Annotated in this window: 54 protein-coding genes (1 of these 54 running past the window's edge); 23 read left to right on the top strand and 31 right to left on the bottom strand. The window is 45.7% G+C overall.

Translation table 11 applies throughout. From position 1 onward, the window contains the following. Positions 1-53 precede the first annotated feature (53 nt). From QLG00_RS14870 to QLG00_RS14885, 4 genes are all read left to right on the top strand, one after another. Positions 54-815 (top strand): globin domain-containing protein, encoded by a 762-nt coding sequence (locus QLG00_RS14870; protein WP_151964962.1) that lies wholly within the window; start codon positions 54-56, stop codon positions 813-815. Between the two features lie 105 nt (positions 816-920). Beyond that, positions 921-1,349: an Rrf2 family transcriptional regulator gene (locus QLG00_RS14875; RefSeq protein ID WP_025095666.1), complete on the top strand. Its 429-nt coding sequence runs from the start codon at positions 921-923 to the stop codon at positions 1,347-1,349. An 86-nt stretch (positions 1,350-1,435) separates the two neighbouring features. Continuing rightward, entirely contained in the window at positions 1,436-2,257 is an 822-nt protein-coding gene (gene yihA, locus QLG00_RS14880) for a ribosome biogenesis GTP-binding protein YihA/YsxC (protein WP_004934518.1), read from the top strand. Positions 2,258-2,366: 109 nt separating this feature from the next. Further along, complete coding sequence (locus QLG00_RS14885; protein ID WP_171063725.1) at positions 2,367-3,314, top strand: metal-dependent hydrolase; 948 nt, start codon at positions 2,367-2,369, stop codon at positions 3,312-3,314. Positions 3,315-3,360: 46 nt separating this feature from the next. Here the strand turns inward: QLG00_RS14885 and QLG00_RS14890 are convergent, their stop codons facing one another. Both QLG00_RS14890 and QLG00_RS14895 read right to left on the bottom strand, forming a co-directional pair. Further along, on the bottom strand, positions 3,361-4,611 hold the full coding sequence (locus QLG00_RS14890) for a dicarboxylate/amino acid:cation symporter (RefSeq protein ID WP_004934512.1): 1,251 nt from the start codon (positions 4,609-4,611) through the stop codon (positions 3,361-3,363). Between the two features lie 79 nt (positions 4,612-4,690). Then, complete coding sequence (locus tag QLG00_RS14895; protein WP_004934510.1) at positions 4,691-5,563, bottom strand: acyl-CoA thioesterase II; 873 nt, start codon at positions 5,561-5,563, stop codon at positions 4,691-4,693. Positions 5,564-5,844: 281 nt separating this feature from the next. On the opposite strand from QLG00_RS14895, the gene plsB reads away from it, so the two are divergent. Beyond that, a complete protein-coding gene (gene plsB, locus QLG00_RS14900) occupies positions 5,845-8,412 on the top strand; it encodes a glycerol-3-phosphate 1-O-acyltransferase PlsB (RefSeq protein ID WP_119025318.1) in 2,568 nt (855 codons plus the stop codon). 39 nt (positions 8,413-8,451) lie between these two features. On the opposite strand, the gene QLG00_RS14905 is transcribed toward plsB, so the two are convergent. Together QLG00_RS14905 and QLG00_RS14910 are read right to left on the bottom strand one after the other, a co-directional pair. Continuing rightward, positions 8,452-9,438: a putative solute-binding protein gene (locus QLG00_RS14905; RefSeq protein ID WP_282471333.1), complete on the bottom strand. Its 987-nt coding sequence runs from the start codon at positions 9,436-9,438 to the stop codon at positions 8,452-8,454. A 120-nt stretch (positions 9,439-9,558) separates the two neighbouring features. Then, a complete protein-coding gene (locus QLG00_RS14910; RefSeq protein ID WP_282471304.1) occupies positions 9,559-10,386 on the bottom strand; it encodes an NAD(P)H-binding protein in 828 nt (275 codons plus the stop codon). A gap of 23 nt (positions 10,387-10,409) precedes the next feature. On the opposite strand from QLG00_RS14910, the gene recG reads away from it, so the two are divergent. After that, positions 10,410-12,455, top strand: a complete 2,046-nt coding sequence (gene recG, locus QLG00_RS14915) for an ATP-dependent DNA helicase RecG (RefSeq protein WP_282471305.1) — start codon at positions 10,410-10,412, stop codon at positions 12,453-12,455. Beyond that, entirely contained in the window at positions 12,442-13,098 is a 657-nt protein-coding gene (locus tag QLG00_RS14920; RefSeq protein ID WP_282471306.1) for a ComF family protein, read from the top strand. Before recG ends, QLG00_RS14920 begins: the two co-directional genes overlap by 14 nt. On the opposite strand, the gene QLG00_RS14925 is transcribed toward QLG00_RS14920, so the two are convergent. Both QLG00_RS14925 and QLG00_RS14930 read right to left on the bottom strand, forming a co-directional pair. Further along, complete coding sequence (locus tag QLG00_RS14925) at positions 13,050-13,496, bottom strand: NUDIX domain-containing protein (protein ID WP_282471307.1); 447 nt, start codon at positions 13,494-13,496, stop codon at positions 13,050-13,052. The two genes, QLG00_RS14920 and QLG00_RS14925, sit on opposite strands and share 49 nt — an antisense overlap. Beyond that, the gene (locus tag QLG00_RS14930; protein ID WP_282471308.1) at positions 13,493-14,077 is read right to left on the bottom strand and encodes a TIGR00730 family Rossman fold protein; all 585 of its coding nucleotides are present in this window, start codon (positions 14,075-14,077) and stop codon (positions 13,493-13,495) included. The genes QLG00_RS14925 and QLG00_RS14930 overlap by 4 nt, the downstream gene beginning before the upstream one ends. Positions 14,078-14,234: 157 nt before the next feature. On the opposite strand from QLG00_RS14930, the gene QLG00_RS14935 reads away from it, so the two are divergent. After that, positions 14,235-15,248, top strand: coding sequence for a CorA family divalent cation transporter (locus tag QLG00_RS14935; RefSeq protein ID WP_004934494.1), 1,014 nt, complete (start codon positions 14,235-14,237; stop codon positions 15,246-15,248). Positions 15,249-15,293: 45 nt separating this feature from the next. Here QLG00_RS14935 and QLG00_RS14940 read toward each other — a convergent pair whose 3' ends face one another. The 8 genes from QLG00_RS14940 to dxs all read right to left on the bottom strand — a co-directional run bounded on the left by QLG00_RS14940 (position 15,294) and on the right by dxs (position 24,073). Beyond that, positions 15,294-15,581, bottom strand: a complete 288-nt coding sequence (locus QLG00_RS14940) for an STAS domain-containing protein (protein ID WP_025095677.1) — start codon at positions 15,579-15,581, stop codon at positions 15,294-15,296. 12 nt (positions 15,582-15,593) lie between these two features. Further along, positions 15,594-16,226: an ABC transporter substrate-binding protein gene (locus tag QLG00_RS14945; RefSeq protein ID WP_004934488.1), complete on the bottom strand. Its 633-nt coding sequence runs from the start codon at positions 16,224-16,226 to the stop codon at positions 15,594-15,596. A gap of 18 nt (positions 16,227-16,244) precedes the next feature. Then, a complete protein-coding gene (locus QLG00_RS14950; RefSeq protein WP_004934486.1) occupies positions 16,245-16,913 on the bottom strand; it encodes an outer membrane lipid asymmetry maintenance protein MlaD in 669 nt (222 codons plus the stop codon). After that, a complete protein-coding gene (gene mlaE / locus QLG00_RS14955; protein ID WP_004934483.1) occupies positions 16,913-17,689 on the bottom strand; it encodes a lipid asymmetry maintenance ABC transporter permease subunit MlaE in 777 nt (258 codons plus the stop codon). The genes QLG00_RS14950 and mlaE overlap by 1 nt, the downstream gene beginning before the upstream one ends. Next, a complete protein-coding gene (locus tag QLG00_RS14960) occupies positions 17,686-18,504 on the bottom strand; it encodes an ATP-binding cassette domain-containing protein (protein ID WP_104123878.1) in 819 nt (272 codons plus the stop codon). Before QLG00_RS14960 ends, mlaE begins: the two co-directional genes overlap by 4 nt. A gap of 376 nt (positions 18,505-18,880) precedes the next feature. Beyond that, positions 18,881-20,791 (bottom strand): DEAD/DEAH box helicase, encoded by a 1,911-nt coding sequence (locus tag QLG00_RS14965; RefSeq protein WP_053469630.1) that lies wholly within the window; start codon positions 20,789-20,791, stop codon positions 18,881-18,883. A gap of 419 nt (positions 20,792-21,210) precedes the next feature. Next, positions 21,211-22,041: an inositol monophosphatase family protein gene (locus QLG00_RS14970; protein WP_004934467.1), complete on the bottom strand. Its 831-nt coding sequence runs from the start codon at positions 22,039-22,041 to the stop codon at positions 21,211-21,213. Between the two features lie 118 nt (positions 22,042-22,159). Next, positions 22,160-24,073, bottom strand: coding sequence for a 1-deoxy-D-xylulose-5-phosphate synthase (gene dxs / locus QLG00_RS14975; protein ID WP_282471309.1), 1,914 nt, complete (start codon positions 24,071-24,073; stop codon positions 22,160-22,162). Between the two features lie 300 nt (positions 24,074-24,373). On the opposite strand from dxs, the gene ribA reads away from it, so the two are divergent. The 3 genes from ribA (at position 24,374) to QLG00_RS14990 (ending at position 26,447) form a co-directional block, all read left to right on the top strand. Then, complete coding sequence (gene ribA / locus QLG00_RS14980) at positions 24,374-24,976, top strand: GTP cyclohydrolase II (RefSeq protein WP_282471310.1); 603 nt, start codon at positions 24,374-24,376, stop codon at positions 24,974-24,976. A gap of 115 nt (positions 24,977-25,091) precedes the next feature. Then, entirely contained in the window at positions 25,092-26,030 is a 939-nt protein-coding gene (gene hemF / locus QLG00_RS14985) for an oxygen-dependent coproporphyrinogen oxidase (protein WP_004934458.1), read from the top strand. Positions 26,031-26,240: 210 nt separating this feature from the next. Continuing rightward, positions 26,241-26,447 (top strand): hypothetical protein, encoded by a 207-nt coding sequence (locus QLG00_RS14990; protein WP_004934454.1) that lies wholly within the window; start codon positions 26,241-26,243, stop codon positions 26,445-26,447. A gap of 24 nt (positions 26,448-26,471) precedes the next feature. On the opposite strand, the gene QLG00_RS14995 is transcribed toward QLG00_RS14990, so the two are convergent. The 5 genes from QLG00_RS14995 to QLG00_RS15015 form a co-directional block, all read right to left on the bottom strand. Beyond that, positions 26,472-27,116, bottom strand: coding sequence for an MBL fold metallo-hydrolase (locus QLG00_RS14995; protein ID WP_004934450.1), 645 nt, complete (start codon positions 27,114-27,116; stop codon positions 26,472-26,474). A gap of 14 nt (positions 27,117-27,130) precedes the next feature. Further along, the gene (gene hemH / locus QLG00_RS15000) at positions 27,131-28,153 is read right to left on the bottom strand and encodes a ferrochelatase (protein WP_212515283.1); all 1,023 of its coding nucleotides are present in this window, start codon (positions 28,151-28,153) and stop codon (positions 27,131-27,133) included. A 58-nt stretch (positions 28,154-28,211) separates the two neighbouring features. Then, positions 28,212-29,249 carry a DUF4062 domain-containing protein gene (locus QLG00_RS15005; protein WP_004945132.1) on the bottom strand — a complete coding sequence of 346 codons (1,038 nt, stop codon included), beginning with the start codon at positions 29,247-29,249 and terminating at the stop codon, positions 28,212-28,214. Positions 29,250-29,327: 78 nt separating this feature from the next. Further along, positions 29,328-30,218, bottom strand: a complete 891-nt coding sequence (murI, locus tag QLG00_RS15010) for a glutamate racemase (RefSeq protein WP_282471311.1) — start codon at positions 30,216-30,218, stop codon at positions 29,328-29,330. 46 nt (positions 30,219-30,264) lie between these two features. After that, positions 30,265-30,876 (bottom strand): DUF1285 domain-containing protein, encoded by a 612-nt coding sequence (locus QLG00_RS15015; RefSeq protein WP_282471312.1) that lies wholly within the window; start codon positions 30,874-30,876, stop codon positions 30,265-30,267. A gap of 185 nt (positions 30,877-31,061) precedes the next feature. Between QLG00_RS15015 and QLG00_RS15020 the strand changes: the two genes are divergently transcribed. Next, complete coding sequence (locus tag QLG00_RS15020) at positions 31,062-32,774, top strand: electron transfer flavoprotein-ubiquinone oxidoreductase (protein WP_004934437.1); 1,713 nt, start codon at positions 31,062-31,064, stop codon at positions 32,772-32,774. A gap of 147 nt (positions 32,775-32,921) precedes the next feature. Here the strand turns inward: QLG00_RS15020 and QLG00_RS15025 are convergent, their stop codons facing one another. Continuing rightward, the gene (locus tag QLG00_RS15025) at positions 32,922-35,195 is read right to left on the bottom strand and encodes a hypothetical protein (RefSeq protein ID WP_282471313.1); all 2,274 of its coding nucleotides are present in this window, start codon (positions 35,193-35,195) and stop codon (positions 32,922-32,924) included. A 235-nt stretch (positions 35,196-35,430) separates the two neighbouring features. Between QLG00_RS15025 and QLG00_RS15030 the strand changes: the two genes are divergently transcribed. Beyond that, the gene (locus tag QLG00_RS15030; RefSeq protein ID WP_004934431.1) at positions 35,431-37,254 is read left to right on the top strand and encodes an acyl-CoA dehydrogenase C-terminal domain-containing protein; all 1,824 of its coding nucleotides are present in this window, start codon (positions 35,431-35,433) and stop codon (positions 37,252-37,254) included. 38 nt (positions 37,255-37,292) lie between these two features. Here QLG00_RS15030 and QLG00_RS15035 read toward each other — a convergent pair whose 3' ends face one another. Beyond that, entirely contained in the window at positions 37,293-37,934 is a 642-nt protein-coding gene (locus QLG00_RS15035; protein ID WP_252511630.1) for a hypothetical protein, read from the bottom strand. Between the two features lie 318 nt (positions 37,935-38,252). On the opposite strand from QLG00_RS15035, the gene QLG00_RS15040 reads away from it, so the two are divergent. Next, positions 38,253-38,525, top strand: coding sequence for a PspC domain-containing protein (locus tag QLG00_RS15040; protein WP_004934426.1), 273 nt, complete (start codon positions 38,253-38,255; stop codon positions 38,523-38,525). A gap of 66 nt (positions 38,526-38,591) precedes the next feature. Here QLG00_RS15040 and QLG00_RS15045 read toward each other — a convergent pair whose 3' ends face one another. Together QLG00_RS15045 and QLG00_RS15050 are read right to left on the bottom strand one after the other, a co-directional pair. Then, positions 38,592-39,698, bottom strand: coding sequence for an HPP family protein (locus tag QLG00_RS15045; RefSeq protein ID WP_282471314.1), 1,107 nt, complete (start codon positions 39,696-39,698; stop codon positions 38,592-38,594). 103 nt (positions 39,699-39,801) lie between these two features. Beyond that, complete coding sequence (locus QLG00_RS15050; RefSeq protein ID WP_004945115.1) at positions 39,802-40,755, bottom strand: dienelactone hydrolase family protein; 954 nt, start codon at positions 40,753-40,755, stop codon at positions 39,802-39,804. A gap of 169 nt (positions 40,756-40,924) precedes the next feature. Here QLG00_RS15050 and glyQ point away from each other — a divergent pair, with 169 nt between their 5' ends. Both glyQ and glyS read left to right on the top strand, forming a co-directional pair. Further along, on the top strand, positions 40,925-41,902 hold the full coding sequence (gene glyQ / locus QLG00_RS15055) for a glycine--tRNA ligase subunit alpha (RefSeq protein ID WP_119025309.1): 978 nt from the start codon (positions 40,925-40,927) through the stop codon (positions 41,900-41,902). After that, entirely contained in the window at positions 41,902-43,971 is a 2,070-nt protein-coding gene (gene glyS, locus QLG00_RS15060; protein WP_282471315.1) for a glycine--tRNA ligase subunit beta, read from the top strand. The genes glyQ and glyS overlap by 1 nt, the downstream gene beginning before the upstream one ends. A gap of 53 nt (positions 43,972-44,024) precedes the next feature. Here the strand turns inward: glyS and QLG00_RS15065 are convergent, their stop codons facing one another. From QLG00_RS15065 to QLG00_RS15075, 3 genes are all read right to left on the bottom strand, one after another. Further along, on the bottom strand, positions 44,025-45,833 hold the full coding sequence (locus QLG00_RS15065) for an aminopeptidase P family protein (RefSeq protein ID WP_282471316.1): 1,809 nt from the start codon (positions 45,831-45,833) through the stop codon (positions 44,025-44,027). 4 nt (positions 45,834-45,837) lie between these two features. Next, positions 45,838-47,370: a peptide MFS transporter gene (locus tag QLG00_RS15070; protein WP_151814906.1), complete on the bottom strand. Its 1,533-nt coding sequence runs from the start codon at positions 47,368-47,370 to the stop codon at positions 45,838-45,840. 141 nt (positions 47,371-47,511) lie between these two features. Further along, positions 47,512-48,408 carry a DMT family transporter gene (locus QLG00_RS15075; RefSeq protein WP_282471317.1) on the bottom strand — a complete coding sequence of 299 codons (897 nt, stop codon included), beginning with the start codon at positions 48,406-48,408 and terminating at the stop codon, positions 47,512-47,514. Positions 48,409-48,519: 111 nt separating this feature from the next. Between QLG00_RS15075 and QLG00_RS15080 the strand changes: the two genes are divergently transcribed. The 3 genes from QLG00_RS15080 (at position 48,520) to QLG00_RS15090 (ending at position 50,523) form a co-directional block, all read left to right on the top strand. Further along, entirely contained in the window at positions 48,520-49,395 is an 876-nt protein-coding gene (locus QLG00_RS15080; RefSeq protein WP_004945098.1) for a LysR family transcriptional regulator, read from the top strand. Between the two features lie 78 nt (positions 49,396-49,473). Continuing rightward, positions 49,474-49,863, top strand: a complete 390-nt coding sequence (locus tag QLG00_RS15085; RefSeq protein WP_004934404.1) for a hypothetical protein — start codon at positions 49,474-49,476, stop codon at positions 49,861-49,863. Positions 49,864-50,037: 174 nt separating this feature from the next. Further along, the gene (locus QLG00_RS15090) at positions 50,038-50,523 is read left to right on the top strand and encodes a hypothetical protein (RefSeq protein WP_004934400.1); all 486 of its coding nucleotides are present in this window, start codon (positions 50,038-50,040) and stop codon (positions 50,521-50,523) included. On the opposite strand, the gene QLG00_RS15095 is transcribed toward QLG00_RS15090, so the two are convergent. Continuing rightward, positions 50,524-51,486 carry a 2-hydroxyacid dehydrogenase gene (locus QLG00_RS15095; protein WP_149930023.1) on the bottom strand — a complete coding sequence of 321 codons (963 nt, stop codon included), beginning with the start codon at positions 51,484-51,486 and terminating at the stop codon, positions 50,524-50,526. Positions 51,487-51,801: 315 nt separating this feature from the next. Between QLG00_RS15095 and QLG00_RS15100 the strand changes: the two genes are divergently transcribed. Next, the gene (locus tag QLG00_RS15100) at positions 51,802-52,362 is read left to right on the top strand and encodes a hypothetical protein (RefSeq protein ID WP_055414890.1); all 561 of its coding nucleotides are present in this window, start codon (positions 51,802-51,804) and stop codon (positions 52,360-52,362) included. Positions 52,363-52,431: 69 nt separating this feature from the next. Here the strand turns inward: QLG00_RS15100 and QLG00_RS15105 are convergent, their stop codons facing one another. Beyond that, positions 52,432-53,697 (bottom strand): hypothetical protein, encoded by a 1,266-nt coding sequence (locus tag QLG00_RS15105; RefSeq protein WP_282471318.1) that lies wholly within the window; start codon positions 53,695-53,697, stop codon positions 52,432-52,434. Positions 53,698-53,899: 202 nt separating this feature from the next. After that, the gene (locus QLG00_RS15110; RefSeq protein WP_282471319.1) at positions 53,900-54,742 is read right to left on the bottom strand and encodes an aldo/keto reductase; all 843 of its coding nucleotides are present in this window, start codon (positions 54,740-54,742) and stop codon (positions 53,900-53,902) included. Positions 54,743-54,948: 206 nt separating this feature from the next. Between QLG00_RS15110 and QLG00_RS15115 the strand changes: the two genes are divergently transcribed. Together QLG00_RS15115 and QLG00_RS15120 are read left to right on the top strand one after the other, a co-directional pair. Next, a complete protein-coding gene (locus tag QLG00_RS15115; protein ID WP_282471320.1) occupies positions 54,949-55,719 on the top strand; it encodes a class I SAM-dependent methyltransferase in 771 nt (256 codons plus the stop codon). Between the two features lie 16 nt (positions 55,720-55,735). Next, positions 55,736-56,290, top strand: coding sequence for a hypothetical protein (locus tag QLG00_RS15120; protein ID WP_228127966.1), 555 nt, complete (start codon positions 55,736-55,738; stop codon positions 56,288-56,290). A gap of 85 nt (positions 56,291-56,375) precedes the next feature. On the opposite strand, the gene QLG00_RS15125 is transcribed toward QLG00_RS15120, so the two are convergent. Both QLG00_RS15125 and QLG00_RS15130 read right to left on the bottom strand, forming a co-directional pair. Beyond that, positions 56,376-56,936 (bottom strand): hypothetical protein, encoded by a 561-nt coding sequence (locus QLG00_RS15125; RefSeq protein WP_004934380.1) that lies wholly within the window; start codon positions 56,934-56,936, stop codon positions 56,376-56,378. 117 nt (positions 56,937-57,053) lie between these two features. Next, the gene (locus tag QLG00_RS15130) at positions 57,054-57,524 is read right to left on the bottom strand and encodes a Holliday junction resolvase-like protein (RefSeq protein WP_004934378.1); all 471 of its coding nucleotides are present in this window, start codon (positions 57,522-57,524) and stop codon (positions 57,054-57,056) included. A gap of 122 nt (positions 57,525-57,646) precedes the next feature. Here QLG00_RS15130 and QLG00_RS15135 point away from each other — a divergent pair, with 122 nt between their 5' ends. Then, positions 57,647-57,671, top strand: the beginning of a protein-coding gene (locus QLG00_RS15135) for a ParA family protein (protein ID WP_004934375.1). The gene runs 620 nt beyond the window's last position; only the first 25 of its 645 coding nucleotides appear in the window; its start codon is at positions 57,647-57,649; its stop codon lies off the right edge, out of view.

Consider the following 57,671-nt stretch of genomic DNA (forward strand, 5'->3'; position numbering starts at 1 on the left):
CACCTTATAAGATGTATTTTAAATACATCTTATAAACTACAAGTGGTCGTATCATGACGCCTGAGCACATTCAACTCATTCAATCCACAGTCCCGGTCTTACGTGAGCACGGTGTTGCATTAACCCGTTATTTCTACGCACGCATGTTAAAACAACATCCGGAACTTAAGCATATTTTTAATCAAGATCATCAGCAAACTGGACGTCAGCCCCGTGCTTTGGCCGCTGCGGTACTGGCCTATGCCGAACACATTGAGCATCCGGAAAAATTAGCCAAAGCTGTCGAGCGCATTACCAGCACCCATGTTCGTCTAGACATTCAACCTGAGCATTATGCAATTGTAGGTGAGCATCTTTTACATTCGATTTCTGAGGTATTGAACGTTCCCTTTGAATCTGAACTGATCTTGGCGTGGCAACAGGCTTATCAACAATTAGCAGATCTTTTGATTTGTGTTGAGCAAGAAAAATATCATCAGCTAGCCGCACAACCGGGTGGCTGGGCCGGATGGCGTGAGTTCAAAATCGTGGATATTCACACCGACGATGAAGGCAAGATTTTTAGTGTCGCGGCAGTCGACACCCATCCACTTCCTGACATTCAGATCCCTTCATCGGTTACTGTTCGGGTAAATGTTCCAGAGTTAGGTTTAAAACAACCCGAACAACTTCCATTGCATCGCATTCAAGCAGCAAGCCATGTATGGGCATTTAAAGTCAAAACACCAGAAGACGCTGCAAATCATCACGTCGCAGATCGTCTTTTAAATGCCTATCAGGTTGGAGATGAACTGCATCTGAGTGCTCCTATTTAAGGGTCTAAAATTCACAGATGAAATCCATACTGTCTTCGTCTCCACGTTTCTTTCTGAGGACTTTCAGGCTAAGATGGGCTTTTTCATCTGTTGTCTTTGCGGATCATGCAACTCAATAAATTTACCGATTATGCACTGAGGATTCTGATGTATGTCTCACGCCCCAGTGAATTCCCGTACACCATTGCCGATATTGCAAAGGATTTGCATGTCTCACAAAATCATCTGGTTAAAGTGGTTCACTTTATGGGAAAACAAGAGTGGATCATTACAACACGGGGCAAAGGTGGAGGATTACGTTTAAATCCCAAAGCGCTAGAGATTCGACTAGGGCATATTGTGCGGATTCTTCAAGGTGATCACCAGATTGTGGAATGCCATGAACCACCTTGCGTCATGCGTGCGCATTGCGGTCTAAAAGGTATTCTAGATCAAGCGCTTGAGCAGTTTTACGTGTCACTCGATCAGCACACGCTGCGTGACGTTTTAAACGCACCACCAACCTACTCGCCAATCGCCTTTGTGGCACTATAGCGTAAAACACGGCGTATTCGATTCGCTAGATGTCGAGACTTCCTTTATAATGGCTCGTGTATTTATCATTGAAAAAGTTAAGCTCTATGCATCGCTATGCGAAATCCAAAGATACCAAGGCCAAACTCGCACCTAAAGAAAAAATTAGTTATGAGCGTAAAGCCGATCCTGCGATTACAGAGTATTCAGTTAAATCCCTGAATTGGTTGCGTAAAGCTGAATTTCTGATGAGTGCACCGAAACTTTCGCTGTGTGTAGAAGATACTGGTTACGAAATTGCATTTGCAGGCCGATCAAATGCAGGTAAATCGAGCGCAATTAACACACTCACCAATCAAAAACAGCTCGCACGTGCCTCTAAAAGACCTGGACGCACGCAGATGATCAACTTTTTCAGCTTGGGTAATCCAGATCAACGTCTCGTCGACTTACCTGGTTACGGCTACGCAGCAGTTCCAGAAGACATGAAACGTGTCTGGCAAAAAGAGCTGGAAAACTATTTGATCCATCGTAAAAGTTTACAAGGCTTGGTGTTGTTGATGGATATTCGCCATCCCCTGCAACACTTTGACACCATGATGCTGGAATGGGCGCATGCACGTAAATTATTTGTACATATTTTACTGACCAAAGCCGATAAATTAAATCGTGGCCCTGCCAATACCGCGCTCTTGGACGTAAAGCAATCTTTGAAAAAAATGAAGCTTAACTTCTCGATTCAGCTGTTTTCATCACTGAACAAGCAAGGACTTGAAGAGCTCGCCAGCGTCATGGCTGGTCGTTTAAACTTCACCTTAAGCGAAGAACAACATTTTGATTTAAGCGCAATTCCTGAAGTCTCCGATGCAGATTTGGATATCGAGACAGATTCGGAAGATGATGCTGAACAATCGCAAAAAAATGATTAACATCATCACCAAATGACAATGGAATGTCCCGTATTGCAAAGCAATCTATCGGGGCATTTTTTTATACTCAAATGCATGCATTGTTCTGTTTAGAACAGATTAGGACATGATTATGAGTATGTTGTCATTTTTAAAAAAGAAACTTCCCGGATCGTCTATTGATTATCGTATTCAACCGCGGAAAGTAAAATTTGTTTGGCAAAACACACCCGTTGACTGGATTCCAAACCAGCCGTTTGCAAGCTACTTCATTAATGAAATCAATAATATTTTGCCCGCTGGTGAATTCTGGTTTTGTCGTCTTTATAACAAAGTTTTACCGCAAATTACCGACGAAAAGCTCAAACTCGACGTACAGGCGTTTATACGCCAAGAAGCCATGCATGCCAATGCACACCAGTCGGCCAATAAAGAATATCTCTCCGCACGCCACATTGATATTCAGCGCAATCTGGATATCATGAATGTTGTATTCACCAAAGCACTGGCAGACAAGCCTTTTGACTTGACCGTTCCGGCTGCACTTGAAAAGCACTGGGACTTGTTTCGCTTAGGTGTAATCGCAACCGTCGAGCACATGACCTGCGTATTGGGCAAATATGCGCTTTATAATCAGAAATGGCAGCAGTTGGGCGCCGATCCTGAAATGCTCGATTTAGTGAAATGGCATGGTGCAGAAGAAATCGAGCACCGTACCGTGGCTTTTGATTTGTATCGACACTTAGGCGGTGGCTATATTGCACGCTATTATTTAAGTGTTGCCGTGATTATTGGTGTGCTTGGACTTTGGGTAGATGGTGCCGCGCACATTATGAAGCAAGACCCACGCTTTGCCGAGTATAAGCCGAGCCTGTTCCGTCCATGGATCTGGTTAGAATGGTATAAACAAGCGCGTCATGACCATCAGTTATTGCCTAGTCCAATTTGGTTGATTGCACAGCAGATCGACTACTTAATGCCATGGTATGACCCTGTGAAGGAAGGCAGTACAGACGATGCGGTCGCGTATTTGAACCGCTCTCCGGCTGCCAAACGCGCCTTACAAGCTGCCGCATAAAAAACCAGATGCTTAAAAAAGCAGATCTTAAGATCTGCTTTTTTCATTAGGAAAGTTCAGTGGATTGGGGTTCGGCTTGTTTGGCATAGCGATCGACCACAACACTGATCATCATATCGCCTTGTACATTCACTACTGTCCGCACGGTATCCAGAATCCGATCAATCGGTAGCAGTATCGCAATCGCTTCAGCAGGTAATCCGACCGATTGCAATACCATGATCATGGTGACCATTCCTGCACTTGGAATGCCTGGGGCACCCAACGAGGCAATCATGGCCGTTAAACACACAATCAATTGCTGGGTCAGGCTCAAATCCATCCCGATTAGATTGGCAATAAATAAGGCCGCCGCCGCTTCATAAAGTGCTGTGCCATCCATATTTAACTGGGTTCCCAGTGGAATCACAAATCCGGCTGTTTGTGGTCGAACTTTCAGATTTTCCTGCGCACATTTCATACTTAAAGGCATGGTAGCCGAGCTCGAACTGGTTGCAAATGCAGTAATCAGAGCCAGTCGCGTGCCTTTGAAAAAGGTGATTGGATTCATTTTGCCAAAGATCCACAATAACAGTGGCAAGACCACTGCACCATGAAAAATCGTGGTTCCTGTCACCACTAAAGCAAATTCAGCCAGACTCCCCAGCACTTTTAAATCTTCAGTGGCGATGAGTTTGGCCAGCAATGCCAAGATTCCAAGGGGTGCCAGTTTCATCACCCAACCGACCAGCATCATCATGATATCGAAGAGTTGTACACTGAGCACACGGACCGACTGAAAGCGATCACCACCTTTGATCAGTGCGGCACCCAATAGTAAAGCAAAGACCACCACTGCCAGCACATTCCCTTCGGCAAAGGCTTTAAAAGGATTGATCAGAGTATTTTGAATAAAGTTGGTGAGAAAACTCGAAGGCGTCAGGGTATCTGGCGTTTGATGATTTTGCATGGCGTCTGCAAATATACCAATATCCATGCCCTGCCCAACAGAGAACAAATGTGCACAGCCAATTCCCAAAATCAGCGCAAAAGTGGTGGTGGTAAAACAGCATAACGCGGTAATTTTCCACACTCGATTGAACTGCCCACTGGCTTGCAGGTTAGACACCCCCACCACAATTGAGGTAAAAATCAGCGGTATCAGCAGCATTTTAAGTAGGCCAATAAAGATACTACTGATCAGACTTAAAATATATAAACTACTGGAAAAGAATGCGGTTTCAGGATTTAGGCTCAGTACGAGTCCGAATACAACCCCAATCACCGCAGCAATAAAAATCTGCGTGTTTAAGCTCATAATGCATCATTTTTTTAATTCGTTAGCCGCAATATGACACGCTCTACTCGAAGAATCGAGTGCTTTTTAACATCTGAAATTATTGGGTTTCAATTTCACGCAAGCGGATTAAACCTTCTTGAACCGTACTACACACCAACATGCCGTTTTGCCACATGCGTCCAAAGTTCAACCCTCTTGAGCTGCTGCTGACAGTGGCATCCATGTCGTACAGCATCCATTCGTCTGCACGGACTGGACGATGGAAATAAATCGTATGATCGATACTGGCACACTGTAGGCTTGGCGAAATATAGCTAAGTCCATGCGGCTTGAGTGCAGTGGTCATGAGGGTGAAATCTGAATAAAATGCCACGATTGCCTGATGTAGGGCCACTTGATCCATCTCACCACGAATTTGATCATGCGTGCGAATGTAATGTGCATTAGTGGGCGCTTGGGGCTGTGGCTGAAATGGATTTACGGGATCAATTGGACGAATCTCGACATGACGCTCGCGCATGAAGCTGGCACGAACATTTTCGGGAATAAAATCAATCATGCCTTGTTTGAGTTCGGCTTCCGATTTTACGTCTTCAGGCGCAGGATAAACTGGCGCATCATTTTGATAGTTGAGGCCTTCTTCGGGTGCAACAAAAGACACCATGGCAGAAAAAATGGTACGACCATGCTGAATGGCACGCACTTCACGGCTAACAAAACTTTTACCATCGCGTAGCGGATTCACTTCGTATACGATCGGCGCGTGGATATCGCCACCATATAAGAAATAGGCATGCAAGGAATGAGCCGGACGATCCGTGGTATACGATGCAGCACGAAGTGCCTGGCCGAGTACCTGACCGCCAAACACGCGTTTGCCAACCAAGTTGCGACTCATGCCGCGATACAGATTTTCTTCGAGCTTTTCCAGTGATAAAAGTTCAACCAGTTCTTGGGTCAATGTATTCATGGAATGCCTTTTCTATGTCAAAATTAAAAATAGCGCGAGAGTGAATGCGTAATGATCTTTGAACTATTTTGCCATAAATCCAGCGTTTCAGCTTTGGCATTAAATGCGTCACAGGTCACACTTCACATTACCAATTGTCAGTATAAATACGATTTTTAACGATAAACGCTAGCACTCTGCATACAAATTAGCAGAAAATAGCGCATTGTTTTTGCAAATCAATTCATCACATTGTACCCGGTCTGCGTGGCTGGGGTTTGGTTGTTTGAGTAGGAGATTTTATGTCCAAGCATGGCTTCGGTCAGATGTATCGACGGCTTTCCAGTAAGTTGCTAGACCTTGTGGTCACTCCACATGTTCTTGGGGAGGTCCCTGCTGAACCAACTCCATCCGCAGCATCAGAAGTATCTCATTCGCCTAAGATTGTGTGCTATGTACTGCAAAACTACTCACGTAGTAATGCCTTGGTGGTCGACAGTGAAACGCGACGCCTGCACTTAAAACCTGCGCTCGATCCTTTACATGTGGCCGAGCATCAGGAAAAGGCTTCGGTACTGTTTTTACAGCATCATGATGAGCGTAATCTGCTAAATCCACCGCCACATGCATTTCCGCCACGATTATTGCGTTTGATTGAGATATTGGAAAAATATCCAGATGCCGATATCGAACTGGTGCCTGTTACAGTCTTGTGGGGACGTGCACCGGATAAAGAAGATTCATGGGTGAAGCTGTTGTTTACCGACACGTGGGCAACCCCAAGCAAAATCAAGCAACTGGTGAATATTGGTTTACACGGACGCCAGTCTTATCTTGAGTTTCATGAATCTCAATCGCTTCGTCAGTTGGTAGAATATGCCAAGACACATTATCCGAATCTGTCTCCGGCCACCTATATCATCAGCACCTTAAATGATTTTCTAGATCGTCAGCGTGAAGTGGTGCTTGGCCCGGATTTATCTGATCGACGCAATGTGATGGAATCGCTGATTAAGGCACGCGATGTGCAAGATGCAATTCGCCGTGAAAGTATTCGCTCTAAAATCAGCATGCTAGAAGCCGAGAGTCGTGCCATTGGTTATCTCAATGAAATCGTATCGGATTATTCGCATTCTGCCGTGCGTTTTGCCGATATGGCTCTGACACGTCTTTGGACACAGCTTTACGATGGCGTTGAGGTGCATAACTTCAGCACCGTGCGCGAACTTGCCAAAGACTACGAGATTATTTATACCCCTTGTCATCGTAGTCATATCGACTATCTGCTGCTGTCGTATGTGATTTATAAACGTGGTCTGATGGTGCCGTACATTGCCGCAGGCGATAACCTGAACTTACCTTTTGTCGGGCAGTTACTGCGTGGTGGCGGTGCATTCTTTATTCGTCGCTCTTTCCGTGGCAATGGCCTGTATACATCGGTATTTAAAGAATATCTGTACAGCATTTTGTCTCGCAACACGCCACTGGAATACTTCATTGAAGGGGGCCGTTCACGTACAGGGCGTTTATTGCCTCCTAAAACCGGCATGCTGGCCATGACCATTCACGGCCATTTACGTGGCCGTGCCAAGCCGATTGTGTTTTTACCGACTTACATTGGTTATGAGCGCCTGATGGAAGGCTCAACCTATGTAGGCGAAATGCAAGGAAATCCAAAAGAAGCGGAATCGGTACTGGGCATTTTAAAAACCCTGCGTAAAATCGAGCGAATTTTTGGTAAGGTTCATGTCAACTTTGGTGAGCCAGTTTTTCTCGATGATATGCTCAAAGCGCACAATGCCGATCAGATCAAAATTGAGAAAAATGATGATCCGCTGCCAAATGAAGTTTCGCAGGCCATTAACAGTTCAGCGCATGCCATTTTAGAAAATATTAACCGTGCAGTTGTGATTAATCCGGTGTCGCTGTTGTCACTGATTTTACTGGCTACACCAAAGCACACGCTCGATGAAGAATTGTGTATTAAGCAGCTCGATGCCTATCGCAACTTGATGGCTCAGCAGCCTTACGATGAACGTAGTCAAGTAACTTCGTTGTCGGGCAAAGAAATCATTGCCTACGGTTTGAAGTTAAAGTTGATCAAGCGTGTTCAGCATGCTTTGGGCGATATTATTGCGATTGAAGACAATCAGGCGGTATTACTGACCTACTTCCGTAATAATATTCTGCATGCGTTTGTGTTGCCGTCACTGGTGGCTTCACTGGTTGAACACAATGGTAAAGTCAGCCGTAAAGATTTGCACAATGTCATTCGTACCTTGTATCCGTTCTTACAAGCCGAGCTATTTTTGAAATGGTCCCGCGACGCGTTGATCACAGAAATTGATCGCTATGTCGATGCGCTTACTGCATCGGGTGTGATTGAAATCGATCAAGACGGTGATCTGGTCAGCTTGGCACCAAACTCGGAAGAACATAATCAGCTGGTGATTCTGGCTGCACCCGTGAAGCAAAGTCTAGAGCGCTATTACATGACTTTGGCTTTAATTGCTCAGCGTGGCTCGGGCAATATTTCGGCCAAGCAAGTGGAAGACTTAAGTCATTTGCTCGGACAGCGTTTATCGGTGCTGTATGAGTTCAACTCGCCAGAATTTTTTGATAAGGCACTGTTTCAAAGCTTCCTGAAAGTACTGACCCAGCAAGGTTATATCAAAACCAATTCTGAAGGTGCGATTGAGTTTGACCGCAACTTTAGCAATATGGCTGAAGGCGCCAAACTGGTCCTCGATGAAGCCACCTTGCAGATGTTGCAGCACATTACGACGTTTAGCGATGAAGAGCTAAAGAGTGCGCTCGAAGCGATGGCATCTCAACAAGCCAAGCGTCGTTTAAAACGTAAAAAGAAATAATCGTTTTGATGGTACAGTCTAGTTCGCTAGGCTGTACCTTTAACGAAATTGACATTCGAAATAACGTGGATCATCCATACAGCGCAAGCGTAAAATTAAAGCCACAAAGGCCGGATCGTAATATTTCGAGCGAATAAACTGTTGACGCACTCTGGCTAGAATCAATTCATACGCCTGCTTCTCTCTATAAGATACATCCATCCAATAATACGACGATATACCATTTTCCCAGCGAATCGTCTGTGCAATCAAACTGGCGCTATGCAAGGCAAACCAACTTCGCACACTTTGACCAAAGCCTTTTGGATACTGTGCGTGCCGGATCACCACATTTATCGCCACATAAGACAACGGAAAGTTCACCACACGAATGGACGGACCAAATTCTCGTTCAAGATTGTAAGGTCGTAGCGCAAAAATAGGCGCTGGCAAGATATCAACCTGATTGTGTTTAAAAGCATCCACAGCAGATTCAAGCTGCACGGGTACTGGCTGGGCACGAACTGACTGTACCAGCGCAATTTGTGGTAAATCTGCTGCTAACACTGCAATTTTCTTATTTTTTAAATCACTGACACTGTTAATGTCGGTACGCTTAAGCACCATGTAGGCCATACCAATCGGAATCATACCCAGCGCTTCAAACTCTCCTTGCACCATGTGCGGCTTAAGGCTCGGATTGCTCAGCATCTGCATAAAACTTTTGGCAACCTGATGACTGGAAACAAAGCCAACACCTGCCGTACCGCCCATAAACTGGTTGTACTGACGGGTATGAAAATTCGTTGCCATCACGCCTGAGCAATAGCCCTGATCAAATTGCTTTAGTGCATCTTGCTCATTTTTATAACTTTTCAGCGTAATTTTCACTTGCTGAGACTGCGCGTATTGCGCAATATCTTGAGCACGGCGGGTAATCTCGCCTTGCGGACCGACCGGATCATAGACACACCATGCAGTCTCAAGCGCCCAGCTTTGCACAGCAAGTAAGTAAAGCCCAATTCCCAATAAAATTTTTAATTGCATCATGTCATCGTCTTTTTTTATTTTAATCATTGATATGTTTCAGCATTCACCTTACGGTGTTTGCGCACTGAACACCATGCCCCAAGTGACATGATGAAAAGTCAGCACAGTCAAGCCAGATTAATCTTGAGCAGTCGGTGCTGTAGAATCGAGCTGAGCACGATACACGCTAAAGCAGTCGGGTGACTGCAACTCATAGCCCGATGCAATAAAATCACGTGCCATAATTCGTTTTCCAGTCAGGCACGTACGCTCAAGCCGGAGCTGTGGTAAGTGAAGTTGTAACTGAAACCACTGAATAATTTCATGCAATGGATAAGGCCGCCCATCACTGACCAGATACACGGGTTTAAACGAATCCAGTGTTGTCAGATAAGCCAAAAAGCCAGCCAGATCATCAATATGAATCCGGTTGCTATAATGAACCGCGGGATAAGTCTGGGTACTTTGTGCCAGCTTGCACATCCGTGCAACTGAATTGCCGTAAATTCCACTTGGTCGAACTACAATACTACGCTGCGGATAGGCTTGATGCCACGCCTGCTCCATGGCAAGTAAATACTTGGCCTGTTCATCGGCAGGCTCGGGAATGGTGTGATCGTCGACCCATTCGCCCGATTGCTGGGCACCATAAACCCGCGTTGAGGAAACCACGACCACACGCTGAACTGGATGATGTTTGAGTGCATCTGCAATTGGCTGGACACTCTCCAGATAAGTATGACGGTAATTTGCTGGGTCGCTACTTTCAGGAGAAAGCAAAACATACACCCAATCTATAGGGCGACAGCCAGATAAATCGAGTGTATGAATATCTTGGGTCATATGATCTGCACAATCCGCTGGTTTGGGGTGGCGACTCACGGCGCTAATTTGATGACCGCGCATAAATAATTGTTTAGCAACGCGCTGAGATGTTTTACCATAGCCAATAAATAAAATATGCATCGGACATCCTGAGTTGGAGGGACATGACTTCAGTCCATCATTTGCAAGGCGTTGGAGCGGCAGCCGCCAGTTTACTTGAGAAACTTCATCTGTTTAATACAGACGATTTGTTGTTTCATTTGCCTCGTGATTACGAAGATCGTAGCACGGTTATTGCGATGAACCAACTCGTGGTCGGTCGTACCTACCTGCTAGAGGGATGGGTAAAATCAGTTGACTTTCCACCAGGAAAACGAAAATCCGTGGCTGCACTGGTCCAAGATGATTTTGGTAAAGTGACTTTACGATTTTATTATCTATATGAAGGTTTGACCGATAAACTCACCCCGGGAAATCGCTTACGAATATTTGGTGAAGTACGCGTTGGTGCACGTGGGTTAGAACTGTATCATCCTGAAATACAAGTTATTCGAGAGCATACCCCGCTCCCGAAAACTCAACTGACTGCCATTTATCCGAGCACCGAAGGGCTAACTCAGACCAAGTTAAGAGACTATATTAAACAGGCCTTGGCGCAGTTTAGCGACCAACTGCCTGAGCTTTTGCCAGAGAAGTTTACCAATGGCTATGCTTTAAAAGAAGCATTGCACTACATTCATGAACCACCACTCAATGCCAATATGCAACAGCTGGCGCAAGGATCTCATCCTGCACAGCAGCGTTTGATCTTTGAAGAGCTGGTAGCACATCAAATCAGTTTGCTGACCCGCCGTGCCTATATTCGCCAGATTGCCGCCCCACCCTTTGCCTACAGTCAGGTTTTGGCTAAAGCTTTACTGGCACAGCTACCGTTTCATATGACGCAAGCCCAAAAGCGGGTATCTCATGAAATTGCCAAAGATTTGCAGCGCCCCGAGCCGATGCTGCGGCTGGTACAAGGTGATGTCGGTGCAGGTAAAACCTTGGTGGCTGCTGTGGCTGCTTGCCATGCGCTGGAAGCAGAGTGGCAAGTTGCGCTGATGGCACCCACTGAAATTCTGGCCGAACAGCATTATCTGAATTTTAAACGCTGGTTTGAACCCTTAAATATTCAAGTGGCATGGTTATCTGGCAAACAAAAGGGCAAAGCCCGCGCACAGGCCGAACAATTGATTCAAACTGGTCAAGCGCAGTTGGTGGTCGGAACACATGCTCTATTTCAAGACAATGTCGAATTTGCCAAACTTGGCTTGGTGATTATCGATGAACAACATCGCTTTGGAGTCGATCAGCGTTTGGCGCTGCGCAATAAAGGTGTCGATCATCTGACCCCGCATCAGTTAGTGATGACCGCCACACCAATTCCACGTACTCTCGCCATGAGCGCTTATGGAGATCTGGATACCTCGGTGATTGATGAACTTCCCCCGGGACGAACACCGATTCAGACCGTAACCATTCCACTCGATCGACGCGAAGAAGTACTCAATCGAATTGCCAATAACTGTAAAGACGGCAAACAGGCCTATTGGGTGTGCACACTGGTAGAGCAATCTGAAACACTAGATGCGCAGGCAGCGCAAGCCACCTATGAGGAAATTTTGTCGCGCTTTCCCGAGCTTAAGGTGGGATTGGTACATGGCAAAATGAAAGCAGACGAAAAGCAGACAGTCATGGCTGCATTTAAAGCCAACGAATTGCAATTACTGATCGCCACCACTGTAATTGAAGTGGGCGTCGATGTGCCGAATGCCTCGATTATGGTGATTGAAAATGCAGAGCGGCTAGGCTTATCGCAGCTGCATCAGTTACGTGGCCGAGTAGGACGTGGCGCTCAAGCGAGTTTTTGTGTGTTGCTTTACAAGCATCCACTGTCTCAAAATGGTCAAGAACGTTTGTCTATCTTACGTGAAAGCAATGATGGCTTTGTGATTGCCGAAAAAGACCTTGAGCTGCGTGGTCCGGGAGAACTTCTCGGCACCAAACAAACCGGTGACATGAATTTTCGTGTGGCCAAACTGGAGCGAGATGATCATCTTCTTACGCAGGCGCATTATGTCGCGGGGCAAATGCTCAGTGATTATCCGGAACAGGCCGATGCGCTACTAAGACGCTGGTTGCCAGAAGCGCCGCGATATGCCTATGTTTAAGGCAGTGTATCATTCATTACACACGCTCTGGCAGCACACGCGACATTGTCCGCTGTGCGGTCATTCTGCCGCACACAGTCCATACGTCATTTGCACAGATTGCTGGCAAGATCTGCCGTGGCTCAATGATTCGGTGCTGCGCCATGAATTGAACATTCAGGCAGCATGTGAATATGCCGACCCGATCAATCAGATTGTGCAGCAATTTAAATACCATGAAAAACTGCATCATCAGCGCTTACTCACGCAACTGATTTTGCAACTTCCCTTACCGCGGGTTCAGGCCATTGTGCCAATGCCGATTTCGACAGCGCGGCTTTGTGAACGCGGTTATAATCAAGCGATGCTGATTGCTGAGGGTGTCGCCAAACAGCTTAACCTTCCAATATGGCAACCCGTGCTGCGTCGGGCTGAACACACACAAAAAGGCTTAAGCCGATTAGAGCGCATCGCGAGTATTGAGCAGCAATTCGTACCCGATTTGCGTGTGCGCACTCGCTTTCGGCGGGTCATGATTATCGATGATGTAGTCACGACAGGCAGCTCAATTTACGCCTTGTCTCAAGCACTCACCACATTAGGATGCCAACGCATTTATCCGGTCTGTGTCGCTGCGGCCTCTGTTTCACGTGAAGCCAGATAATTCACACACCACGGTAAAACTATTTCACGGGTTAGCGGTGCAAGAGGCGTGTGCTGGTCATCTACACTTATCCACTTCATCTGAGCAATTTCGGCTTGAATCTGTGGCTGTCCTTCTAGCTGCAATAAGTATACATCTGCAATCAAGCTGTGATCTGGCTCATTGGCTGCCTGAGTTTCAAAACGACCCAAGCTCTGCACAATGTGGCTATGACATCCGGTTTCTTCAAAGGTTTCACGTATAATCGCCGCTTCACTGGATTCGTTGGCTTCAAGCTTGCCACCCACTTGCATAAAAAACGTGGTATTGCGTTTTCGTACCAGTAAAAGCTGCTGATCATCATTGAAAATAATCGCAGCAGCCACCCGAATGGTTTTCGTAGTCAGATTATCGCTCACGGATGAACCTTGGCATGTTCGCCCCATTTTGGCATGGCGGGTTGATAGTGTTCAAACTGCTCTAAAATACTCTGAATATCATCTGATGCAATCAGCTTCTCGACAAAACGTGACTGAGTGAATCCGTTATCGACGGTGCCCTGAATCATGTTTAAAAGTGCATCGTAAAAACCCTGCACATTTAAAAAGGCACATGGTTTTTGATGAATACCCAGCTGTGCCCATGTCCATTGCTCAAAAATCTCTTCAAGTGTACCTGCGCCACCCGGTAAAGCGATAAAACCATCCGAAAGCTCGGCCATTTTGGTTTTACGCTCATGCATATTTTTTACCACATGTAGTTCGGTTAAATGCGGATGTGCCAACTCACGATCGACCAATGCAGTTGGAATCACGCCAATTACGCGCCCGCCAGCCTGCAACGCCGAGTCTGCAACAACACCCATAAGTCCCGAACGACCACCACCATACACCAGCGTTTTGCCTTGCTGGGCAATCAGTTGCCCAGTCGCTTGCGCCGCTTGAATAAACACAGGATCAGTACCAACAGCAGAACCACAAAAAATACAAACTGAATTCATAGATTTTTTACCATGTTGTGAAGTTGTCATGCTTACAAAGTAAGCTTTAGAAAGATTTTTTTCAAAATTAACGCAACAACGAGTGTTTTTGACCTAATCCTTGTCTAAAATACACGCATTCATTTACCCCCGTACTGCGCAAGGGAGAAAAGACATTATGCTTGAAGCCTTTTATGCCACAGAGCGCGGTAGTCTGGAAGATGCCACCATCAATGGTGGATTCGATCTGCATCCAGAATTGGTCTGGATTGACCTCATTGCACCCTCTCAAGAAGAACAACAATGGGTACTCGATGCATATGATCGTAATTTACCTACACTGAAATCTCTCGAAGACATTTCTTCATCTGCTCGATTCTACCGCGATGACGATGGAATTTTGCATATCAGTACTTATTTTTTAACGAAAAATAAAAACTATCAAGTTGACGGTGATACCGAAGACAGCAGCAATATTTTGGCGATGGTACAAACTGTCGCATTTATTTTGCATAAAGACCGCCTGTTTACTTTGCGTGGTGAAAAACTGGTGGCGTTTCGGGCCTTTCGTGCCCGTGCGCGGCGTAATGACTATGATATGGATTATAAAGATCCGACATGGATATTACTGGGTTTACTCGAAGCCAAACTAGACGAACTTGCGGATATCTTGGAAGATATCCACAAGGACCTTGAAAAATACTCCACAGAAGTCCTGAATAATCATCATCGCGAACAGATGCTGGATCTCGACGACATGATTACCCGTCTGGCTCAACAAGAAGACGTGTTGGGAAAAGCCCAGCTGTGTCTGATTGATTTACGCCGTGTATTAACCTTTTTAGCACGTCCGCGCGCGCTGGGCAGTCATATTTATGATGCCGATATTCGCGAGCTCAGCGAAGATGTTCGCTCGCTGGTCGAACACGATGCCTTCTTGTTTCAAAAGGTGCGTTTCTTACTCGACACCACGTCTGGTTTCATTAACACCGAACAGAACGATACGATTCGTCGCTTCTCGATCTTGCCAAGTATGCTAGCGCCACCGATGCTGGTGGCGAGTATCTACGGCATGAATACACAAGAATTGCCCTTTGCACATGGCGCCATGAGCTTTTTAGTGGTTGCCATGATCATTATGGTGTCATTTGTTGGGCCAATGATTTATTTCCGCTGGAAAAAATGGATTTAAAAAAAGCACTGCCATGGCAGTGCTTTTTCTGTTTTTGAAACTGGCTCAAATCAGTACCAAATCATCTTGCAGATGCGAGGCTTGAATGATCTTGAGCATTTTTGCAGGTACATCTTGAAAATGCAGCCCCTGTGCCTGAGGTGTCGAGCGAAGCCACTGAATTAGCACCGCCAAGGCCAAGGTATTGCCATTTTTCAACTGACTCAGATTCACCACCAAAGGAAAAGTCGAGTGCTGGGCAATCAGTTGATGCCCTTGCTCACACATGGCCTGTGCATTGTCAAAGTCGATTTGCCCAGAAACGACCAACTGCTGATCTAGAAACTGAATCACGTTAAACCTGCATTATTTCTTTTTGACTGCGGCATCCGCATCTGGCTGGAAGTTCGCAATGGCTTTATCAAGATCACCACCGTTACGCTTCACGGTTGCCGCAAACTGGTTACGGAACTGCAAGCCTAGATCGATACCAGAAACATTGATGTTACGAATTTTCCATTGTGACCCTTTGTCTGCCAACTGGAACGACACTGGAATTTTTTCACCGTTGTTATTGAAGTCTAGCGTTACAACAGGATTTTTACTTCCGGTTTCTTTGTATGGACGCATGGTATAAGACTGGTTGCTGTACTTCGCAAAAGCCGTACCGTAATTTTCAATCAGTGTTTCACGGAAGTTATTTTCAAACTGCGCACGCTGAGCCGCATTACTGTATTGATTGGTTGCATAAGTGCCCATAACAATACGAGTAAAGGCTTGTGAGTCAATATACGGATCAAGGTTTTGACGAACGATCGCTTTGACCGCCGCTGGATTGTTTTGCAATTTGGCATGATCGGTTTTCAAACGTGTAATCAGGCCATCTGCAACACGTTTAATAAACGCTGGCGGTGCTTCAGCGGGTGCAGCAAAAGCTGTTCCCATCAACATTGAAGATAAAACACTTGCGGTGAGCGTTTGCTTAAATAATGTATTCATGTGCATGCTTCCTAATAATTACTCGGTAAATGACGGCTGTGCTTCAGAAGAAGCTGGCTCGGCCGTATTGCCCGTAGAGTTTGTTGATGATTTACCGGCACCACCCGTAATAAATTTGCTAATTAGATCTTCAAGATCCATTGTACCTTGGGTATTTGAAATTGCTTCACCACGCTTGAGGTAGTTCAGACCACCACCCGGCACGATCTTGAGATACTTCTCACCCAATAACCCATTTGTCGATACCATAATGTAAGCATCTTCATCGATACTGGTGATGGATTTCATGTTATTAATTAGTTGCTGTTCCATCGTTTTTTGTTGTGCTGGAGCAGCAGCTTGATAGTCTGCGCTGTAACGCAGTTCCTCAAGTGCATTTTTCTCAACCGTTTTAAGTTGCTGTGCATTGAATGTAGTGAGTTTGCCATCTAAATCAAATGAAACAGTAGCTAAGCGGGTCACTGGGTCAAGCGTAATAGACTCAACCCGCCCAATGGTCACGCCGCTCATGGTGACTTTGGCACGCGGCTTTAAACCGTTGACATTGTCAAACTGCGCGGTCATTTTATACGGATCGCTAAGATTAGTCCCAGCAAGGCCACTCACTTTCATGGCTAAAAAGAACAATGCCACACCGAAAATAATCACAAATATTCCGACGGCCAGCTCACTTGTACGTGATTTCATTAAATACCTCCGAACATGACCGCAGTCAAAACAAAATCTGAACCCAGTACACACAATGACGAATACACCACCGTTCGCGTCATTGAGGTAGCAATCCCCTCAGGCGTTGGATCGCATGCATAGCCTTGATAGACTGCAATCCAAGTACATACCAGAGCAAATACGATACTTTTAATAATGCCATTGACGACATCGTGACCAAACTGGACATTGCTTTGCATACCACTCCAGAAAGAACCTTCATCGACGCCCAGAAAATCAACCCCCACCATTTTGCCGCCTAAAATTCCGATGGCAGCAAAAATCACGGTAAGCATCGGCAAACTCACAATTCCAGCCCAAAGACGTGGCGAGACAATTTGCTTAAGTGGATCGACACCGATCATTTCCATACTCGCCAATTGCTCGCTCTGTTTCATCGAGCCAATTTCCGCAGTCAGTGCAGAACCTGCTCGACCGGCAAAAAGTAATGCAGCTACAACAGGTGCCAGTTCACGCAGCAAGGTCAAAGACACCATGGTGCCCAGCATTGCTTCACTGCCTACATTTACTAAAATTGAGTAGCCTTGTAAGCCGATAACCAAGCCAATAAACAAGCCCGAGACGGTAATGATCAACAATGACATAACCCCTACACGGTACATCTGGTAAATAAACCGAGAAAAACCGCCAGAAGATGGCATGGAAAATAAAATCTGCAATAGCATCAGGGCCGCAACACCAATCCCTCGAACGCGCTCTATCACAAGCCGGCCCAGCCAAGCGATCGCATTCATGGCGATACCTCTTTATCTAAATAAGCGCGCTGACTAAATTGATATTCGACAGGCCCTTCAGCTGATCCTGTCAGGAACTGTTTCACATAGGCCGAAGCATTCGATTGCAATGCTTCGGGTGTGCCTTCACCCTGAATCTTGCCTTCTGCAACCACGTAAATATAGTCTGCAATCGATAAAGTTTCAGGTACATCATGCGAAACAATAATGGTGGTCAGATCAAGTGCTTCACGCAAAGATCGGATTAAGCGAGTTAACACACCTTTGACAATCGGATCTTGGCCAGCAAAAGGCTCATCGTACATAATCAGATCTGGATCGAGCGCAATTGCACGTGCCAGCGCAACGCGTCGATTCATCCCCCCAGAAAGCTCGGTTGGCATCAAGTGCTCTGCTCCACGCAGGCCAACCGACTCCAGCTTTAGCCCCACGAGTTCGGCAATCAGATGCTCAGGCAGTTTGGTGTGCGCTCGAATAGGGAACGCAACATTTTCATAGACGGACATATCGGTAAATAAAGCACCGCTTTGGAACAACATTCCCATTCGGGCGCGCGCCGCAAAGAGTTCGTGACGTGTCATGCTGGCAATATTTTTACCGTCTAGTAAAACTTGTCCTTGATCTGGACTCAGCTGCCCACCAATCAGACGCAACAAAGTCGTCTTACCTGTTCCTGACGGCCCCATAATCGCTGTAATCTGACCACGACGAATAGACAAACTAATGTTGTCATAAATGATACGATCGCCGCGATTGAAACTTAGATTTTGGACGTCAATTAAAGCGTCAGAAAAGGATGACGTTAAATTATTCATAGCAGAGTAGATTCCTGCATTTTTTTAAGCTTGCATAATATAGCACTGAAACTGCTCAGGATTGTTATTATTTTGACAATGCAGCGTTTCATTCATCCGGGTGATGTTGCTGAAAAAGCACCGACAAAACGCGTATTAATCTTGGTAAAAATAATAAGAGAAATAGAAAATATTACATAACATCAAGACAAAACTTAAGCACGGCAACCACCAAGCGCGTGTCATAAGCGCCTTAATGAAGCCTGAGCTATGGTGATGTTTTTGATTACGCATTTATACAAAATTTCTTGATATGATTCTCAATATTGATCATTTTACACAGTTTTATCACAATAAAAAAGCTGGCCGAAGCCAGCTTTTTATTTACTTTTGTGAATTAACGGTCGTTTTTGCGACGACGATCACCTGATTCACGATTGAAAAATTCTTCTTTCGTACCACGATTTGGACGGTCTTCGCCACCAAAGCTACGTTTTGGACGATCTTCACCACCGAAGCTACGCTTTGGACGGTCATCACCAAAAGAGCGCTGTGGACGATCACCAAAACCACCTTCACGACGTGCAGGACGGTCACCAAAGTCACGCTTAGGACGATCACCAAAACCGCCTTCACGACGTGGCTTGTAATCTACGCGATTGCCACGGTTGTCATCGTTTGAATCGAAACGCGGTTTATCGTTGAAGCCACCTTCACGGCGTGGACGATCTGAATTAAATTCGCGACGCGGACGATCTTCACCACCAAAGCTACGCTTTGGACGGTCATCAAAACCACCTTCACGGCGTGGACGATCTGAGTTAAATTCGCGACGTGGACGATCTTCACCACCGAAGCTACGCTTTGGACGGTCGTCAAAACCGCCTTCACGGCGTGGACGATCTGAGTTAAATTCGCGACGCGGACGGTCTTCACCACCAAACGGACGCTCACCACGTGGGCTATCATCGAAGCTACGACGTGGGCGATCATCACGACCACCTTCGCGACGTTTGAAGTTACCTTCACCTTCAAAACGACGACCGCCGCCACCAAAGCTACGACCACCGCCATCACGACCGCCACGGCCATTACCGCCGCGACCACGGCCACCACCATCACGGCCTGAACGTGCAGGCGGTGGAGATGGCTCAAGACCTTCAATTTCAGAAACGCTTAAACGCGCATCTAGGTAGTCTTCAAGCGCACGAATCTTGCCACGCTCGCGGTAAGTTGCAAGTGTAATAGCTTGACCAGTACGACCTGCACGGCCAGTACGGCCAATACGGTGAACGTAATCTTCATGCTTCATTGGTAAGCCGAAGTTGATCACGTGTGAAATAGTTGGTACATCTAGACCACGTGCTGCTACGTCAGTTGCAACCAAGATTTTTGCTTTACCTTCACGGATGCTGCGCAAACGACGGTTACGTACGGTTTGTGGCATTGCACCGTGCAAAGCAACAACTGAATGACCCGCTTCAGCAAGTTCTTCAGCTAACATGTCAGTGTCTTCTTGCGTGCTTGCAAACACAACAGCCTGATCCATTTTTTCATCACTTAACCAATGGGTAAGCAATTTTTTCTTGTGCTCAAAACCATCTGTCCAGTGAAGTGTTTGGGTAATATCAGTGTTGGTCGAATGACCCGTTTCAATGGCAATACGTTGTGGATCTTGCATCATGCATTCAGCAAGACGAATGATACGATCTGCAAATGTTGCAGAGAACATTAGAGTCTGCTTACGGTTAGCAGCCAATTCGCTAATCGCTTCTAGGTCTTCAGAGAAACCAAGATCAAGCATACGGTCAGCTTCATCAACAATTAACGCATCAACTTTATCAAGTTTAAGTTGACGACGGTTAACCAAGTCAAGCAAACGACCTGGCGTTGCAACAACTACTTGAGCGCCTTTAAGTTGCTGGATTTGCTTAGCAAAAGGCATACCGCCCATGATTGCAGCAATACGTACGCCTTTCATGTGGCGAACAAATGCAATCGCATCTTGACTGACTTGCTGTGCAAGTTCACGCGTTGGTGAAATGACAAGAATATTCGGTTGAGTTACGGCGCGCATACGTTCTTTAAATGGAAGGAACGTATCTTGACCCGCAAGTGCATGAAGTGTTGGCAACAAAAATGCTGCAGTTTTACCAGAACCAGTTTGGCTAGAAACTAAAAGATCTTTACCTTCTAAAGCAGCAGGAATTGCTTGTTCTTGAACAGGAGTCGGGCTAGTAAAACCAAGATCCTGTAGTGCATTTTGTAGAGATTCGTGTAGAGAGAAATCGGCAAAAGTTTTGCTCATAGAGAGTTTCACCCTAATGGGTGCTCCATTTTAATAAATACAAATATGGACATCGACAAAAGGCGGCACGGCATCTTAGGCTGAATAATATGAAATTCAGCAGCAATCCGAATAACGACGATGTAGACTATACGCACGCATGATTACGGCCGGAACCTGAAGAATCGCTGAGCGATTTGGGCGCAATGAATGGTCCTCTCTATGGACAGCGTGCGCATACAATGAATAGAACAGAATGTTCAGGTAATGAACGGAAATTTAAGTGCGTTGCGAGATTATAGCAGAAACTTTTTAAAAGTCACCTTATTTCTCAGTTTTTTCATAATATGTTCTTTTTTGAGGCCTTTAAATGGTCCATCTGGTAAAAAAACACCCTCATCAAGAGGGTGTTTTTTTAAGTAAACTCAACCACATGGCGATTATTTCGCCATTTCACCCCATGCAGGCACTACGGTTTGCATCAGTGGTTTAAGCATTTTCATTGAGGTCGCAAGCACTTGACCATTCTCAAACGAATCATGTCCACCGCGTGCATCCACCATAACGCCGCCAGCTTCTTTTACAATCAGCTCACCTGCAGCGATATCCCACGGTTTTAGGCCTACTTCAAAGAAACCATCAAAACGGCCCGCAGCCACATAGGCCAAATCGAGTGCAGCAGAACCTGCACGGCGGATGTGAGCACCTGCTTTAGTGACTGCAAGCAATGATGCAAAATGTTGCTCGGCATAAGAAACGATTTCACCATTACGTTTAGCACGGTATGGGTGGCCTACAGCCAAGAACGTATTTTCTAAATTTTCACGAACATTTACGCGGATACGGCGCTGGTTCATGACCGCACCACGACCACGACTTGCAGAGAACATTTCGTCGCGTACAGGATCGTAGATCACACCGTGCTGGGTCACACCTTTGTGCTGAACTGCAATTGAAATACAAAAATGAGGGAAACCATTGATAAAGTTTTGTGTGCCATCCAGCGGGTCAATCACCCAGCACCAGTCTGCATCATGGCCTTTGCCTTCTTGCAGACCAAACTCTTCGCCCAAGAAGCTATGGTTTTTGTAACTTTTACGAAGGGTATCGATCGTGAGTTGCTCGAGATAACGGTCAACGCGCGTTACCGGACCTTCAATGCCTTTCTCTTCAACTTGTAGGTCGAGCTTGTGACGATTCTGATGTGCTTTTAAAAGCTCTTGACCAACTAATTGAGCCGCTCGCGCAGCCATAACCACCATAGGTTCCATTGAACACCCACTACAAATTTGAAGATTTTGACAAAGAATAATGCATAAAAGCGCGGCAATTCTATCAAATTGCCGCGCCTTTTGGTAAATAAATTCGAGTTTTTTTAGTGGAATGTGTTTAAACCGCTTGTACAATCCTCAACCAAGCCTTTTCAATTGCGTTTTGGATCCCCTCAGCATCCAATCCACAATTTTTTAGCATCTGGGCATGTGTAGCTTGATGAATGAAAGTATCTGGTAATCCCAAATTCAAAACAGGCTTCAAGATTTGCGCCTGAGCCAAGTACTCATTGACTGCACTGCCTGCACCAGCCATGACCGCATGCTCTTCAACCGTCACAAATAAATGCGTGCGTTCAGCCAGATCGCGAATGATTTGCTCATCAAGCGGTTTGACAAAACGCATATTGACCACAGATACGCCTACATCATATTTTTGCGTCAATTGTTGTGCTGCCTCGACTGCAACAGCAACGCGGCTTCCAAATGCTAAAATCGTGATTTGCTCATCGTGAGTCGTACTTGACTCAAAGACCGCCTCAGCCTTACCGATTTCCAGTTTGCTCAGATTTGACTGAATCTCAACGCCTAAGCCTGCACCACGCGGATAGCGTACCGCAGCCGGGCCTGGATACTCATAAGCGGTATGCAGCATTTGGCGGCACTCGTTTTCATCTTTAGGCGCCATGATGATCAGATTTGGCACTGTACGCATGTAAGCATAATCGTATGCACCTGCATGTGTCGGACCATCTTCACCGACAAGTCCCGCACGATCAATACCAAACGTCACATCCAGATTTTGTAACGCCACATCATGAACCAGCTGATCATAACCACGCTGTAAGAAAGTCGAATAAATTGCCACAACAGGTTTAAGCCCTTCACAGGCCATGCCAGCAGCCAACGTGACCGCATGCTGCTCGGCAATCGCCACATCAAAAAAACGCTCCGGATACTGCTGAGCAAATTTGACCATACCCGAACCTTCACACATCGCTGGCGTAATTGCCATTAAGCGTGAGTCTTGCGCCGCTTCATCACATAACCACTGTCCGAATACATCAGAATATTTAGGCGGTGATTTCTTGGCTGGCGCGGTGGTCACAGGCGCGACTTTACTAATCGCATGATAAGTAATCGGATCGGCTTCGGCCGGGATAAAACCTTTGCCTTTTTTGGTATATACGTGAATTAAACGTGGCCCTTTGCGTTTTTTCAGGGCATGGAACACATCAACAAGCTGATTGACATCATGGCCATCAAAGGGACCGAAATAATCAAAGCCAATCGCTTTAAATAAGTTATCAGCTGCATCGGTGGCCGACTGATGCAGGCGTGAATTATAGGTCCACTGCGGATGCGGCTGGACATAAGCCTGCCCCTCTGCATCGATATTGACCAAATGACCTTTTTCCCAAATGGCAGCCAAGTGTTTGGCAAAACCACCGGTACTACATGAAATCGACATGTCGTTATCGTTGAGGACGACAATCAGATCTGCGTTGTGAGCGACGGCATCATTCATGGCTTCAAATGCCATACCTGCAGTCATGGCACCGTCGCCTACAATACTGACCACCTCACACGGATTTTTTTGGTAGCGGCGTGCCAGTGACATGCCCAAACCTGCGGAAATTGCAGTAGACGAATGCCCGACACCAAAGGTATCAAATACCGATTCTTCGCGTGCAGGAAAAGCCGCAAGACCATTTTGTGCACGAATAGTCGTCAGTTGTTCACGACGACCTGTAAGTGCTTTGTGCGGATAGGCCTGATGTCCTACATCCCAAATGAGACGGTCATTTGGTGTATTAAAACAATAGTGTAGAGCAACCGTTAATTCGATCACGCCCAAATTGGCACCAAAGTGGCCGCCACTTTGACCTGCCGCATACAAGATAAACTGACGCAACTCATCAGCCACCTGTGTCAGTTGGCTAGGTTCGAGCTGACGTAATTGTTGCGGATGATTAATTTCATCTAACAATGGCGTAACAGGACGGTGAGTTGGAATTTCGGTATACAACATATGTGGCAAAGCCTTTTTAAGCCTGGCAAATCCTAAGCTGGGTAAATGGGAATTCGATACGCATATCGAATTAAATCACCTTCAATCAGCCACATTTCTAACGATGCAGTATTGAGCACAACTAACATGTGCTTAGGGTGGCGTAGATTATCCTGAATAATCTCACAATTTATCAACCATTATTGTCCGCTTTCTAAAAAAAAGAAAAGGTTCTGAATAATTTCGACATGACAATTCTACCAATCTCTAAGCATTACGCTATACTTTAGCCGATTTCATTGACCTAAAGATGAGTAATTTGTGGCTATTGAGTTTGTCGCGACCTCTAAACTACCGACCCAATTTGGTGACTTCAATATTTCAGTCTTTCAAGATCCTGTAACGGGCGAAGAGCACGTTGCATTGTCTAAAGGCTTAGAGTCACCACCGACGGCGCCAGTGCTGGTGCGTATTCACTCAGAATGCCTCACTGGCGATGCATTTGCATCGCTCAAATGTGATTGTGGTCCACAGCTGCAAGCTACACAGAAACTGATCAATCAAGCAGGTCAGGGTGTGATTTTGTATTTACGTCAGGAAGGCCGTGGCATTGGATTGACCAATAAAATCCGTGCCTATGCACTGCAAGATCAGGGACACGATACCGTAGATGCCAATTTACTGTTGAACCTACCTGCCGATGCACGCCGCTACGACATGTGTACCATCATGCTAGATCATTTACAGATCAAGCAGGTCAAGCTGATTACCAACAACCCACTCAAACTGAATGCGCTAACCGATCTTGGCATTGATATTACCGAACGTGTTGCTCTCACAGTGGGCAAAAATCCGTTTAACGAGCAATACCTTAAAACCAAAAAAGAGCGTATGTCTCACCTCTATCAAAAAGATGACTTCTAAGCGATAGATCATTGAAATTGACGCTTGAGTCATTTTTGGCTCAAAATCCCTTACTTTTTTTAAGGTTTTATGTTTTGATGATCAGACGCGTTTAAGTTTTTATTTGAGGCACAGCATGCAACATCCAACTTCAGACGATATTCAACGGGTCCGTGAGTTTCTTCTCGATCTTCAAGCACGTATTTGTAGCCGCCTTGAACAGCAAGAACAGCTTGGGGGAGGAAGTGCGACGTTTGTGATTGATGATTGGGAACGTCCAGAAGGTGGCGGTGGCCGATCTCGGGTGTTGCAAAATGGTGACGTAATTGAAAAAGGTGGTGTGATGTTTTCACACATCAACATCTCTCAACTGCCCGCCTCTGCTACGGCACGCCATCCTCAAATTGCCGGTGCCAAAGCGCAGGCGCTTGGCGTATCACTGGTTATCCATCCTAAAAATCCGAATATTCCGACTTCACATGCCAATGTACGCTTGTTTGTGGCTCAGCCTGAAGGACATGATCCGATCTGGTGGTTTGGTGGCGGATTCGATTTAACCCCGTTTTATCCAAATGATCAGGATGTCCAACACTGGCATCAAACAGCATTTGATTTGTGCCAACCTTTTGGCGATGGTGTATATGCCGAGCATAAGCAATGGTGTGATGACTATTTTTATTTAAAGCATCGTGATGAACAGCGTGGTGTGGGTGGTTTATTTTTTGATGATTTGAATGCTTGGGATTTCGATACCTGTTTTACTTATATGCAGGCCGTAGGTAACGGTTATCTGGATGCGATCTTGCCAATTTTTGAGCGCAATCGTGATAAGCCCTACACACCAGCGCAACGTGATTTTCAGCTTTATCGTCGCGGGCGCTATGTCGAATACAATTTAGTCTATGACCGCGGCACCTTATTCGGCTTACAAACTGGGGGGCGAATTGAATCGATTTTGGTGAGCTTACCTAACCTCGCTGCATGGACCTATCGTCCTGAATGGGATCAAGATTCTGCCGAGAAAAAGCTCACCGATTACTACCTCAAACCACAAGATTGGTTAGGTCTGCTGTAATATCTCCTTGCAAATGAGACTGTTTCTTATCGAGACAGTCTCTTGTCTATTTTGAATTATCGTTTATGCTCTAACATGGAAATCCCTGATGCAGGCACTTAGGGGTTGCAAACCAAGAAAGATGCTTACAGTGTAAATCGATCCTGCATGTCATGCTTATTTCATCAAGGTTTGTTTTACTTATTCAATTCTTATGAAAAGGCTATCTCCATGTCCCATCTCTTTGAACATAATCGCGCATTGTTATTTTGGATGACCGTTGCAATCTTGATTGTTTCGTCTGTTATTACGCTCGGATTTGATAACGTCTATTCCGATGGTATCTCGATTCCAATTAACGTCTTTGCCAGTGTCGGACTATTTTTGATGATGATGACCCATGTGATCGAAGAGCTTGAGTCGATTTGTAATCCTTAAGCTCTTCAATCAACGCATTGTGACTTAACCCGCTTTGCCCGCCACAAACGGATTAAACTGTTTTTCATGACCAATGGTGCTGATCGGGCCGTGGCCTGAAATAAACTGGGTTTGATCTGGCAAGCTAAAACATTCACGCTGGATAGACGCGAGTAACTGGGCATGATCACCGCGCGGGAAATCTGTGCGCCCAATTGAGCCTTTAAACAACACATCACCTGTCCAGAGCAAATTATAGTCTGCACTATAAAACATGACATGACCTGGCGTATGCCCAGGTGCATAGCGCACTTCAAACTCAGTTTCACCGAGGGTCAGTACTTCTCCGCCCTCAAGCCATTGATCCACTCGAACTGGCTGTGGAATGGGAAAGCCATAACGCGCAGAGACTTCTTGAATCATATCGAGCCAAAAGGCATCTTCTTTGTGCGGGCCAATCACAGGCACTTGCCACAGCTGGGCAAGCTCTCCGACCGCACCTGCATGATCCAGATGCCCATGCGTGAGCCACAAGGCTTTTACTGTTAAACCCAATTCTTCAACGGTCTGTTTTAACTTTTGAGCTTCACCGCCCGCATCAATCAGCACAGCCTCTTTACTTTCACTGTCCCACAAAATTGAGCAGTTCTGCGCAAAGGCCGTAACCGGCACGATTTTCACTTGTAACATAGTGTTCTCTTCACTCAATGCTCACGATATGCAAGCGTGTAATCTAGGGCATCCAGATTCACTTTAAGGAGTTGTGTTAACAACTCAAGATGTTCAGCATTGGTGTTTAATGCTGGAATATACTCGTAACGCTGACCACCAGATTCCAAAAATAGTTCAGCATTTTCTACTTCAAGTTCCTCTAAAGTTTCCAAACAGTCCGCAGAAAACGCCGGGCTTAAAATTTGAACACTTTCTACGCCACTTTTGCCCCACTCTTCAAGCAAGGCGTCGGTATACGGTTTGACCCATTCCTGCTTTCCAAAACGAGACTGGAAGCTGATGGCCCATTCATCTTCGTGTAATCCCAAATGTGCAGCAACCAGTCGAGCCGTTTCACGGCAACGCTCTGGATACGGATCACCTTTGTCGGCATAAGGCTGTGGAATACCATGAAACGACATCAAGAGTTTTTGTGCCTTGCCATGAGTTGCCTGAAAACGTGAAATACTGTTGGCCAGTGCTTCGATATATAAAGGATGACGATAGTAATCTTTCAGAATTGTCAGGCCCGGCAAATGGCGCTGCTTGGGAATCCAGCGCGCAAAGGCATCATATAGCGGTGCAGTTGAAGTGGCCGAATATTGTGGAAATAACGGCAATACAATCACATGCTCTTGTGGCATTTGCGACAAGTTTTTGAGCACCGCTTGAATGCCCGGATTGCCATATGACATGGCCGGAATAATATTCAGGTCTAAATGAGGATACTGCGTATCGAGCTGCTGCTTAATGCCCGCAACCTGTGCATACAGAATTTCCCGCATGGGTGAATCCTGATTCCAGATACTGGCATACGCCTCTGCAACGCGCTTGGGACGAAACGGCAATACAAAACAATTCAGAATAATCTGCCAAATCACTTTTGGAATTTCGATTACCCGCTGATCCGATAGGAACTGTCGCAAAAATTCACGCACAGCCGGTGCTGTCGCAGCATCGGGTGTGCCCAGATTGGCCAAAATCACTGTAACTTTTGGTTTAGGTATGCTTGGCATACTTTGTCCTGTATCAATACCCTATGACTGAGCTTAATGTATCAGGTTTTCAGGTTATTTATAAATTGGAATATGAATCAGTTTTTGATTGAAAATTTCGATTTTGATGTTGAAAGTAGCGATCAACCATATGCTGCCCTGCTGCGGTCAGTCGCCACTGCATTCGTTGCTGTTCATCACGTTGAACCGGAACAATCCATTCGTTTTGTCGCATTTGCAGTTTGATGTGATACAAGCCATGTACCAGAATTTGTGCCCGTCCGACCGCATAGACCTGAGGCAGCGTTTTTTGTATGTCGCTTAAGGCAGTATCATTGAGGTAATCATTGAGGCACTTGGCAAAATATTCTTCGGGGATTGGGCTTTGAAACACCTTGGAGAGTTCATATAGCAGGCGCCCCCATGGCTCGGTGCGTTGCAAGGTTAACTCGTGAATATGGCCATCTTCATAAGCCTGAATACGGTATTCAAACCGATACACGTCGTCGATGGACACATCACAAATGGCCACCATATCCTCTTCGCACTGACGCAATGTACGTTGTAATTGCAGAAGCTTGCTGCGCAGATGATCAATTTCATCTTGCAGAGTTTGCATATTTTGCGGACGAATCCAGCCCAGTACCGGAAAGCACTCCAGCATATGCAGCATGTTGCTGCGCAAGGTATGTTCTAATTCACGTAAGTTTTGATAATAAAATACCTGATCGACTTCTTGCTGTAGCTGCTTACGAAATTCGATAAATTTTGCACGAGCAGGTGCCGATGCATCATGTAATTCTTCTGCACGCGCATCGGGATCGGCATGCATGAACACCACCATAGGCTTTTGCTTGGTGATGGCGTAGATATACTCCAGATGCATATAACTAATGCCCGAAACCGAGCAGTCGCCGTATTGGCTACCCAAAAGCAAAATCACATAATCACAATCATCAATTTGCCGACGGGCAATTGCGGTGCTTACGGGTGAGCGCTGTTCGACACACCACGATGAAAAACCCATTCCAATCAAGGTTTGTGCAATCACACGGCGCTCAGGCGACATCTCAGCACCTGAGGTTGCGACAAACACTTGATAGCGCCGATCGAGCATGCGGCAGTCCTCTTTCAGCTACTGATGGATTGCAAGGAAATAAAGATCAATCTTATATTTATCATGAATCGAATCTTTTTATTTGGTCTTTTGCGCAGTATAAACCTGAATCGAGTTTAGCTGCCACGTAAGATGCGATGGAATCAAGTGTTCAACCACCTGACGGGTCTGTTCAAGTTGCTGACCTGTGACAAAGCACGCGATCCGCAATCCCGAGGCATGTTCATGTTCAGCAATCAGTTGATTTTTAATCAGAATTTGGGCCGTTTGTCGTGCCACCGCAACACCTGAATCAATCAGAATGAGCTGGCTGCCAAATAACTGTTCAATCGCATCTTTTAAAAATGGATAATGGGTACATCCCAACACCAGATGATCTGCCCCCTGATCAATCACGGGTTGCAATATCTGACGCAATAACGTCAAACAGGCGTGGCTCATTTCCTGCCCCGCTTCAATCAGCGGCACTAGCTCCAGACACGTCACTGGTATCACGCGCACCCCCGCAGGCTGTGCAAAGTGATCGATTACATCCTTGATGAGCTGTCCACGAAAGGTGGCCGGCGTTGCCAAGACCGCGACCACCTTCGATTTACTTTGGAGCACCGCAGGTTTTAACGCAGGTACCAGCCCCACAATCGGAAACGATTCGCCATAATGGGCACGCAAACTGTCTAGGCTAAAAGCGGATGCAGTATTGCAGGCCACCACAGCCATTTTACAGCCCTGACGGTATAACCATTCAATACCACGGGCCGTCAACTGACGAATATCGTGATCGGGCCGTGGTCCGTAAGGTACATGCGCTGTATCGGCCAAATATACGATCTGCTCATTGGGCAAATGACGGGCAATTTCCTGCGCAATCGACAAGCCACCTACACCCGAATCAAACACTCCGATGGGTGCATCGGCAGACGCCGCAGGCATCGGGTCAAGTTCAAGAGAAACAGGAAAGATGGCAGTCATTTCAGCACTTCAAAGACAAGATGGAACTGAGCATCAAGCTTAAACCTCAACTGTCTAAATGCAAGAGCAAATCACCACTTTTTAGTGTTAAAACCACTTTTCCATCTGGTGTTTCATCGAGCTGGCCCAGTTCTACCAGATGATAAAATACCTGTCGTTGAATTAAGGCATTGAGTCCAAAACGTACATGTACATAGGGGCGCCGTTCGCCAGCGTATTCCTGCATAAAAATCGGATGTGCATCATCGACCAGCACCATATCCTGATTGGTCGTGGTCAATTGCAAATACGCCTGCCCGTCAATCTGAACCTGCTCGACCCGATTGACCAATAAAGGCGCATCTTCAACCTCGATTTCGATTTGCTCGACCGGGGTTTTCAGATAAAATTTGCCCGCCTCTTGCCACAGTACACTTGAGAACAGATCCAGCATGCTTTGTCGTTTCATTAATTGACCTTCGTGCCACCATTCTCCATTGGCTTTAATGATCAAATCCATTTTACCGCAATGCTTTGGGTGCCACTGGTCGAGAGGTGGTATTGACCTTTTGTGACTTTGCTGTACATCTTTTACGTATTGTGCAATGTTGATTAAGTTTTTATCATCATCTGAGGGTGATTTTTCACTCTCCTGAGATGAATTATTTTGATTTACCATAGTTTATGCCTTGCTGACGAGAAAATATAACGACTCAGCCAATTGGCTAGATGACGGTTTAAATCTATACTAGCCCAGACTATTAAAGACACGATCCGTGGCTTGTGTCTAGAGATTCAGAACACTCATGGCAGCACCGAATATCAAATTACGGTTGCCACCCTTAGCAATATGAGGAGTCCTACATGGAACACATCGAACGAGAAGCGATGGAGTTTGACGTAGTGATCGTTGGTGCAGGACCTGCAGGTCTGTCTGCTGCGATTAAAATTCGCCAACTCGCGATTGAAAATAATTTATCCGATCTATCCGTCTGCGTCGTCGAGAAAGGTTCCGAAGTAGGCGCTCACATCCTGTCTGGGGCGGTACTTGAGCCACGCGCGATGAATGAGCTTTTTCCGAACTGGAAAGAAGAAGGTGCGCCGCTAAATGTACCGGTTACCGAAGATAAAACCTATTTCTTGATGTCTGATGAAAAGTCTCAGGAAGCACCACACTGGATGGTGCCTAAAACCATGCATAACGATGGCAATTATGTCATTTCGCTCGGCAATGTGGTGCGCTGGTTGGGTCAAAAGGCAGAAGAACTGGAAGTGTCTATTTTCCCAGGTTTTGCTGCAGCAGAAGTGCTTTATCATGCTGATGGGACCGTTAAAGGTATTCAGACCGGCGACATGGGCATTGGTAAAGATGGTGAACCAACGCATAACTTTGCGCCAGGTTATGAACTGCATGCCAAATATACCTTGTTTGCCGAAGGATGCCGTGGTCATTTAGGTAAACGCCTGATCAACAAGTTTAATCTCGACAAAGATGCCGATCCACAGCATTACGGTATCGGAATTAAAGAGCTTTGGGAAATCGATCCAGCGAAACACAAACCGGGCTTGGTGATGCACGGTTCTGGCTGGCCATTGAGTGAAACAGGCTCTTCGGGCGGCTGGTGGCTTTATCATGCCGAAAATAACCAAGTGACCTTGGGCATGATCGTGGATTTATCTTATGAGAATCCGCACATGTTCCCGTTTATGGAAATGCAGCGCTGGAAAACCCATCCCCTCATCAAGCAATATCTTGAAGGTGGCAAACGTATTTCGTATGGCGCGCGCGCTGTGGTGAAAGGTGGCTTGAACTCATTGCCGAAACTGACCTTCCCAGGCGGTTGCTTAATTGGTGATGACGCAGGTTTCTTAAACTTTGCCAAGATCAAAGGCTCTCACACTGCCATGAAATCTGGCATGCTGTGTGGCGAAGCGGTATTTGAAGCGATTGCACGTGGTGTCGAAAAAGGCGGTGACTTGGCTGTTGCCCGTGTTGTGGAAGGTGATGATCTGTTCGACAAAGAACTGACTGCCTACACGCACAAATTTGACAACAGCTGGCTCAAAGAAGAATTACACCGCACCCGTAACTTTGGTCCAGCCATGCACAAGTTTGGCCTCTGGATGGGTGGTGCCTTTAACTTTGTTGACCAAAATATCTTTCAAGTGCCATTTACCTTGCATGACCTGCAACCGGATTATAGTGCTTTAAAAACACAAGACAAAGTCAGTGTTAAGCCGACGTATCCAAAACCTGATGGCAAGATTACTTTTGATCGTTTGTCTTCTGTGTTTGTTTCAAATACCTTGCATGAAGAAAATCAGCCATCGCATTTGAAATTGACCGATGCCAGCATTCCTGTTGCAGTGAATCTGCCTAAATGGGATGAACCGGCACAGCGTTACTGCCCTGCGGGTGTATATGAAATTGTGGCTGAAGATGGTGCTGCGCCGCGCTTCCAGATCAACGCTGCAAACTGTGTACACTGCAAAACCTGCGATATTAAAGATCCTTCGCAAAATATCACTTGGGTGACACCAGAAGGTGGTGGTGGTCCAAACTATCCAAATATGTAAATATTTGGATCGTTCTTGCGAAGCGATAATCGCTTCTCATCTCCAAATATATCGTCATACGCTTAAGCTAGAGCGGGTGGTTAAACAAACCACCCGCATAAAAAAACTGGATCAAGGATCCAGTTTTTTTATTTTCAGTATGAATAATTAATGTGTCATTAACTGCACATAGACCTGTTTAAATAAATCGTAGTCGATATATTCAAGATGTGCTTCCTGTACGCCTTGTACAGTTGCTGGGCTAAGTTTATTTTGACGGGTATCGACATAAACACGCCCTAAGATATTGGCCACCTCGAGCAACTGTTTACGCTGAGTCGCATCCAGCTCATTTTCTTTTTCAAAGCTCAGCATATACTGCTGGGCAAACAAGCGTTGTGGCTGATGTTTAAATTGTTGCTGCAACGTCTTCCACTGCTGACGCTCGGTTTTGGTTTGCATGGCTTGTGTCACGATACGGTCAACGTCATAGCCGAGTTCAGCATCAAATTGATCGTCCTGCACCAACTTATGCTTTTGTTGCAACTGTTTTATCACGGCCAAACGCTTTGCATTAAGCGGATTGGTTTTTTCATCTGAATACCAATAAGCATAAACCTGCGCAATTTCGTTTAAATCCTGACGTGAATGATGTCGAACAAACTCAGGGGAATCTGCGGTGAGCTTGGCAATGAACACGGCATTAAAGGTCTTTTCATAAGATCGGGTTTGATCGTAAGTGCGTTCAGCCAGTTGATTTAACTGATCGTCCCAAGACAATTCAGCACCTGAAGAGGTCTTTGATGTGGTGTCCTGCCCTAAGGTTTTACTTAGATTTCCCACAAGCCCTTCGATCATGGAGCCCTTACTGGCCTCCTTAAATGATTTGGCTTGTTTTAACTGCTTGGAATCGATAGGTGTCGCATGGCCATAGTTTTGTATTAGGGTATCGGCACGAAGATTAAGCTTTTTGTCACTGCCCGGCAAAGTAAAGCCGAGATTATAGTCGATGGTAGCCGCTCGACCTTGAGCATCAAGACCGACATCGATGACAAACGGATTGGAGCTTTGTACCTTCGCCTTCACACGCTGAACCTCAGCTTGATGTTTATTCCATAAAGCTTTAAACGCATCTTGATCGATAAACTGGTTTTGATCGTAAGCCGCAAAAGTTTTGGCCAGTTCTGCACGCGCTTCAGTGAGACCCAAAATTTTTGGTGTCTGCACCGATTGCAGAACATCGATGTCGTACTGTTGCATACAATAGGTCGCATCGCCTGCCGCAATCGGCTGATTTGACTGGTTCAAGGCTTGGCATGCTTCGGCATCTAAACCGTCTACAACCGCGACAGACGTCTCCTGATCCGATGCCTCAGAGTCAGATTCGGACTCAAGCTCAGTTGCCTCGAGTTCTTCGCTGGCCGTTAAATTAAATTTTTGATTGAGTAACTGATACAGCGACAGTGCAGCAGCATCGGCTTGCTGCTCTGGTGTCTCTTTGCCAGTCACGATTTTTTCGGCTTGCTGAGCTGTGGCCTCACCTTCCGCCCACTGCTCAAGCGATTGATCTTTAAGCCCTAAAACAGACTGGTTAAAGTATTTTTGATTGACCTGTTCAAACATGCCCGATTGTAGTGATACATCCTCAAGCGTGGTCTTGAGACGGATTTTTTCAACCACACCTTTGGCTTGATCATCACGATTTATCGATAGACGCTGTAATTGTCCGGGTTCGGCCAGATCATACATCACAGCAGTTGAGGCCTTCAGATACTCGACCAGCTTTTGCATATTGACCTGTTTCAATTGCTCTGAATATTTAGAAAAATCGAGATAGGCCAATGAGTCTTGGCTCTCCTGATTCACCAGATACGGCATAATGGCAAAATAATTGGTATAAAAGCGATAGGCCTTTAAATCCAGAATCATCGGAACTTTGGCCTGCACCAACAAGGTGGGCTTTTCATAACGTGCCGTTAAATTAAAGCTGCCGATCCGTTCGCGATAGTGAATGGAGCCGTCAAATTTAAATTGAACGTCATTTAAAATATTGAGTAAGGTCTCGGCTATTTTTTCAAAACGCGATGGATCAAGCGCACCCGATTTTTTTTGCTGCGCAATGGCCGCGTAAAAGGCCTGTTTCTCCGCAGAACTCAGCTTAATCTGTTGATCTGCTAAAAATTGATCGATTTTCAGCTGCAAAGCTGGATCGAGCAAAGCAGGCGCTGGGTGATTTTTGCGACTTTGAGCTGTCGATGCATCCACGTTTACTGAAAAATGACCGCTATAGTCATAACTTGGATATTGATACATGGCATTTAAACCACGAACAGCTTGCTGATCAAGCGCTTGCTTTTCATTATTGGTTTTTATGACATGTTGGGTACAACCACTCAGACTCAAACCCAATAAACAAAAAGTTAAGTATTTTAGACGTATCATTACCGATTACACCGTTAATATAGTTATAGTTTCAAAGCTTCAACTTGTTTTTTTGAAAAAAACACAGGTTTTTGACTGTATCAGAAAATCAGAATCAAAACGAACCAGATCGATCTTCAATTCGCTTTTCTGACATTTTTTTCAAGTCACGTTATCAATGTTTTTTTAGCCAGCTGTGTCAATAATAAATCATCAATAGAGCCACTCTATTCCAATCCATTTAGGAGTTAAGACGATGCCAGCGTATAAAGCCCCACTCCGTGATGTACGTTTCTTGATGAATGAAGTGTTTGATTATCCTGCGCACTTTAAAACTCTGTCAAACGGAGAAAATGCAGATCCAGATACTATCGACATGATTTTAGAAGGTGCGGCCGATTACTGTGAAAATGTGTTGTCACCTTTGTATCAAAGTGGTGATGATGAAGGCTGTCATTTTGAAAACGGTGAGGTGCGCACTCCAAAAGGTTATAAGGAAGCCTACGACCAGTTCGTGCAAGGCGGCTGGCAGGGTCTTTCGTATCCGGAAGAATTTGGTGGTCAGGGCTTGCCTATGTCACTCAATCTCATCAAATCTGAAATGATGGGTACTGCAAACTGGGCTTTCACCATGTATCCAGGCCTGAGTATGGGCTGTATGAATACCATCTTGCAGTTTGGTAGTGAAGAACAAAAAAATACTTACATGCCGCACTTGGTGGCAGGAACATGGTCGGGCACCATGTGTTTGACCGAGCCACAATGTGGTACAGATTTGGGACAAGTCAAAACCAAAGCCGAACCTCAAGCAGATGGTACCTACAAGCTCACTGGAACCAAAATTTTTATTTCGGCGGGTGAACATGATCTGACAGAAAATATCGTGCATATTGTGTTGGCACGTTTACCAGATGCCCCTCCGGGAACACGCGGTATTTCACTATTTATTGTGCCAAAATTTTTGCCAACCGCAGACGGCGGTGTAGGTGAGCGCAACACGGTGAACTGTGGTTCGATTGAGCATAAAATGGGGATCAAAGCTTCAGCCACTGCAGTGCTTAACTTTGATGGTGCAACCGCTTATCTGATTGGTGAAATCAACAAAGGTTTGCATGCCATGTTTACCTTTATGAATACCGCACGTATCGGGACAGCGGTACAAGGGATTGCACATGCCGAGCTGTCTTATCAGGGATCATTGCCATATGCCAAAGAGCGTATGTCCATGCGTGCACTCTCTGGGAAAAAAGATCCGGATAAAGTGGCCGATGCGATTATCCATCATGCCGATGTACGTCGTATGCTGTTGACTCAAAAGGCAATTGCCGAAGGTGGTCGTGCCATGATTTATCATGCTGCACAATTGGCCGATAAAATGACCGATGCACTTCTGGTGGGCGATCAGGCAAAGTATGAAGAATACGACGATAAATTAGGCTTTTATACGCCAATTTTGAAAGGCTTTTTGACCGAGCTGGGCCTCGAAGCTGCCAATCATGGCGTGCAGGTGTTTGGTGGGCATGGGTACATCAAAGAATGGGGTATGGAACAAATCGTACGTGATGCACGCATTGCCACTTTGTATGAAGGAACAACAGGCGTACAGGCGCTCGATTTGATTGGTCGTAAAGTATTATTGTCTTCAAAAGGTAAAGTAGTTCGTGACTATACTGCCGAAATTTTGAAATTCTGTGGCCGTCATGCACGTAACAAATATCTGCGCCGTTTTGCTTGGGATTTAACCAAACTATGCGCACAGTGGAATACACTGACTGTACGTATTATGCTTGCCGCACGTAAAGACCGTGACATTGTATCGTCTGCCTCAATGGATTATTTGATGTTCTCAGGCTACGTGATGATGGCTTATTTCTGGGCACAGCAGGCAGTGATTGCTTCTGAGAAATTAGAAGCAGGTGACGGCAAAGAAACTGCGGAATTTTACAAAGCTAAAATTAAAGTTGCAGACTTCTATTTTGAACGCTTGTTGCCACGTACTCAAGGGCATGCAGAATCGATGGTGAATCCATCTCGCTCCTTGATGGCACTGCCTTCAGAACATTTCAGTTTTGATTATTAATTCAAATTCAAAAAAGGGCATCCGATGATGCCTTTTTTTTAATCGTCTCTTTTTTCTAGAATATATTCTTGCTTAGGTGCGATGAGTCCAAATTCTAGTTCACGGCGTGGATTTAATTTTTCGTGATCGATCGTACGCGCCAGATTAAGCTTTAAATCTTGATCGGGTTCAATTTTGTAGTAAATGTCGACGCCTTCGTTTAGCTCTATCACGATCTGGTTGTGGGTTTTATCTAAGGTCCAGTTATCTTGACGATAAGCACTTTTTTCCTTGATGTTGCCTTCTGCGCCCAGTCGTCCCGGATTCACCAAGGTCTGATGTGCTGTACCATCTTCTAATAACGTCAAAATATATTCGGCACTGCCCTGCGGACAATTAAATGCCGTATCTACACAGGCAATACGCGTGTGATAACGCCCGACATAACGCAAAGCATCTTCAGAAATTTCGGCATTTTTAAATGCATGCTGTGAAACTGGCAACGTCGCTTGCCCAGCAACATCGGATAATTTTTTGCCCGAATCGATCTGTACATTCATTTCTGAAGGGCGTACATGTTGACTCGACACATGCTCGTGCGAAGGATTGCTCGCATCACAAGCGGTCAGACTCATACCGATTACCCCCATACACATCAGGTGAGGTAGCTTGATCTGCTGTGACGATGAAAAAGGCATCATATTCATATCACAAAATACCGTAAACAAGACAAAACAAATAAGTGCGTGATAAGACTTAATTGTTGAAGAGCGTGAAAAAAAAGAGCGTGGTCGTAGCAAGACTGCAGCCTGAAACTCACCAGCTAAAGTTTAAACATCCGCTGTTTAAAATGAATGCAATTGTAAAATGGATCACGCCTTGAGGTGGGATTGCTTTACATAATTTAACCTTTTAGTTGCGTTTGTCACTTTAAAACAGGCCGACCTGCCCCACAAATAAAAATACAAGCATCGAGTTTCAAGATGTTTGCCGATATTATTTTTTAAGGAGAAACGTCAATGGCCACTACGGGTTTATACCGTTCCAACCGACAACATATGATCGCCGGTGTAATGGGCGGTATTGCTGAACGTTTTGGTTGGAACGCGAACTTACTTCGTTTGATTTTTATTGTGATTTCACTGATGAGTGCCGCCTTTCCGGGTATTTTGGTGTACCTGATTTTATGGCTGGTGATGCCAAAGCAACCGAAACGTTTGGCCTATAGTACAGTCAATGAGGGATATAGCCATCCGGTTCGCACCGTACATGAAGATCGACACTCACGTTAACCCACCCTTTGACCATGTTGGTCGCTACGGTTGTTTCCCCTAACATCAACCGTAGCTTTTTTTTGTTTAACTTTGCGTATGTAAAATAAGTTGTTGCTGGAGTGCTGCAATCATGTCGGCGCGGCTGATGATCCCCACCAACTGAGTCTGATCGACCACAGGAATATAATTAAACGATTTTTCGACAAAGTAAGGAATTAAATCGCCAATCGGCTGTAGCGGCTGTGCCGTGATCACCGTCCGATTCATAATTTGATTCACTGTAAATTCCCACGATGCCCGTAGATCTGCTGCGCGTTTAAACCATTCCACCACATCATAAAGCGCTAGCGTGCCGACCACCTGTTTATGCTGGTCAATCACGGGCAAGCTCATCAAGTTAATCTGTTTAAATTTTTCTAGTGCATCTTGAATTTCTTCGTGCTGATCAAGCGTCATGACGTCTTTACTCATAATATCGGCACAGACAAAATGGCTGATCTGGCGCTGCTGCGCCTGCGCTTGTGCATCTAAAATAATTTTTTCTAAATCGTACTGACTGATGTCGAGCAGCTCGGTCTGTGCCTGCATAGCACGCTGGATATCTTGTGGCTGAATGGTGACTTTTTGTGTGGGTGTCGGATCACTCGAACGCGTATTGACATGCCGAGGATACGGAAACTGACGACCAATCAAACGGTTAAATCCGATTGCAAAAGCCATTAATAAAACAGAATTGAGCAGGACGGGATATATCACAAAGGCATAACCCAGTTCATGTACCGTCGAACCACCCAATACTGCGGTAATGGCCACAGCACCGCTCGGCGGATGTAAGGCATCGGTCGACATCATCAGAAAAATTGCAATACCGACCGCAATACTCAATGCCAGTGTTTGATCTGGAATCCAGAGCGCACAGCTCACGCCTACTAGAGCGGCCAAGGTATTGCCCACCACAATATTCCACGGCTGAGCCAAAGGACTAGATGGCAAAGCAAACAGCAATACAGATGAAGCCCCCATCGGCGCAATGTACCAAGCATTCATGCCATGGAGTACCCACCAGCTTACCCAAGACGAAATGGCCAATCCAAGCAAGGCACCCACTGCACAGTACATCCGCTCTTTGAGCGCCAGCACGCGAAAATCGGGTTTTAGATCATTTAGCCAAGTTTGCTTTGTTGGATTCACCTGTCGTACGCCTCGGTATTGAACTGCCTGAGAGACAAAAGTATAAACAGACCAACCTTAAAAATGCATTTAAATTATATCTTATACACAGCAGTAAAATTGATTAACGATGATGCCGCTCAAAAAAACTCCAGATCAGGGTCGATGCATCGACACGATCATGCGGATTGGTGCTAGCAGGCCAAACATGGTGGCCTTTGGCGAGCTGATAAAACATCAGATCAGCCGCACAGCCCTCTCCTTTTAGACGTGTGACCTGTTTACTCATTACTTCCTCGCTTAATGTCTGGCACTGATTGGCGGCTTTCCAGTATTGAAGTGGAAATTGAACAGGCTCGAAGGCTTTGGTCTGCGCCTTGGCAACAAAACCGATTGAGCTGACTCCACCTGCCACCGGAACCACATGATCACGCGTACCATGAATCATCAAGATTGGCACAGGTGCCTTGGCAACTGGCGGCTGTTCAAACATCGCACCTGACACCACCGCCACTGCGGCCAACTGAGTGCCCATTTGCTCAGCCAACTGATACGTCAACATACCGCCATTAGAAAATCCGGCAATATAAATACGAGTGCTATCTATTGCATAATGCTGCTTTAGGTACGCAATTAATTGTTGAATAAAGCGCACGTCATCCACTTGCTGTTGCACGGCATCGCCACAACAGCCACCGCTATTCCAGACGCCTTTTTTTTCTGAAGGCCCAATCCCTTGAGGTGCCACTAATAAAAATCCGTGCGCTTTTGCCTGTGCTTGAAAACGCTTGATCATTTGTGAGGAGTTACCGCCACCACCATGTAAGGCAATCACCAGCGGCTGTGACTGGGCATTTGGATTGGGATTGAACAGTTCGAAACTACGCACCCGCTGATCGACATTGAGCCGCTTGTGCACAATCGGCAACTGATGATAGCGGATACTCTGCTGAATATGTGTCACAATTTTATCCGTCACCCAGCCTGCTTGCGTTGCTGTACTCAAGCCGAGTGTGGCCAAAATTGCCAGCAGAATACGACACTGCGAAGATGGAGTTTTAACTTTATTTTCAAACATATCGGGTGCTCGGCGACAGATTTTGATTCCACAATATCGCGCTCATTCCCGACAATCAATGTGGCTTTTGGTTGTTTTTTCTTGCTGCGAGCTACACAGAACCTTTGCCACTCCCCTGCAAAATCCTTATACTTATGAACAATTTTTTCGCATAAATTAGTGGATGCACATGAGTCGCGCCATCTCTCATATTGATACCTTTCAGGGCTTGATTCTTGCCCTACAAAATTACTGGGCCGAACAAGGCTGTGTGGTTCTTCAGCCTTACGATATGGAAATGGGCGCAGGCACATTTCATACTGCAACTTTCTTACGTGCGCTCGGACCTGAGACATGGAATGCGGCGTATGTTCAACCTTCTCGTCGTCCAAAAGACGGCCGTTATGGCGAAAACCCAAACCGTTTGCAGCACTACTATCAGTTTCAGGTGGTGCTTAAGCCAAATCCAGACAATATTCAACAGCTTTATCTCGACTCGCTCAAAGCGATTGGCATTGATACGCTGACCCACGATATCCGTTTTGTCGAAGATAACTGGGAATCGCCAACGCTTGGCGCTTGGGGTTTAGGCTGGGAAGTGTGGCTCAACGGTATGGAAGTGACACAATTTACCTACTTCCAGCAAGTCGGTGGCATCGAATGCTACCCTGTTACGGGTGAAATCACCTATGGCCTTGAGCGCCTTGCCATGTATCTGCAAGGTGTCGATTCAGTCTATGATCTGGTCTGGACCAAAGGCCAATTCGGTACAGTGACTTATGGCGATGTGTTCCATCAAAATGAAGTTGAGCAATCAACTTATAACTTCGAATATGCGCCTGTAGACAAACTGTTTGAATTGTTCGATTTTTATGAGTCTGAAGCGAATCGCTTAATTGACGCAAAACTCTCCTTGCCTGCTTATGAACAAGTCGTTAAAGCGTCGCATACCTTTAACCTGCTCGATGCACGCGGCGCGATTTCAGTCACTGAACGTCAGCGTTATATTTTACGTGTACGTACACTGGCTCGTGCGATTGCACAAAGCTATGTACAAGCGCGCGCAGAACTTGGCTTCCCAATGGCTGAACCACATTTACGTGATGAAGTATTGGCACAGTTAAAAGCACAAGCGGAAAGTGAAGTAGCAAAGGCGGAGAAAAACTAATGAGCAAACATACTGTTTTATTCGAACTTGGCTGTGAAGAGCTCCCACCAAAAAGCTTAAAAACTTTACGTGATGCCTTAAAAGCAGAAACAGAAAAAGGCTTAAAAGATGCGGGGTTAAACTTCGCTGCCATTGAAGCGTATGCAGCACCACGTCGTTTAGCGCTGAAAATTGTTGATGTCGATGCCGCACAAGCAGACACACAAAAACGTTTTGATGGCCCAGCTGTTCAGGCGGCTTACGATGCAGAAGGCAAACCAACGAAAGCACTTGAAGGCTTTATGCGTGGTCAGGGCATTACCGCCGATCAAGTCAGTACTTTTCAAGCGGGTAAAGTCGAGAAGGTTTGCTACCTAAAAGACGTCAAAGGTCAAAGCCTAGACGCGTTACTGCCACAGATTTTACAAACTGCCTTAGATAATTTACCGATTGCCAAGCGTATGCGCTCTGCGGCAAGCCGTACCGAGTTTGTACGTCCAGTGAAATGGGTGGTATTGCTTAAAGATGATCAAGTCGTTGACGCCACTATTCAGGATCACCAAGCGGGTAATGTGACTTATGGTCATCGTTTCCATGCACCTGAGGCTGTAACTTTGGCACATGCGAATGACTATTTAGCTGCTTTAGAAAAAGCGTATGTTGTTCCGAACTTTGAAAAGCGTCAGGCAACCATTCAAGAGCAAGTGAAAAAGTTAGCTGATGAAGTGAATGCAACTGCAATTGTTCCAGCTGACTTACTTGATGAAGTAACAAGCCTCGTTGAATGGCCTGTCGCTTTACGTGCAACCTTTGAAGAACGCTACTTAGCTGTTCCTCAAGAAGCACTGATTACCACCATGCAAGACAACCAGAAGTATTTCTGTTTGATCAATGCGGAAGGTAAATTACAGCCTTACTTCATTACAGTATCGAATATTGAGTCAAAAGATCCGACACAAATTATCGAGGGTAATGAAAAAGTTGTTCGTCCTCGTTTGTCTGATGCTGAATTCTTCTTCTTACAAGATCAAAAGCAACCGCTTGCGTCTCGTAAAGAAAAATTAACAAACATGGTATTCCAAGCACAGCTTGGTACGCTTTGGGACAAATCAACACGTATTGCCAAACTTGCAGTCGCGTTGTCTTCAATTACGGGTGCAAACCCAGCCGATGCTGAAAAAGCGGCATTACTTGCAAAATGCGACTTAACCTCTGAACTTGTGGGCGAGTTCCCAGAACTTCAAGGGATTGCGGGTACTTACTATGCGCGTATTGAAGGTGAAAACACTGAGGTTTCAGAAGCGTTAGGTGAGCAATATTTACCAAAATTTGCCGGTGATGTTTTACCTAAAACTAAAACCGGTACCACGGTTGCCCTTGCAGACCGTTTGGATACGCTAGTGGGTATTTTTGGTATTGGACAAGCGCCAACAGGTTCTAAAGACCCGTTTGCGCTTCGTCGCTCTGCCATTGGAATCTTGCGTTTAATCATTGAAAATGAATTGAACGTGACCATTGAAGAATTGGTCAATCTTGCACTTCAAGGCTATGGCGATATCGTCAAAGATCACGATAAAACCCGTACTGATGCGGTGGCTTTCTTGGAAGGTCGTTACCGTGCCAAATATGAAGACCAAGGCGTTGCTGTTGACGTACTTCAAGCAGTTCAGGTTCTTGCACCGAAGTCACCACTTGATTTTGACAAGCGTGTAAATGCTGTAAACTACTTCCGTGCGTTACCTGAAGCTGCTGCACTTGCTGCTGCGAATAAACGTGTTGCCAACATTCTTGCAAAAGAAGCGGCACCAGAAGGTGCAGTCGTTGAAGCCAATTTAGTAGAAGATGCAGAAAAAGCATTATTTGCTGAGCTTCAAGCCGTCACGCCTGTGGTTGAGCCATTACTTGCAGCAAAAGACTACACTGCTGCACTGTCTAAACTTGCCGCACTTCGCGCACCGATTGATGCCTTCTTTGATGGCGTGATGGTGATGGCTGATGATGCAGAGTTAAAAGCCAACCGTTTACGTTTGTTGGCACAGTTGCGTCACTTATTTACTGCGGTTGCGGATGTGAGTGTATTGCAGGGTTGATTCCTACTTTGTAATTAAAGCCATGTTTTTATCAGATAAAAACATGGCTTTTTTTATTGCTGTTGCGTCATCCGCTGTAACCAGTCTTTCGCTGAGCCAGTCAGATGAGGTGAAAGTTTTTCCCACACCAAGGCATGATAATCATTGAGCCAGCGGCGCTCGGATTCATTAAGCAATGCCATATCAATACAGCGATAGTCAAACGGACATAGCGTCAGTGTCTCAAAATAAAGAAAGTTACCATAGTCCGACTTGGCATCGGCCATCGGCTGATTCACCACTAAGTTTTCAAGTCGAATCCCCCATTGCCCCTCGCGGTAAAGTCCCGGCTCATTGGAGGTGATCATGCCTGCTTTCATACCCGAATAGGGTGTGATTGGCGCATAGTAAGACAGTACTTGCGGGCCTTCATGCACATTTAACGCAAAGCCAACGCCGTGACCCGTGCCATGACGATAATCCAGTTGCTCCTGCCATAATTCTTTTCGACAAATACTGTCGAGTAAAGGGGCTGCAATCCCTTCAGGAAATACAGTCTGCGCAAGTGCAATATGTGCCTTTAACACCAAAGTATAGTCGCGGCATTGCGCGGGTGTGGGTGACCCAATCGGCACCACACGGGTAATATCCGTGGTACCTGTCTGGTATTGACCACCTGAATCGATCAGCAATAAGCCCTGACCTTGAATCTGGGCAAATGAACTGTTTGTGGCACGATAGTGTGGCAAGGCACCATTTTGATTAAACCCGGCAATGGTGGCAAAACTCAGCCCTAAAAATCCAGATTGCTGCTGACGAAACTGGCTAAGACGTTCATCAATCGTGAGCTCTGTAATTGGCTGCTGCTCAGCCAACGCCTGCTCTAGCCAAGCAAAAAAATGTGCCAATGCAACACCATCTTTGACCATGGTCTGGCGCATCTGCTCAATTTCGATAGGTGTTTTCTGGGCTTTAAACAAACTACTCGGATTCAGGTCGATCTTGCGCTTGATCTGTGCCGGACAGGCCTGAACGTGGGCAACCGATACTTTCGTTGCATCGATCAGCAATGTGCCTGCCTTGAGCTGGCTCAATACCTCTTTGGTGGCGGTATAAGGCATAATGTGCAGGCCATCGCGGATCAAGCTGGCTTTGATCTGGCTCGACAGCTTGGCATCATCGATAAACAAAATGACGGTTTGATCATCATCGAGATATAAGTGTGCCAAAAAAACCGGATTAAACTCGACATCGGCACCACGTAAATTCAAGATCCAAGCAATATCATCCAGTGCAGATATGAAATGATGCTGACACTGTTTTTGTGTCATTTGCTCACGAATTGCAGCGATTTTTTCCTGTCGTGACTGTGTAATGACCTGCTCAGGCAATGCATATAGCGCAGCGCAGGGCAACACAGGCCGATCCGTCCAGATACGATCAATTAAATCCAGATCGGTACTCAGACGATAGTTTGCTCCGAGCGTTGTATGGAGTTGCTCGAATAATTGGAGTGAGGTGACTTCACCATCCATCGCAATATGTGCACCCTCAGGCAAGTGTTGGCTCAGCCAAGTCACATATGAGGTACGCGGATCTGGCGTTTGTTTTTGCAATACAATACCACTGCCTGCAAGCTGCTGCGCGGCTTGTACCCAGTAACGGCCGTCCACCCACAAACCCGCTTCAGTGGCTGTTACCACCAGCGTTCCCACCGAACCGGTAAAACCAGAAAGCCAGCTGCGGCTTTGCCAGTGTTCTGGTAAATATTCCGACATATGCGGATCGGCACTAGGAATCAGGTAGGCATCTATAGCATGCTGTTGCATCTGCTCCCGTAATTGTGCCAAACGGTACTGTGCACTGAGTTGTTGAATCTGCATGACCTTACCCTTGCTGATATTCGTGTTGATGCTGCATCAAACGTTGAATCGGTTTTCGTAACAGCGCAATCACGGCTGCGCCAATCAATAAAATTACCACACATTTTGAAAATAACGGCGGTAACTGGTGCAGTTGTTGACCAGAAACATGACCACCAATCCAGCCTGCCACCAGATTGCCCATCGCTGTAGCAGTAAACCAAATGCCCATCATTTGCCCAGACAAACCTTTCGGCGCCAGACGGGTCATGGCCGACAAGCCGACAGGGCTTAAACATAGCTCGCCCCATGTCATGAACAGCAAACATCCGATAAGCCAGAACGGCGATACTAAACCGCCATGATGCAGTACTTGCTGGGCAGCCAGAATCATCACCAGAAAGCCAAATGCTGCAAAAACTAAGGCCAGACTAAACTTGGCTAAATAGCCTGGCTCTTGTTGGCGTCGTGCCAGCGTGATCCATAACCATGCCGCCAGTGGTGCGAAAATAATAATAAAGATGGCATTAATTGATTGAAACCAAACCACCGGAATTTCAAAGCCACCGATATGACGCTCGGTATAATCCAATGCAAAAAGATTTAATGAAGTGGGCTGTTGCTCAAAGACAGCCCAAAATAATGTGGCGGCCAAAAACAAAATAAAACAGATCAGTAGTTTGGTTTTTTCAATACGATTTAAACGATGAAACAAAAATAAATAGGCAAAATAGACCGTCACAATCGCCAATATACTTAAGGCGAAATACTCCACGATCGCCACAGGCTGAATCACGATCCAACCTCGATAGAGGGAAAAAAATCCAGCTATAAGTAACACAGCGACTAGGCTAAGACCCTGCTTAATCTTACGAATTTTGGCAGGATCACGCAGTACCGAGCTTTGCACAGGCATATTCTGGTTCAATTGGCGTACCTGTGGCATAGCCAAACAACGAAAAATCAGCAGGGAAATCAACATACCGATACCGCCAATACCAAAGCCGACATGCCAACCGTACCGTTGTAAGAGCAATCCAGTGACGAGAGGTGCCAGAAATGCGCCGAGATTAATTCCCATATAGAAAATGGAAAATCCCGCATCACGACGCTGATCTTGTGCCTGATAAAGTGTGCCCACAATCACCGAAATACAGGTTTTAAATAAACCCGAACCAATCACCAGCAGCACCAGCCCTAAATAAAAAAACACGGTTGAAAACCATGCGGTGAGTGCAATTGATAAATGCCCCAGTGCAATGATCACTGAGCCGTACCATACCGCACGCTCTTGACCCAACCAATGGTCGGACAGCCAGCCACCGACCAAGGTAAACAGATAGATACATCCAGCAAATAAGCCGACAATCGCCGCTGCATCGGTACGTTGAAGCCCAAGTCCACCTTGAGTCACCATAGCCGACATATACAAAATCAGCAGTGGTCGGATCCCATAGTAGGAAAAGCGTTCCCAAAGCTCGGTCAAAAACAACCCTTGCAGCGGTTTGGGATGTCCTAAAAATCCGCGATCTAATCGTTTTGTTTCATCCTTCGTCATATGAATCCTTCATATTATTTTTTTATTTTGAAGAAATCAGCCTAACAAAACGGAAGCCAGGCACAATGACGCCGTGTTGTTATTTTTTAGACAAAATGTCAATTTATGATAATTCTATTAATTTTATTCAGTTTTTAAGCGCTATTTCTTAATATAGTTCATTATGATGAGACTTATAATAATAATTACACCACCTATGAGTACCCCTAATGACGGCCTCTCTCCTGTCATGATTAGGCCCAGTACAATCGCCACGAGTGGCGTACAATATAAAAAGCTTGATGCTTGGGTTAACGGAAGTGTTTTCAGTACACTGCCCCACAACACATGCGCCAATGCACTCGGAAAAATCCCCAACAGGACAATGGACAGATTGGCTTGCCACGAAGCAGCCATCACCGCTTGCGGCAGATGTGGACTAAACAGCAATAAAGGCAGTGTCCCCAACCAGATGACATAACACATCATGCTGAGTACGTCGTAATTGAGGGCGAACTTTTTATATAGATTAAAATAAATTGCCCATGCCACCGCTGCCCATACAATGAATAGGCTGTACAAGCTAGGAGGCTCCACACCACGATCCGCTGTGATGACCAGTACAGCGCCCACAAGCCCGAGTAAAATACAGCCCCATTGCTTCAGTTGAATGCGCTGTTTAAGCACAAATGCTGAAATCAGTAAGGTAAACAACGGAATCGATTGGCTTAAAATACTTGAAGCCACTGCACTCACATATTGCTGTCCGGCATTGATTAGTAAATGATGCAAGGTGACTGAAAAAAAACCCAGAATACCCAGCGCAGGAAGATCTTTAATCTTTAGCGGTTGAATTCCTTTTTTGGCCACCAGCACCAGTAAAAATAGCGACGCCAATATAAATCGTAATAGTGCAATCTGCTCGGGACGATAGGCCATCAGTGCACTGTGTACACCTATCGGTGAGTAGCCCCAGCACAATACGGTCAAGGCAATACAAGCATAGAGCTTCACTGGATATTTCTGTACCCCTAGTGGTGAGTAAATTGATATGGCCATGGTGGACTCGGCTGTGATCTCAAGTGGCGATGGCTTTAGCGTAACGGACTGTTGTATTAAGAAAAATTAACTTATATTGATTGCATCATTCATTTTTAATGAAGTATGGTCATGGAAATTAGTCAACTTCGTATGTTTCATACAATTGTTGAGGCAGGAAGTATGGCGCAAGCCGCTCTTCGGCTACATTGTGTGCCCTCCAATATCACCACACGCATCAAACAGCTTGAAGAAGAATTAAATACGGCGCTGTTTTATCGTGATGGAAAGCGCTTACAGCTCACCCCGTCGGGAGAAATCTTTCTGGACTATTGCCAGAAAATCTTGGCACTGTGCGATGAAGCCAAACGTAGTGTTCATCCCGATGCTGCGCCTTCAGGGCCATTACGCATCGGTGCAATCGAATCTTCGGCCACCACGCGTCTGCCGCAGTTACTCGCCAAATTTCATCAGCGCTATCCCGAGGTTAACATTCAAATCACCACAGGGACATGGAAACAACTTCTGCTCGATGTGAGCCAGCATAAAATCGACGGCGCAATTGTGGCAGGTTCGATTGAATTCCCATTGCTCAAAAAATTTGAGATTTATCAAGAAAACATGGTGTTGATTGCGGCCGAATCGCTTGGCGAAATTTCGACGCAAGAAGATTTGATTGGCAAAGAAATTTTTATGTGGACCGAAGGCTGTCCTTATCGTGCAGCACTTGAAGACTGGCTCAAACTTAAAAATATTTCACTCCCGATGACCAGTATTACCAGCTATGCCACCATTATTGGCTGCGTGAGTGCAGGCTCAGGCGTGTCGTTGATTCCAAAAAGCATGTATGAGCAATACAAAAATCTGCCTCAGCTTTGCGCTTATCAGTTTGATCATCTGACCGCGATTCAAAATCAGTTTTTCTGGCATCAAAATGTCTTAAATCATAAAGCTCGCGATGCTTTTTTAGCTTTGCTACAGCAGGAATTTTCTACAAAAAATTGCTAAAAACCGGGCTTTTGATTTTATCTTCTGGTTTAAAGTTCGCTATACTCAAGAAAATGAACAACAACATAGACTGAAAATATGAACTTAAAAACGCTTTCACTTGTGGGATTTACTTGTTTGGCTATCACTGCATGTTCAAGTAATCCACCTCTTCCTGAAACCACAGTTGGGGTAATTGAAGAAGTTAAGGATATCAAGGCCTTTCCGGACACCAAACACAACAAGGCCAAACTGATCAAACTAGGAAATCAATGCACCATCGAATTTACCGGGATGATGGAAGCCGGTAAGGCACGCGAGAACTGGACCTTTAGTGGCAATACCCTCATTTCGGCAACCTCTATCGTGATTGCCAAAGATGGTACAAGTGCCGCCAAGACTTTCGATTTGTACGATAAAAACGTACAAGCCAACTTCCTATCACTGCGTGACAACTTTAAGAAAGAAAATGTGGCCCTTTGCCAATAAACCAATTCTTCTGCCCTTAACGTGTTTAAGGGCAGAGTCCTGCTGTTATTTCTTCCTCACACCTGTATGCCTCGTGTAGCAAGCTGTATGGTTTTTTTCTAAAAAGCTGTTTATTGGCGCCGATCTGGTTAATATAAAGCAGACTTGATAGATGAACTTCACAGGATCGTGTTTATGTTAAAGCCTTTACTGCTGAGTCTTGCATTGAGTGTACCAGCGCTGACCATCACCAGCGTGACCTTTGCAGCAAACAGCACAGCATCCAATCCCTCAGATGCCAAAACGCCACCGTATGGCGATAACCCCAATATTTTTCGAGTGTTAACTTACAAGGCAGGAGAAAACCTGAACCGTCTTGGCAATTCGATCCAACGCGGTGCTGATAAATCCTCTGCCAAAATCAATGAAAAATGGGAAGACACCAAAAACTTTGGACAAGAGCAGTCTCAGGTTGCACAGCAAAAAGCCAGCAATGCCAAAAGCTACACCGAACAAAAATGGCAACAAACCAAAGCCGCAGTTGCAGGTGACCCAAGTGCTACCGTTCCCATTGAACAGCGTAGCCTGAGCCAGCCATCAACGACAGCATCTCCAGCACCGTCATCTGCTGCCCCATCGGGTGCTGTGACCACGCCTCTTGGTGAAAGTGCTACACCTTAATCAGACATTGACTCGACGCTTGATCTGACCCTGTAAGAATCCCAATGTATTTTCGGTCAGTTGGTCGACAATCCGCTGTCTGGCTTGCACACTGCCCCACGCCGAATGTGGCGTGATAATCAAATTATCGGGCGTGTGATCGAGCAGCGGATTCCCGGATGTAGGCGGTTCGACGCTCAGTACGTCTGTTGCAGCACCAGCAAGAATGCCCTGATTTAAAGCCGCTAACAGATCGGCTTCATGTACAATTCCACCGCGGGCACAGTTGATCAAGAAAGCCGTAGGCTTCATACGCGCCAATGCCTGTGCATCAATTAAATGTCGGGTGTGTTCACTTAACGGACAGTGCAAACTTAAAAAATCAACTTGAGGTAAGAGTTCTTCAAGCGCAAGTCGATCTGCATGTGCCGGCCGTCCGGGAATATTGGCCACCAGCACCTGCATACCAAAGGCTTGTGCCAAACGTGCAACTTCCTGACCTAACTCCCCATAGCCAACAATTCCCAAAGTTTTGCCAGAGAGTTCTATAATTGGATAATCTAAAAAGCAAAATTGTGATGCCTGCTGCCAGCGACCTGCCGCAACGGCGCGATCATAACGAATGAGAGATGTTGCCAGCGCCAGCATGAGCGTTAAAGTGTGCTGGGCAACCGAAGCTGTGCCGTAGCCCTGACAGTTACACACCACAATACCGCGTGCTTTGGCTGCCGCTAAATCGACATTATTGGTTCCAGTTGCCGAGATTAAAATCAGTTTCAAGTGTGGTAATTGTTCAATTGTTTGCGCATCGAGAATCACTTTATTGGTGATCGCTACATCGATATTGCGTAAGCGTGAAAGTACCTGATCTGGTGTCGTGGCTGTATAAAGTTCAAAACGTTGAAAACAGTCGCGTAATGCCTGAAAATCCAGATCATTCATATCGAGTGAACCGTAATCTAAAAATGCCGCGTTGAGACTCATATGCTGCTCTTTTGTAAATATTATAAAAAAAGGGATTGCTGAACAGATGCTCAGCACCCGGATTCGCTCTTTCTTTATACGGGTTCAGTCTGAACAATATCAAGGCTTGCCGATTATAAATACTGTCTAGTTACCCTTGATCAAACGATAAAATCGATCTATTTGCTGCTCTTCACGATTTCTCCGCATCTACGTTTCTGCTGTTCTTGGCGTGTAATTTTTTTGATGGAACGCACACAAATCACGATTTGTTGAATATGATACACACGTCAACCGCTCGACTTTGCGCCGAGTGTGATTTTAAAGGACAGAAAAATGAAAATGATCAAATCTGCTGTTTTGGCTGTGAGCGTACTTGCTTCTGCTGGTGTTTTCGCGGGGAGTGCTGCGCTCAATGTAGGTGCAAATGCACAAGTTGATTCGAATGGTGGTTTACTGGGCCGTGTAGGTAGTGGCGTAGGCAACATCGTGGGTACTACTTTACATACCACACGTGATATTGCCACCACGGCCACTGGTGCTTCACTCGGTGTTGCGGGTCAAGCTGTTCATGCATCGCGCGATATCGCAGTGAATGCGACTGATCGTGCATTTGGTGTTGCAGACCGTGTGACCGACCGTGGTGAACGTAGCGTTGAACAAGCACGTTATGAAGAGCAGCGTCAACGTGAACAAGCGCGTCAGTACCGTGCAGAACAAAAAGCACGTGCAGATTCACGCTGGTCGAATCAGAAAAAAGAGCGCTCAAACGCTGGCGTAAAAGCCAATACACAAGTGGGTGTTCGTGTCGGATCGATCAATGCAAATGCAGGTGTCGATGCCAATGTATCCCCACGTAATCTTGGCGTACAAACACAAGTAGGTGTGGGTCGCTAAGCGTTTAGCCATATTGAATATGAATTGAAAAAGGGACGATATCTCGTCCCTTTTTTATATAGTATGCACTTACTGGACGGCACTGAATTTCTCTAGCTCACCCACTGAGCCTTCAGCAAAATGACATAGTCCATGCTCATCGCTGCTTAAGTTTAAGTTTTTATAACTAAGCACATAATAATCAGGATATTTTTTAATCACAATCGGATTCATATCTGGAGTGAGCGTTTCATGCTCTTTAAATAATTTGGTCACCCGCCGATCATTCATGACCACCAGATAATGCTCGCCATTAATTTCTATTTTGAGCAAGCCGCTCATTTTGGCTTCGACCGCAATCAAGTATTTATTATTACGAGTTACTGCTTCTTCAGGATAACACTCAATCTTGTGGCTAATCAGATTAAACACCACCAGATTGCCAAAATGATCTTGTAACTGGTTGCTGGTGGCCTGCGACAAGTTCACTTTGATGCCGAGCTTTTGTAAATCTTGCTCGGTCACCTGACGACGGTTGAGCATAACTCGCGTGATCAGTTGCTTCAAATTCGCATCGAGATATTGATCGTCCAGATGCAAATCATTACTGCGTAAAATCCGGCCCAGTGCCGCGCTGTGCCGCGACATCAGGTTATGGATGACGGTACGGTAGTAAAATTTACTGTTTTTCTTAACGCTACGCATCTGCTGATAAAAATAACGCTGATCGAGCGGATGGCGAATAAAATCGTTGAGCAAGCTCGAACTGGCCAGCACAGATAAAGCTTCATGCCCGGTAAATGGCAAATGCAGTGTCAAAAGCTGCGGTACCACCTGCTTGATTTTGAGGTAATGTTCACGGTCTTCACGGTAGTAGGGATCGTACACCACGATATATTCGGCATCGCTGCAAACATTTTCATGACGAATTTCCATATCGCGATGCACATTAACATCGAAAAATTCGGCATATCGGCGGTCTTCGACCACTTGCGGATCAATCGAATACTGTGGCACAAAGGCAATTACGCGCTGCATCCGCAGTAAAGCAGAGAACTTGATGGCCGCATATCCCCCCATTGAACCGCCATATCCGACCACCGTTTCAAAGGTGTCTAAAATCGGATTGACCTGCTCCATCATCTGTTGCATCGATGCTTCGGGAAACCATGATTTCACTTTCGGCATGATACCGAGCACGTTATAGTCGTATTTGACTAAGGATTTTTCGGCATTAATTGACAAACCTTTGGCCCGTGTAATCAGATCACCAAAAGAGATGACCAGTTCACTTGAGGTTCCTTTGAGAAAAATGACACGGATATGTTCATCTTCAAAAATTATTTGTTTGTCCATGGATACACCGAAAATTATGACCAATGTTCATTTTTGCGTTAAGGCAAGCCACTGCACTACAGCGTGAATTGCTTATTTTATAAGGGCATGCCAGATAAAACAGGGCAAAAGATGACACAATGCAGATTTCTTGGCAAGCCATCTGCTCTGAGCCTGCCCTGTTACGCTGCCATTTCAGAAATGAAGCGGAAGATACAACCCATTAAAATTCTTCATAACTTGCCGGGTCTTGGTCGCGTAATCGACCATCTGTACGGGTCAAGGCATCAATTTGCTGCATCTGTTCGGAACTTAATTCAAAATCAAAAATGGCTAAATTGGCACACTGGTTTGTATCACTCGTGGCTTTAGGAATCGGAATCACGCCGTGTTGAAGATGCCAGCGCAACACCACCTGTACCACTGAGCGATTGAGCTGCTGTGCAATCTGCTTTAATTGGACATGCTCAAGAATTGTATTTGCTCGTCCGAGCGGACTCCACGCCATGGTCACAATATTGTGCGACTGATCGTAGGCACGCTGTTCGGCCTGATTAAAATAAGGATGCATCTCGACCTGATTAATCACTGGCACCACACCGGTTTCTCGACGCAAAATTTCCAGATGCTTGGGAAGAAAATTACTCACGCCGATCGAGCGCACATATCCACGTTGCTGCGCCTCAATCAGGGCCTGCCATGCTTCGATATATAAACCCTGCGCCGGATTAGGCCAATGAATCATATACAGATCCAGATAATCCAGTTGCATGCGATACAACGACTCCTGAATGGTTTCCAGTGCGTTAGGATAAGCATGATGACGCCCTGGTAGTTTAGAGCTGATTTGCACCTCATGACGTGGCAGACCCGACTGCCGTAGCGCTTGACCTACAGCGCCTTCATTTTCATAGTTAAATGCCGAATCGAGAAAACGATAACCGTGCGTCAAGGCGCGCAGCATGGTATCGACGCCTGCGCTCCCCTTTAGGGTATAGGTACCAAATCCGAGTACGGGCAAGGTATTGCCGTCGTGCAGCTGAATCAAAGGAATATTCTGGGTCATGTTCTACTCATTAGGTTCAAGGTGTTCGATCCATCAGGATCATGTCACGCTTTATGTTTATGGATACCACAGAGCCATGCTAAAACGAAAACCGGTTCAGAACGGATTAAATTGTATTAAAAATGCTATTTCAATCACCACTTCAGCAGATCTTTCTATAATGAATGAAGGCAGTTAGCCCTCTCACTTCGCACGAGTACGCCACCATGAATCAGATTCACCAGACGGCACAACAAGGATTCAGTCACGCTGCACAACTGTATCAGCATGCGCGCCCGAACTATCCAGAAGCAGTGGTGAACTGGCTCAAGCAAGACTTGGCGCTTGATCCGCAGTCCAGCGTGATTGATCTGGGTGCGGGTACAGGAAAATTTCTTCCCTACCTCAAACAAGTCACCTCAGCAATTTATGCTGTAGAGCCAATACGCGAGATGTTGCAACAGCTTCAGGCTGCACATCCTGATGTCATCGCGATTCAGGCACACAGCACAGCCATTCCACTTGCATCTGAAAGCATTGATGCGATTGTGTGTGCACAATCTTTTCATTGGTTTGCCAATATCGAAACCCTCAATGAAATGCATCAGCTGCTTCGTCCTGAAGGACATTTGGGCTTGATATGGAATCAGCGCGATGAGCATGTGCCTTGGGTAAAAGCCATTGCAGATATTTTGGCACCCTTAGAAGGCGATACACCGCGCTATCACAGTGGCGAATGGAAAAAAGTATTTGAGTATCAGCAATTATTTCAGCTTGAACGCGCGCATGTGTTTCCACATTCGCACTGTGGAAGCGTCGAGCAGGTGGTGAGCCAGCGCTTACTCTCAACCAGTTTTATTGCGGCCATGCCCGAGGCTGAGCAACTGGCGTTGAAAGCTGAATTTGAAGCCGTGATCTTTGCCTTCACAGGAAAACGACCTTCCGACCAAATTACCTTTCCTTATGTAACCTATGTTTATGACTTTAAAAAAATTTAAAAAAATGGTGATGAAAATGAAAACCCGTACGTATGTGTATGCACTGATTGTTGCCGCAAGTGGCTCGCTGTTACTCACTGCCTGCAATAAAACGCCCGACAGCACCGAGAAACCCGCAGCCAGCGCACAGCAGCAGGATGTGATGAAGCAGCTTCAAACACCACCACCAAAAAGCTTTGACAATACCCCGCAAGATGCGCAGGATATTGCCGCGCTAGATGATTTTGAACAACGCTTTAATGCAATGAACAGCGACATGGAAGCAGAACTGATCAAGTTGCAAAAAAGCGGAGATTTAACGCCTGAGTTTGAACGCAACCGAAAAGCCGATACCGTAAATTCTGCGCTGCAAATGCTCAAAGCACTGGATTTAAAGACCGAACAAGGCCGCTATATTCAGGGACTGTTTTACCAGTATTGGGATATTCAAGCCAAAGCCTATAGTACTGCCGAGACCTCCGCTGCCAGCAGTACCGCACATAGCGCCCCCATGACCCAAGGTTTAGGGCATTATTTGCAGGCACAAGAGCAACTTCGACACTGGAAAGAGATGCTCAAAACAAAATCTTAATCCTTAAAAAAACGGCCTTATAGGCCGTTTTTTTGATCAGAATAAAGTATCTCGATATGTTCAATTCAAATGCTTTAATCTCAAGCTAAATATTTTGACGTTCGATCCATTGAATTGAACTCACGCGAAAGACTTCACAGGCACCATCACCCACCCCGCCTGGCGCTAACGATGATGTCCAGACCAGATTGTTGTCTTTTACCTCAACCAAGTCGCCTTTGAGTCGAACTAAATCACCACGTTTAACCTGCGTAATTTGTTTGGCGATTGTTGGATTGGCAGGAATGATGTGCATGTTCGACACCATTTTTAAGGCCTGCTCGGGCGGCACGGGTACGGTGCGCATACTCCAGTTTAAATAGCGGTCATACTGATTGATCTTGATTTGCGATGCAATATTCGGATGTGCAAACAAGCCCCAGCTCACAGCATAGTCTATGGGTGAAAACTTGGCCTGTTCATCATGAAAATACTGCTTTGAACCTAAAATCCGAAAATCACCGTAAAACGGTTTTAGTACAGAAATGGCCTGCCCTTTTGCTTCGGGCTGAAGGCCACGGGCAATATTGTATTCGATAGAATTTGATGCGCTGGCCTGCCCAAGCCACAACGCAGCACACAAGCTGATCAGTAAGCGTTTGCGCATAGAGAACCTCGACGGGAATACAATGAAATCATGTGGATATATTGATTATACTATGCTCAAACCCATGGAAAAATTAGCATCATTTAGTAACCGTCTATGTAAAATACGTAGTCGTATTTAAACCTCATCAAAATCAATCCGTATCGTTTCAAAACGCACCCGTCCTTGACGAATCGCTTCTGCAATCGCCTGCTGTCCTTTGGTCAGGCGTGCGCCTCCGCTTTTGATATCGACTAAAATCACCTCGATATCATCGGCATGTCCTTCGCCATCTCTAAAATCGGTATAGCCATCAAAAATAAGATAATCGACAGGATCGCCAATAAATTTCGCATCGCTCGGTAAATAACGGAATTCTGGCAAAATCGGCGCAAATTGCTCGGCCATTTTGCCTTTCAGGACCGCTCGGCTGGTATTGACACTGCGCTTTTGTGCTGCAATCAGCGCTTGCTGATGCTCAAGTTCAAGCTCGGCAATATACTGCTCGTACTCGGCTTTAATCCGTCCGTTACGACTGTTTGAAAGAATCAAGGTGGTCACTACCACCCCGATACACACCCCGATCAGCATTGCCATCCAGATGGACATAAGAATTCCTGTTTTGAAATGTGAGCCACACTTTAAATAAGCGCAACACTTTTGTCATGTCTGCGCATATTCCCGAAAAAAGATGCTAATCTAAATCAGAAATTTAAGCATTTATATCTGGCATGAAAACGATACTTATAGCAAATC

The organism is Acinetobacter sp. V89_7 (assembly GCF_029967895.1).
GTDB classification, from domain to species: domain Bacteria; phylum Pseudomonadota; class Gammaproteobacteria; order Pseudomonadales; family Moraxellaceae; genus Acinetobacter; species Acinetobacter soli.

Excerpts from the sequence above, each read along its gene's own strand:
- QLG00_RS14870 (WP_151964962.1), top strand. The coding sequence starts at position 54 with ATGACGCCTGAGCACATTCAACTCATTCAATCCACAGTCCCGGTCTTA.
- QLG00_RS14875 (WP_025095666.1), top strand. The coding sequence starts at position 921 with ATGCAACTCAATAAATTTACCGATTATGCACTGAGGATTCTGATGTAT.
- yihA (WP_004934518.1), top strand. The coding sequence starts at position 1,436 with ATGCATCGCTATGCGAAATCCAAAGATACCAAGGCCAAACTCGCACCT.
- QLG00_RS14890 (WP_004934512.1), bottom strand. The coding sequence starts at position 4,611 with ATGAGCTTAAACACGCAGATTTTTATTGCTGCGGTGATTGGGGTTGTA.
- QLG00_RS14895 (WP_004934510.1), bottom strand. The coding sequence starts at position 5,563 with ATGAATACATTGACCCAAGAACTGGTTGAACTTTTATCACTGGAAAAG.
- plsB (WP_119025318.1), top strand. The coding sequence starts at position 5,845 with ATGTCCAAGCATGGCTTCGGTCAGATGTATCGACGGCTTTCCAGTAAG.
- QLG00_RS14905 (WP_282471333.1), bottom strand. The coding sequence starts at position 9,438 with ATGCAATTAAAAATTTTATTGGGAATTGGGCTTTACTTACTTGCTGTG.
- QLG00_RS14910 (WP_282471304.1), bottom strand. The coding sequence starts at position 10,386 with ATGCATATTTTATTTATTGGCTATGGTAAAACATCTCAGCGCGTTGCT.
- recG (WP_282471305.1), top strand. The coding sequence starts at position 10,410 with ATGACTTCAGTCCATCATTTGCAAGGCGTTGGAGCGGCAGCCGCCAGT.
- QLG00_RS14920 (WP_282471306.1), top strand. The coding sequence starts at position 12,442 with ATGCCTATGTTTAAGGCAGTGTATCATTCATTACACACGCTCTGGCAG.
- QLG00_RS14930 (WP_282471308.1), bottom strand. The coding sequence starts at position 14,077 with ATGAATTCAGTTTGTATTTTTTGTGGTTCTGCTGTTGGTACTGATCCT.
- QLG00_RS14935 (WP_004934494.1), top strand. The coding sequence starts at position 14,235 with ATGCTTGAAGCCTTTTATGCCACAGAGCGCGGTAGTCTGGAAGATGCC.
- QLG00_RS14945 (WP_004934488.1), bottom strand. The coding sequence starts at position 16,226 with ATGAATACATTATTTAAGCAAACGCTCACCGCAAGTGTTTTATCTTCA.
- QLG00_RS14950 (WP_004934486.1), bottom strand. The coding sequence starts at position 16,913 with ATGAAATCACGTACAAGTGAGCTGGCCGTCGGAATATTTGTGATTATT.
- mlaE (WP_004934483.1), bottom strand. The coding sequence starts at position 17,689 with ATGAATGCGATCGCTTGGCTGGGCCGGCTTGTGATAGAGCGCGTTCGA.
- QLG00_RS14960 (WP_104123878.1), bottom strand. The coding sequence starts at position 18,504 with ATGAATAATTTAACGTCATCCTTTTCTGACGCTTTAATTGACGTCCAA.
- QLG00_RS14965 (WP_053469630.1), bottom strand. The coding sequence starts at position 20,791 with ATGAGCAAAACTTTTGCCGATTTCTCTCTACACGAATCTCTACAAAAT.
- QLG00_RS14970 (WP_004934467.1), bottom strand. The coding sequence starts at position 22,041 with ATGGAACCTATGGTGGTTATGGCTGCGCGAGCGGCTCAATTAGTTGGT.
- dxs (WP_282471309.1), bottom strand. The coding sequence starts at position 24,073 with ATGTTGTATACCGAAATTCCAACTCACCGTCCTGTTACGCCATTGTTA.
- hemF (WP_004934458.1), top strand. The coding sequence starts at position 25,092 with ATGCAACATCCAACTTCAGACGATATTCAACGGGTCCGTGAGTTTCTT.
- QLG00_RS14990 (WP_004934454.1), top strand. The coding sequence starts at position 26,241 with ATGTCCCATCTCTTTGAACATAATCGCGCATTGTTATTTTGGATGACC.
- QLG00_RS14995 (WP_004934450.1), bottom strand. The coding sequence starts at position 27,116 with ATGTTACAAGTGAAAATCGTGCCGGTTACGGCCTTTGCGCAGAACTGC.
- hemH (WP_212515283.1), bottom strand. The coding sequence starts at position 28,153 with ATGCCAAGCATACCTAAACCAAAAGTTACAGTGATTTTGGCCAATCTG.
- QLG00_RS15005 (WP_004945132.1), bottom strand. The coding sequence starts at position 29,249 with ATGCTCGATCGGCGCTATCAAGTGTTTGTCGCAACCTCAGGTGCTGAG.
- murI (WP_282471311.1), bottom strand. The coding sequence starts at position 30,218 with ATGACTGCCATCTTTCCTGTTTCTCTTGAACTTGACCCGATGCCTGCG.
- QLG00_RS15015 (WP_282471312.1), bottom strand. The coding sequence starts at position 30,876 with ATGGTAAATCAAAATAATTCATCTCAGGAGAGTGAAAAATCACCCTCA.
- QLG00_RS15020 (WP_004934437.1), top strand. The coding sequence starts at position 31,062 with ATGGAACACATCGAACGAGAAGCGATGGAGTTTGACGTAGTGATCGTT.
- QLG00_RS15025 (WP_282471313.1), bottom strand. The coding sequence starts at position 35,195 with ATGATACGTCTAAAATACTTAACTTTTTGTTTATTGGGTTTGAGTCTG.
- QLG00_RS15030 (WP_004934431.1), top strand. The coding sequence starts at position 35,431 with ATGCCAGCGTATAAAGCCCCACTCCGTGATGTACGTTTCTTGATGAAT.
- QLG00_RS15035 (WP_252511630.1), bottom strand. The coding sequence starts at position 37,934 with ATGATGCCTTTTTCATCGTCACAGCAGATCAAGCTACCTCACCTGATG.
- QLG00_RS15040 (WP_004934426.1), top strand. The coding sequence starts at position 38,253 with ATGGCCACTACGGGTTTATACCGTTCCAACCGACAACATATGATCGCC.
- QLG00_RS15050 (WP_004945115.1), bottom strand. The coding sequence starts at position 40,755 with ATGTTTGAAAATAAAGTTAAAACTCCATCTTCGCAGTGTCGTATTCTG.
- glyQ (WP_119025309.1), top strand. The coding sequence starts at position 40,925 with ATGAGTCGCGCCATCTCTCATATTGATACCTTTCAGGGCTTGATTCTT.
- glyS (WP_282471315.1), top strand. The coding sequence starts at position 41,902 with ATGAGCAAACATACTGTTTTATTCGAACTTGGCTGTGAAGAGCTCCCA.
- QLG00_RS15065 (WP_282471316.1), bottom strand. The coding sequence starts at position 45,833 with ATGCAGATTCAACAACTCAGTGCACAGTACCGTTTGGCACAATTACGG.
- QLG00_RS15070 (WP_151814906.1), bottom strand. The coding sequence starts at position 47,370 with ATGACGAAGGATGAAACAAAACGATTAGATCGCGGATTTTTAGGACAT.
- QLG00_RS15075 (WP_282471317.1), bottom strand. The coding sequence starts at position 48,408 with ATGGCCATATCAATTTACTCACCACTAGGGGTACAGAAATATCCAGTG.
- QLG00_RS15080 (WP_004945098.1), top strand. The coding sequence starts at position 48,520 with ATGGAAATTAGTCAACTTCGTATGTTTCATACAATTGTTGAGGCAGGA.
- QLG00_RS15085 (WP_004934404.1), top strand. The coding sequence starts at position 49,474 with ATGAACTTAAAAACGCTTTCACTTGTGGGATTTACTTGTTTGGCTATC.
- QLG00_RS15090 (WP_004934400.1), top strand. The coding sequence starts at position 50,038 with ATGTTAAAGCCTTTACTGCTGAGTCTTGCATTGAGTGTACCAGCGCTG.
- QLG00_RS15095 (WP_149930023.1), bottom strand. The coding sequence starts at position 51,486 with ATGAGTCTCAACGCGGCATTTTTAGATTACGGTTCACTCGATATGAAT.
- QLG00_RS15100 (WP_055414890.1), top strand. The coding sequence starts at position 51,802 with ATGAAAATGATCAAATCTGCTGTTTTGGCTGTGAGCGTACTTGCTTCT.
- QLG00_RS15105 (WP_282471318.1), bottom strand. The coding sequence starts at position 53,697 with ATGGACAAACAAATAATTTTTGAAGATGAACATATCCGTGTCATTTTT.
- QLG00_RS15110 (WP_282471319.1), bottom strand. The coding sequence starts at position 54,742 with ATGACCCAGAATATTCCTTTGATTCAGCTGCACGACGGCAATACCTTG.
- QLG00_RS15115 (WP_282471320.1), top strand. The coding sequence starts at position 54,949 with ATGAATCAGATTCACCAGACGGCACAACAAGGATTCAGTCACGCTGCA.
- QLG00_RS15120 (WP_228127966.1), top strand. The coding sequence starts at position 55,736 with ATGAAAACCCGTACGTATGTGTATGCACTGATTGTTGCCGCAAGTGGC.
- QLG00_RS15125 (WP_004934380.1), bottom strand. The coding sequence starts at position 56,936 with ATGCGCAAACGCTTACTGATCAGCTTGTGTGCTGCGTTGTGGCTTGGG.
- QLG00_RS15130 (WP_004934378.1), bottom strand. The coding sequence starts at position 57,524 with ATGTCCATCTGGATGGCAATGCTGATCGGGGTGTGTATCGGGGTGGTA.